General features: G+C 42.6%; 48 protein-coding genes, 6 tRNA genes and 1 pseudogene (1 of these 55 running past the window's edge). 36 read left to right on the top strand and 19 right to left on the bottom strand.

Translation table 11 applies throughout. The features are described from left to right. From atpD to ACJAZP_RS12650, 16 genes are all read left to right on the top strand, one after another. Positions 1-1,090, top strand: the 3' portion of a protein-coding gene (gene atpD, locus ACJAZP_RS12725; RefSeq protein ID WP_415231117.1) for a F0F1 ATP synthase subunit beta. Its footprint begins 359 nt before the window's first position; only the last 1,090 of its 1,449 coding nucleotides appear in the window; its start codon lies off the left edge, out of view; it ends in the stop codon at positions 1,088-1,090. Continuing rightward, positions 1,068-1,469, top strand: coding sequence for a F0F1 ATP synthase subunit epsilon (locus ACJAZP_RS12720; protein ID WP_415231116.1), 402 nt, complete (start codon positions 1,068-1,070; stop codon positions 1,467-1,469). The genes atpD and ACJAZP_RS12720 overlap by 23 nt, the downstream gene beginning before the upstream one ends. 22 nt (positions 1,470-1,491) lie before the next feature. After that, positions 1,492-1,887 (top strand): AtpZ/AtpI family protein, encoded by a 396-nt coding sequence (locus ACJAZP_RS12715; protein WP_415231115.1) that lies wholly within the window; start codon positions 1,492-1,494, stop codon positions 1,885-1,887. 1 nt (position 1,888) lies between these two features. After that, positions 1,889-2,230, top strand: a complete 342-nt coding sequence (locus ACJAZP_RS12710; protein WP_415231114.1) for an ATP synthase subunit I — start codon at positions 1,889-1,891, stop codon at positions 2,228-2,230. Beyond that, on the top strand, positions 2,220-2,921 hold the full coding sequence (locus ACJAZP_RS12705) for a F0F1 ATP synthase subunit A (RefSeq protein ID WP_415231113.1): 702 nt from the start codon (positions 2,220-2,222) through the stop codon (positions 2,919-2,921). The genes ACJAZP_RS12710 and ACJAZP_RS12705 overlap by 11 nt, the downstream gene beginning before the upstream one ends. A gap of 22 nt (positions 2,922-2,943) precedes the next feature. Beyond that, positions 2,944-3,225, top strand: coding sequence for a F0F1 ATP synthase subunit C (locus ACJAZP_RS12700; RefSeq protein WP_415231112.1), 282 nt, complete (start codon positions 2,944-2,946; stop codon positions 3,223-3,225). A gap of 3 nt (positions 3,226-3,228) precedes the next feature. Then, on the top strand, positions 3,229-4,092 hold the full coding sequence (locus ACJAZP_RS12695) for a F0F1 ATP synthase subunit B (RefSeq protein ID WP_415231111.1): 864 nt from the start codon (positions 3,229-3,231) through the stop codon (positions 4,090-4,092). Continuing rightward, on the top strand, positions 4,085-5,620 hold the full coding sequence (locus ACJAZP_RS12690; protein ID WP_415231110.1) for an alternate F1F0 ATPase, F1 subunit alpha: 1,536 nt from the start codon (positions 4,085-4,087) through the stop codon (positions 5,618-5,620). The genes ACJAZP_RS12695 and ACJAZP_RS12690 overlap by 8 nt, the downstream gene beginning before the upstream one ends. Positions 5,621-5,642: 22 nt before the next feature. Next, the gene (locus ACJAZP_RS12685) at positions 5,643-6,515 is read left to right on the top strand and encodes a F0F1 ATP synthase subunit gamma (protein WP_415231109.1); all 873 of its coding nucleotides are present in this window, start codon (positions 5,643-5,645) and stop codon (positions 6,513-6,515) included. Between the two features lie 171 nt (positions 6,516-6,686). Next, entirely contained in the window at positions 6,687-7,778 is a 1,092-nt protein-coding gene (locus ACJAZP_RS12680) for an efflux RND transporter periplasmic adaptor subunit (protein ID WP_415231108.1), read from the top strand. Positions 7,779-7,923: 145 nt separating this feature from the next. Beyond that, positions 7,924-8,058, top strand: a complete 135-nt coding sequence (locus ACJAZP_RS12675) for a hypothetical protein (RefSeq protein ID WP_415231107.1) — start codon at positions 7,924-7,926, stop codon at positions 8,056-8,058. After that, on the top strand, positions 8,058-11,171 hold the full coding sequence (locus ACJAZP_RS12670) for a multidrug efflux RND transporter permease subunit (protein ID WP_415231106.1): 3,114 nt from the start codon (positions 8,058-8,060) through the stop codon (positions 11,169-11,171). The genes ACJAZP_RS12675 and ACJAZP_RS12670 overlap by 1 nt, the downstream gene beginning before the upstream one ends. Before the next feature lie 707 nt (positions 11,172-11,878). Continuing rightward, entirely contained in the window at positions 11,879-13,321 is a 1,443-nt protein-coding gene (gene nhaD / locus ACJAZP_RS12665) for a sodium:proton antiporter NhaD (protein ID WP_415231105.1), read from the top strand. 384 nt (positions 13,322-13,705) lie between these two features. After that, positions 13,706-14,221 (top strand): pilin, encoded by a 516-nt coding sequence (locus ACJAZP_RS12660; RefSeq protein WP_415231104.1) that lies wholly within the window; start codon positions 13,706-13,708, stop codon positions 14,219-14,221. 6 nt (positions 14,222-14,227) lie between these two features. Continuing rightward, positions 14,228-15,916: a type IV-A pilus assembly ATPase PilB gene (gene pilB, locus ACJAZP_RS12655; protein WP_415231103.1), complete on the top strand. Its 1,689-nt coding sequence runs from the start codon at positions 14,228-14,230 to the stop codon at positions 15,914-15,916. A 569-nt stretch (positions 15,917-16,485) separates the two neighbouring features. Beyond that, the gene (locus ACJAZP_RS12650; RefSeq protein ID WP_415231102.1) at positions 16,486-17,718 is read left to right on the top strand and encodes a type II secretion system F family protein; all 1,233 of its coding nucleotides are present in this window, start codon (positions 16,486-16,488) and stop codon (positions 17,716-17,718) included. Positions 17,719-17,777: 59 nt separating this feature from the next. Here the strand turns inward: ACJAZP_RS12650 and nagA are convergent, their stop codons facing one another. Beyond that, positions 17,778-18,911, bottom strand: coding sequence for an N-acetylglucosamine-6-phosphate deacetylase (nagA, locus tag ACJAZP_RS12645; protein ID WP_415231101.1), 1,134 nt, complete (start codon positions 18,909-18,911; stop codon positions 17,778-17,780). Between the two features lie 99 nt (positions 18,912-19,010). Next, a complete protein-coding gene (gene nagB / locus ACJAZP_RS12640) occupies positions 19,011-19,811 on the bottom strand; it encodes a glucosamine-6-phosphate deaminase (RefSeq protein ID WP_415231100.1) in 801 nt (266 codons plus the stop codon). A gap of 450 nt (positions 19,812-20,261) precedes the next feature. Here nagB and nagE point away from each other — a divergent pair, with 450 nt between their 5' ends. Then, positions 20,262-21,719, top strand: a complete 1,458-nt coding sequence (gene nagE, locus ACJAZP_RS12635; RefSeq protein WP_415231099.1) for an N-acetylglucosamine-specific PTS transporter subunit IIBC — start codon at positions 20,262-20,264, stop codon at positions 21,717-21,719. Positions 21,720-21,941: 222 nt separating this feature from the next. Continuing rightward, a complete protein-coding gene (gene glnS / locus ACJAZP_RS12630) occupies positions 21,942-23,603 on the top strand; it encodes a glutamine--tRNA ligase (protein WP_415231098.1) in 1,662 nt (553 codons plus the stop codon). A gap of 96 nt (positions 23,604-23,699) precedes the next feature. On the opposite strand, the gene ACJAZP_RS12625 is transcribed toward glnS, so the two are convergent. Together ACJAZP_RS12625 and ACJAZP_RS12620 are read right to left on the bottom strand one after the other, a co-directional pair. Next, positions 23,700-24,395 carry a heavy metal response regulator transcription factor gene (locus ACJAZP_RS12625; RefSeq protein WP_415231097.1) on the bottom strand — a complete coding sequence of 232 codons (696 nt, stop codon included), beginning with the start codon at positions 24,393-24,395 and terminating at the stop codon, positions 23,700-23,702. 142 nt (positions 24,396-24,537) lie between these two features. Further along, positions 24,538-24,915 (bottom strand): DUF3316 domain-containing protein, encoded by a 378-nt coding sequence (locus tag ACJAZP_RS12620; RefSeq protein ID WP_415231096.1) that lies wholly within the window; start codon positions 24,913-24,915, stop codon positions 24,538-24,540. A 292-nt stretch (positions 24,916-25,207) separates the two neighbouring features. Here ACJAZP_RS12620 and ACJAZP_RS12615 point away from each other — a divergent pair, with 292 nt between their 5' ends. Then, on the top strand, positions 25,208-26,677 hold the full coding sequence (locus ACJAZP_RS12615; RefSeq protein ID WP_415231095.1) for a heavy metal sensor histidine kinase: 1,470 nt from the start codon (positions 25,208-25,210) through the stop codon (positions 26,675-26,677). Between the two features lie 128 nt (positions 26,678-26,805). Beyond that, positions 26,806-27,933 carry a PilT/PilU family type 4a pilus ATPase gene (locus tag ACJAZP_RS12610; protein WP_415231094.1) on the top strand — a complete coding sequence of 376 codons (1,128 nt, stop codon included), beginning with the start codon at positions 26,806-26,808 and terminating at the stop codon, positions 27,931-27,933. Between the two features lie 589 nt (positions 27,934-28,522). Here ACJAZP_RS12610 and ACJAZP_RS12605 read toward each other — a convergent pair. From ACJAZP_RS12605 to dnaQ, 6 genes are all read right to left on the bottom strand, one after another. Next, positions 28,523-28,599, bottom strand: a tRNA-Asp gene (locus tag ACJAZP_RS12605). A gap of 82 nt (positions 28,600-28,681) precedes the next feature. After that, positions 28,682-28,758, bottom strand: a tRNA-Asp gene (locus ACJAZP_RS12600). A 376-nt stretch (positions 28,759-29,134) separates the two neighbouring features. Then, positions 29,135-29,211, bottom strand: a tRNA-Asp gene (locus ACJAZP_RS12595). Between the two features lie 178 nt (positions 29,212-29,389). Next, positions 29,390-29,466, bottom strand: a tRNA-Asp gene (locus ACJAZP_RS12590). A 57-nt stretch (positions 29,467-29,523) separates the two neighbouring features. Beyond that, a tRNA-Asp gene (locus tag ACJAZP_RS12585) sits at positions 29,524-29,600 on the bottom strand. 289 nt (positions 29,601-29,889) lie between these two features. Next, complete coding sequence (dnaQ, locus tag ACJAZP_RS12580) at positions 29,890-30,609, bottom strand: DNA polymerase III subunit epsilon (RefSeq protein WP_415231093.1); 720 nt, start codon at positions 30,607-30,609, stop codon at positions 29,890-29,892. Between the two features lie 136 nt (positions 30,610-30,745). Between dnaQ and rnhA the strand changes: the two genes are divergently transcribed. After that, a complete protein-coding gene (rnhA, locus tag ACJAZP_RS12575; protein WP_415231092.1) occupies positions 30,746-31,207 on the top strand; it encodes a ribonuclease HI in 462 nt (153 codons plus the stop codon). Here rnhA and ACJAZP_RS12570 read toward each other — a convergent pair. After that, entirely contained in the window at positions 31,176-31,916 is a 741-nt protein-coding gene (locus ACJAZP_RS12570; protein ID WP_415231091.1) for a class I SAM-dependent methyltransferase, read from the bottom strand. The two genes, rnhA and ACJAZP_RS12570, sit on opposite strands and share 32 nt — an antisense overlap. Positions 31,917-31,957: 41 nt before the next feature. Here ACJAZP_RS12570 and gloB point away from each other — a divergent pair, with 41 nt between their 5' ends. Both gloB and ACJAZP_RS12560 read left to right on the top strand, forming a co-directional pair. Continuing rightward, positions 31,958-32,728 carry a hydroxyacylglutathione hydrolase gene (gene gloB, locus ACJAZP_RS12565; RefSeq protein ID WP_415231090.1) on the top strand — a complete coding sequence of 257 codons (771 nt, stop codon included), beginning with the start codon at positions 31,958-31,960 and terminating at the stop codon, positions 32,726-32,728. Between the two features lie 107 nt (positions 32,729-32,835). Next, positions 32,836-34,410 (top strand): LysM peptidoglycan-binding domain-containing protein, encoded by a 1,575-nt coding sequence (locus tag ACJAZP_RS12560; RefSeq protein WP_415231089.1) that lies wholly within the window; start codon positions 32,836-32,838, stop codon positions 34,408-34,410. A gap of 66 nt (positions 34,411-34,476) precedes the next feature. On the opposite strand, the gene ACJAZP_RS12555 is transcribed toward ACJAZP_RS12560, so the two are convergent. Together ACJAZP_RS12555 and mutH are read right to left on the bottom strand one after the other, a co-directional pair. Beyond that, complete coding sequence (locus tag ACJAZP_RS12555) at positions 34,477-34,806, bottom strand: hypothetical protein (RefSeq protein WP_415231088.1); 330 nt, start codon at positions 34,804-34,806, stop codon at positions 34,477-34,479. A 73-nt stretch (positions 34,807-34,879) separates the two neighbouring features. Then, positions 34,880-35,554, bottom strand: a complete 675-nt coding sequence (gene mutH, locus ACJAZP_RS12550) for a DNA mismatch repair endonuclease MutH (protein ID WP_415231087.1) — start codon at positions 35,552-35,554, stop codon at positions 34,880-34,882. A gap of 627 nt (positions 35,555-36,181) precedes the next feature. Here mutH and rppH point away from each other — a divergent pair. Then, positions 36,182-36,727: an RNA pyrophosphohydrolase gene (gene rppH, locus ACJAZP_RS12545; RefSeq protein WP_415231086.1), complete on the top strand. Its 546-nt coding sequence runs from the start codon at positions 36,182-36,184 to the stop codon at positions 36,725-36,727. Positions 36,728-36,754: 27 nt separating this feature from the next. Next, the gene (gene ptsP, locus ACJAZP_RS12540; RefSeq protein WP_415231085.1) at positions 36,755-39,013 is read left to right on the top strand and encodes a phosphoenolpyruvate--protein phosphotransferase; all 2,259 of its coding nucleotides are present in this window, start codon (positions 36,755-36,757) and stop codon (positions 39,011-39,013) included. A gap of 75 nt (positions 39,014-39,088) precedes the next feature. Here the strand turns inward: ptsP and sstT are convergent, their stop codons facing one another. Beyond that, positions 39,089-40,345 (bottom strand): serine/threonine transporter SstT, encoded by a 1,257-nt coding sequence (gene sstT / locus ACJAZP_RS12535; protein ID WP_415231084.1) that lies wholly within the window; start codon positions 40,343-40,345, stop codon positions 39,089-39,091. A gap of 465 nt (positions 40,346-40,810) precedes the next feature. Between sstT and lgt the strand changes: the two genes are divergently transcribed. Together lgt and ACJAZP_RS12525 are read left to right on the top strand one after the other, a co-directional pair. Beyond that, a complete protein-coding gene (gene lgt / locus ACJAZP_RS12530; RefSeq protein WP_415231083.1) occupies positions 40,811-41,683 on the top strand; it encodes a prolipoprotein diacylglyceryl transferase in 873 nt (290 codons plus the stop codon). Between the two features lie 24 nt (positions 41,684-41,707). Next, complete coding sequence (locus ACJAZP_RS12525; RefSeq protein ID WP_415231082.1) at positions 41,708-42,559, top strand: thymidylate synthase; 852 nt, start codon at positions 41,708-41,710, stop codon at positions 42,557-42,559. 79 nt (positions 42,560-42,638) lie between these two features. Here the strand turns inward: ACJAZP_RS12525 and gorA are convergent, their stop codons facing one another. Continuing rightward, positions 42,639-43,997 (bottom strand): glutathione-disulfide reductase, encoded by a 1,359-nt coding sequence (gorA, locus tag ACJAZP_RS12520; protein WP_415231081.1) that lies wholly within the window; start codon positions 43,995-43,997, stop codon positions 42,639-42,641. A 26-nt stretch (positions 43,998-44,023) separates the two neighbouring features. Beyond that, positions 44,024-45,148, bottom strand: a complete 1,125-nt coding sequence (locus ACJAZP_RS12515; RefSeq protein ID WP_415231080.1) for a phosphoserine transaminase — start codon at positions 45,146-45,148, stop codon at positions 44,024-44,026. Between the two features lie 211 nt (positions 45,149-45,359). On the opposite strand from ACJAZP_RS12515, the gene ACJAZP_RS12510 reads away from it, so the two are divergent. From ACJAZP_RS12510 to ACJAZP_RS12500, 3 genes are all read left to right on the top strand, one after another. Further along, positions 45,360-45,435: transfer RNA gene (locus ACJAZP_RS12510), tRNA-Trp, on the top strand. A 111-nt stretch (positions 45,436-45,546) separates the two neighbouring features. Beyond that, complete coding sequence (locus ACJAZP_RS12505; RefSeq protein ID WP_415231079.1) at positions 45,547-45,672, top strand: hypothetical protein; 126 nt, start codon at positions 45,547-45,549, stop codon at positions 45,670-45,672. A 1,156-nt stretch (positions 45,673-46,828) separates the two neighbouring features. Then, complete coding sequence (locus ACJAZP_RS12500; protein ID WP_415231078.1) at positions 46,829-47,458, top strand: PEP-CTERM sorting domain-containing protein; 630 nt, start codon at positions 46,829-46,831, stop codon at positions 47,456-47,458. 394 nt (positions 47,459-47,852) lie between these two features. Here the strand turns inward: ACJAZP_RS12500 and ACJAZP_RS12495 are convergent, their stop codons facing one another. Beyond that, positions 47,853-48,776, bottom strand: a complete 924-nt coding sequence (locus tag ACJAZP_RS12495; RefSeq protein ID WP_415231077.1) for a LysR family transcriptional regulator — start codon at positions 48,774-48,776, stop codon at positions 47,853-47,855. Between the two features lie 157 nt (positions 48,777-48,933). Here ACJAZP_RS12495 and ACJAZP_RS12490 point away from each other — a divergent pair, with 157 nt between their 5' ends. From ACJAZP_RS12490 to ACJAZP_RS12470, 5 genes are all read left to right on the top strand, one after another. Next, positions 48,934-49,158, top strand: coding sequence for a putative quinol monooxygenase (locus ACJAZP_RS12490; protein ID WP_415231076.1), 225 nt, complete (start codon positions 48,934-48,936; stop codon positions 49,156-49,158). Then, entirely contained in the window at positions 49,155-49,559 is a 405-nt protein-coding gene (locus tag ACJAZP_RS12485; RefSeq protein WP_415231075.1) for a putative quinol monooxygenase, read from the top strand. The genes ACJAZP_RS12490 and ACJAZP_RS12485 overlap by 4 nt, the downstream gene beginning before the upstream one ends. Before the next feature lie 64 nt (positions 49,560-49,623). Beyond that, entirely contained in the window at positions 49,624-50,412 is a 789-nt protein-coding gene (locus tag ACJAZP_RS12480; protein WP_415231074.1) for an L-dopachrome tautomerase-related protein, read from the top strand. A 1,626-nt stretch (positions 50,413-52,038) separates the two neighbouring features. Further along, a complete protein-coding gene (locus tag ACJAZP_RS12475; protein ID WP_415231073.1) occupies positions 52,039-53,367 on the top strand; it encodes a ferric reductase-like transmembrane domain-containing protein in 1,329 nt (442 codons plus the stop codon). 330 nt (positions 53,368-53,697) lie between these two features. After that, on the top strand, positions 53,698-55,317 hold the full coding sequence (locus ACJAZP_RS12470; protein WP_415231072.1) for a glycerol-3-phosphate dehydrogenase/oxidase: 1,620 nt from the start codon (positions 53,698-53,700) through the stop codon (positions 55,315-55,317). 262 nt (positions 55,318-55,579) lie between these two features. On the opposite strand, the gene ACJAZP_RS12465 is transcribed toward ACJAZP_RS12470, so the two are convergent. Both ACJAZP_RS12465 and ACJAZP_RS12460 read right to left on the bottom strand, forming a co-directional pair. After that, positions 55,580-56,314, bottom strand: a complete 735-nt coding sequence (locus ACJAZP_RS12465; RefSeq protein ID WP_415231071.1) for a DeoR/GlpR family DNA-binding transcription regulator — start codon at positions 56,312-56,314, stop codon at positions 55,580-55,582. Next, a complete protein-coding gene (locus tag ACJAZP_RS12460) occupies positions 56,311-57,024 on the bottom strand; it encodes a glycerophosphoryl diester phosphodiesterase (RefSeq protein WP_415231070.1) in 714 nt (237 codons plus the stop codon). Before ACJAZP_RS12460 ends, ACJAZP_RS12465 begins: the two co-directional genes overlap by 4 nt. A gap of 316 nt (positions 57,025-57,340) precedes the next feature. Between ACJAZP_RS12460 and ACJAZP_RS12455 the strand changes: the two are divergent. After that, a pseudogene (locus ACJAZP_RS12455) lies at positions 57,341-57,671 on the top strand (C4-dicarboxylate ABC transporter substrate-binding protein); the annotation flags it as partial.

Genomic DNA, 57,671 nt, shown 5'->3' with positions numbered 1-57,671 from the left:
TCCTCCGACGTTGGCAGAACGCTCTACCCAATCGGAAATTTTTGTCACCGGTATTAAAGTAATCGATGTTTTAGCCCCTCTTGAACGTGGTGGAAAAGCGGGATTATTCGGCGGGGCGGGGGTGGGTAAAACCGTATTATTGACCGAGATGATCCATAATATGGTAAGCCATCATAACGGCATCAGTATTTTTTGCGGTATTGGCGAACGCTCACGCGAAGGTGAAGAGCTTTATCGGGAAATGAAAGAGGCCAACGTATTGGCTAATATGGTGATGATCTTTGGGCAAATGAATGAACCACCTGGTGCCCGTTTTCGGGTGGGTCATGCGGCGTTGACCATGGCGGAATATTTCCGCGACGATGAAAACCGCGATGTATTGTTATTGATCGATAATATCTTCCGTTTTATTCAGGCCGGGTCAGAGATCTCCGGTTTGATGGGGCAAATGCCTTCACGTTTAGGTTATCAACCGACCATGGGCTCAGAGCTTTCCAGCCTTGAAGAGCGCATCGCCAATACTGACAATGGCGCGATCACCTCAATTCAGGCTGTGTATGTGCCGGCTGACGACTTTACTGATCCCGCTGCAGTACACACTTTTTCACATCTTTCAGCCTCTATTGTACTGTCACGGCAGCGTGCCAGCGAAGGCCTTTATCCGGCGATTGATCCTTTGCAATCCGGTTCTAAAATGGCCACTGCAGGGATTATTGGCGAACGGCATTATAATCTTGCTCAGGAAGTCCGCCGCACGCTGGCTAAATATGACGATCTGAAAGATATTATCGCAATGCTCGGTCTTGAGCAGTTGACAGTCGAAGATCGCAAACTGGTAGGGCGGGCACGCCGCTTGGAGCGTTTTTTTACCCAGCCGTTTTTTACCACTGAGCAATTCTCCGCACTAAAAGGGAAGTTAGTCAGTTTAGAGGATGCCTTAGAAGGCTGCGAACGGATCTTAAACGATGAATTTGCGGAGTATACAGAAAGTGCCCTGTATATGATTGGGGCTGTGGATGAGGCTAAAGAGAGCAATACAATGCAGCAGCAAGAAGAGGAAAAAAATAATGGCAGCGCAGATGCAACTTAAAATTTTATTACCCTATACCACCTTTGTTGACAAGACCGATGTAGTGCGGATCGTGGCCGAAACCAATCAGGGCTCCTTTGGCCTATTGCCCAATCGCCTGGATTGTTCCGCTGCATTAACTGCGGGTATTTTTTGTTACCAATGCAAAAATGGAGAGGAAGTTTTTATCGCTGTTGATCAAGGTGTGCTGGTGAAAACCGGCTTTGATGTGATGGTATCAGTACGTCGTGCGATTGGACACGCGGATCTTGATCAGCTCCATGCTTTAGTAAAAAAAGAGTTTCTGGTTGTAGATGAATATGAAAAGCATATGCATGCGACCATGGTCAAATTAGAAACTGGATTTTTGCGCCAATTAAGTAATTTTCAGCATCAATAATTTGCTGGTGTAGGCCCTGGATATGAATGCGAAAAACCATAAAGAATCAACGGAGAAAATTAACCGTAACGCTGCCGATAAGCAGGCTGAAAACTTCTCCAAAAAGGTCGATTTTACTACTCAAGTCGGCTTGAAAACGGCACGTAAACTCAAAGCACGGCGCAACCCAACCTCCGGTGTCTGGTTTGGCTTGGGCATGATGGGGGTAATCGGCTGGTCGGTAGTCATACCTACCTTGCTAGGAGCTGCACTGGGCATATGGTTAGACGATCATTACGCGGATCAGCACTCCTGGACTCTGGCGCTGTTAATCGCAGGTTTAACACTTGGCTGTTTCAATGCATGGTATTGGGTTGATAAAGAGCAGCAGACGATGCGTGATGAACAGGACCAGGACAAAAAACACAATGGTGAATAATATGATCGATCAAATACTTGATAACGATATAACTTACAGCCAGATACTATTCCTGCTGCCGGTGCTGCTTGGCGGAGTAGTATTAGGTCTAATTTTCTTCGCCGGGCTTTGCTGGACGGTGCGGCGAGGAATTAAATCTGCTCACCCGGCCGTTTGGTTTTTTAGCAGTTTTTTATTACGCACAACGATTGCTTTAATTGGTATTTATCTGCTGACTGACGGACAGTGGCCAAGACTGCTCGCTTGCATGCTCGGTTTTATAGGCGCTCGCATTATCGTTATAACAAAAACACGCCCTGCAGCAGACCGCGCGGAAAAACAGGAGGCCGGCCATGCGCCTTAGCCCCGACCAAATCATCTTCTGGCAGATCGGATTTATCAAGCTTAATGCCACCATTGTATTTACCTGGATGCTAATGCTGCTATTGGTAGTCGGCTCTATATTAATCACCCGTCGTCTCTCCAAAGATCACAACCGTTCGCGCTGGCAGAATTTGCTGGAAATTATTATTACCACCATCGAGCAGCAGCTAAAAGAGGTCGGTTTGGACAATCCGAGAGACTATATTGATTTTCTCGGCACGCTATTTTTATTCATTGCACTGGCCAGTTTAGGTACCATTATTCCCGGTTACGAGCCACCAACCGGATCACTGTCAACGACAGTCGCGCTGGCCTTATCTGTTTTTATTGCCGTCCCTTTATACGGCATTGTGCAGCTGGGTATTGTCGGTTATCTAAAATCTTATATGGAACCAACCTTTGTTATGCTGCCGTTTAATCTTATTGGTGAAATTTCCCGCACCATTGCGCTGGCAGTGCGGCTGTTTGGTAATATGATGAGTGGCGCGCTGATTATCGCTATTTTACTGGCAATTACGCCTTTGCTCTTTCCGATCGTAATGACCTTGCTCGGTCTGCTTACGGGCATGGTACAGGCATACATTTTTTTTATTCTGGCGGCGGTTTACATTGCAGCTGCCACCGGCTCAAACAAGCGCCAACCTAAAGAAAGTAATAACTTGAAACAGTAATCTATTCACAGGAGTTGAGACCATGGACAGCATGACCTATATTGCAATTATCTCGATCATTATCGCGGGGCTGACCACCGGCTTTGGTACCATGGGGCCCGCGCTCGCAGAAGGCAGAGCGGTTGCAGCAGCAATGGCTTCACTGGCGCAGCAGCCCGATGCCTCCTCGACCATTACCCGCACCCTGTTTGTTGGATTAGCGATGATTGAATCCACCGCTATTTATTGTTTTGTGGTATCGATGATAGTGCTCTTTGCCAACCCATTTTGGGACTTTGCTGTCACTCAAGCTGCAGGAAAATAAGCTATGTTAATTGATTGGTTTACCGTCGTCGCGCAGGCCATTAATTTTCTTGTTTTAGTGTGGCTGCTAAAACGTTTTCTTTATCGTCCTATTCTGGATGCGATCGATGCGCGTGAGCAGCGAATAGCAAAAACGCTGAGTGATGCTGCGGATAAAGAAAAACAGGCACAACAGGAGCGGGATCTTTTTCTGCATAAAAATAACCAGCTTGATCTGCAAAGTGAAAAACTGTTACAAACTGCAACAACGGCTGCCAATACAGAAGCGCAGCGTCTTTTGGGAAAGGCCAGGCAAGTCGCGGAAGATCTCTGTGTGCAGCAACAGGCAACTTTCCAGAAACAGCAGCACAGTCTCAGTGCTGAGCTGACCAAAAAAACCCAACAGGAAGTTTTTGCAATCACCCGGAAAGCCTTAAAGGATCTTGCCGATAGCGGACTCGAAGAGCAGATCTTAAGCGTTTTTCTTAACCAGCTGGATGAGCTTGATGAAAACAGCAAAGCCTCGTTTATCGCCGCGCTCTCTAAAAAAAATACGGTCCTTGTGCGCACTACCTTTGCGCTGCCGTCTGCCCAGCAACATGATTTAAGTAAGGCGCTTACTGACAGTTTTGCAACTAAGCTAAATATTCGTTTCGAAACAGATCCCGATGTTGTTAGTGGTATCGAGTTGTATATTGATGGTCAGAAACTGGCTTGGAGCATTGCCCAATATATTAATTCGTTAGAGCAGCATTTCCAGCAGTTAGTGCGTCAGTCTGCACGGCACCTGGGCGGCAAACTGAACTGTGCTGATGAGTTGTCGGTTGCAGAATCGACTGCTTTATCAACCCAGGTCAGCGAAGAAAAGAGAAGTACAGCTGATGACTAATTTAGAGCAGATAGTCAAACACACTTTCGCGCAGTTAAATCACGGTCGGAGCACTTTTCGGGTACAACTTAAACCCCGTGAAATAGGTATTATCAGCAGTGTTTCATTTGGTATCGCGCAGGTATCCGGACTTCCAAATGTTGCTTCCGAAGAGTTACTGAAATTTCCTGGTGATATTTACGGCATCGCTTTTAATGTCGATCAAGATAGTATTGGCGTCGTATTATTGGGGGATTACTGGCACTTACAAAGCGGTGATGAGGTTGAACGAACCGGACGTGTTATGGATGTCGCGGTCGGCTTGGAATTATTGGGCCGGGTGATCGATCCGCTAGGGGCACCTCTAGACGATCAAGGTCCATTACAAAGCAGCGAAAGATTACCCGTTGAACGGCCTGCCGCTGATATTATGGACAGAGCACCGGTTACCGTGCCGTTACAAACCGGGCTGAAAGTGATTGACGCGTTGATCCCCATTGGGCGGGGCCAGCGCGAACTGATTTTAGGCGATCGCCAGACCGGCAAAACCGCTATTGCCATTGATACCATTCTCAACCAGAAAGATCAGGGGGTGCTCTGTGTGTATTGTGCTATTGGGCAGCGCGCTTCGGCGGTGGCAAAAACGATTGCCGTATTAAAAGCGAAAGGTGCCATGGATTACACTTTGGTGATGGTCAGTGAAGGCAATGCGCCTCCCGGTTTCGCTTATATAGCCCCCTATGCGGCGACCAGTATTGCAGAATATTTTATGGAAAAAGGGCATGATGTTTTAATTGTTTATGACGATCTTACCCAGCATGCCCGCGCCTATCGCGAACTCTCCTTACTGCTGCGCAGACCTCCCGGACGTGAAGCTTTTCCGGGGGATATTTTTTATATCCATTCACGTTTATTAGAGCGCGCAACTTGTTTAAAGCAGGCACGAGGAGGTGGCTCTCTGACTGCCTTGCCGATTATCGAAACGGAAGCGCAAAATATTTCTGCATATATTCCCACCAACCTGATTTCCATTACCGACGGGCAAATTTACCTGTCCCCCACGCTCTTTGAATTAGGTATATTACCCGCTGTTGATGTCGGCAGATCCGTTTCACGAGTGGGCGGAAAAGCGCAGCGTGCGGTGTACCGTGCGGTTGCCGCCAGTCTCAAATTAACCTATGCACAATTTCAAGAGTTGGAAACCTTTGCACGTTTTGGCGCACGCTTAGATCAAAACTCACAGGGGATCATCACCAACGGACGACGTATTCGCGCCTGCCTTAAACAGCCGCAGTCATCTCCCGTGACCGTGGTCGCACAAATCACGGTGTTAATCGCCTTAACAGATAAACTCTTTGATAATGTGCCGTTGCAGCAAATGAAGGATGCTGAAAAAGCATTAAACCAGGCAGCCTCTGCGCTGCCTGAACAGTTACTCAAGGGAATTAACAGCGGCAAAATATTAAGCAATGAGGATCGCAGCAGCATTGTCGATATTGCGCGCAGGACGCTGGCACCTTTTCAGTCTGTTTCTGAACAGGATAAGTGAATGAATACAGAGAAAAGTAATTATGAGCGAGAGTAGTGTTACCTTAAAACGCAAAATTAACAGTGCCGCAGATTTGCATGGCGTTGTCCGGGCAATGAAAGCCATGGCGGCTGCCAATGTCGGGCAATATGAAAATGCCGTCGAGGCACTTAATGATTATTACCGCACCGTACAATTAGGCTTGTTTACCTGCTTTCACCAATATCAAGCCTTGCCGAGTGAACAACAAAGAAAGCCCTGTATTGCGGTGCTGGTATTTGGCTCGGATCAGGGTTTGGTCGGGCAATTTAACGATCAACTGGCTGATTTTGTGGTTGCAGCCTTGGCCAAACGAGCGGAAGAAAAAGTCATTTTTTGTATTGGTGAGCGCCTGCAGTCGCGCCTGGCGGAAACCAGCTTGAGGCTAGCTTCCAGTTTTACCTTACCGAAATCGATTAATGCTATCCCTACCTTGGTCGGGATAATGTTACTAGAGATGGAAAACCGTCGCGCCCAGGGACAGATTTCCGAGGTGATTATTTTTCATAATCAGCCCATGTCGAGGAGCATTTACCAACCCTCTAGCCAGCGATTGCTACCGCTTGATGATATCTGGCAAAAAGATTTAAAGTCTATTATCTGGCCCTCCGATAAATTACCCGAAGTGATTAACGCGGGCGAAGAAACCCTGCTGGCATTTATTCATGAGTACCTTTTTGTTTCACTTTACCGGGCCTGTGCGGAATCGCTTGCCAGTGAGAATGCCAGTCGTTTAGCAACCATGTTACGCGCAGAAAAGACTATCGATGAACTATTGGAAAAAATGAACAGCCGTTTTCATCTGTTACGGCAAAATAGTATAGACGAGGAGTTATTTGATCTGATTGCCGGTTTTGAACTGTTAAAAAAAGAATGATTATTAATTATTTTTCTCCATATTTCCTTCATTATTGCTGTTTATACTCATTATCTAATCCAGCCGGTTGCATACGCAGCGGCAGATGCTCATTATATAGCCAAATTATTTCAAGATGCTGAATCGCTTTCTTGAGGTAGAATGGGGAAAATAGAAAAGGGAACATTCGTCATGAACAAACAGATTCTGCGCGCATTATGGCTGGCTGCTATAACCCTCAGTGCAAGTTATCACTCCCTGTTAGCCGCACAGGAAAGCTCCGCGAAAAAAGACATTACCGCGGTTGCTGTTCATACGCAGAGCGTGACCTCAGAGCCGATATCGCAGTCACTCTCTTTGATTGGCAAACTGCAGTCCGATCAGTTTGTGAATATCGCCACTGAAGTCAGCGGTAAAGTTAAATCGATTGATGTTCAGGCTAACCAGCAGGTAAAAACCGGGCAGCTGTTATTTAGCTTAGACGATAGCAAGGCGCAGGCCGCGATGCTCGAGGCTAAGGCGTATTTTTTAGATGAGCAGCGTAAATTGCTGGAATTTAGAAAATTAGTCAAAAGCAATGCAGTCTCTCAGACGGCATTGGACGGACAAACTGCAAGCGTTGATATTGCCCGTGCACGTTTAAAGGCTGCCCAGACGGAAGTCGACAACCACGTTTTAAGCGCGCCTTTTGCCGGTACGATCGGACTGATTGATTTTAGTCTCGGTAAGATGGTGGCAACGGGCAGTGAGCTGCTGACGCTGGATAATCTTGCGCAAATGACCCTCGATCTGCAGGTACCGGATCGTTATTTATCGATGCTCGGCAAAGGTATGCCGGTGACTGCGACTAACCGTGCCTGGCCGGAAACAGTTTTTAACGGTGAGCTTACGGCAACGGATTCGCGCATTAATGAGGATACCCTCAACCTGCGGATACGGGTATTATTTGCTAATCCGGATAATAAATTAAAACCGGGCATGATGATGTCCGCCAGAATGGTTTTCCCCGCCATTAATGCCGCCGTTATTCCGGTGCAGGCGTTAGAGTATTCGGGCACTAAACGTTATATTTATATCGTCAATCAGCAGGGCATGGCAAAACGCCAGGAAGTGCTTCTGGGGGCGCGTATTAAAAATCAGGTGGTGATTGAAAAGGGCGTTGAGATTGGTGAGCAAATTGTGGTGCAGGGTTTAGTCAATATGCGCGACGGATTAAAGGTAAAAGATCTTTCCCGAACAGACAAACTCGAAAAAAGCAGTACAAAAATGCAGGACAATAAATAATGTGGCTTTTCTATACTGCGATAAAAACTGCGGTTAAACGTCCAGGTGCTGTGGCTGCGATTATATTAAGTTTATTAGGTTGTGTTTTTGGAGTTATCTTCTTCGATAAAATAGCGATCAGCTCTGATCTTAAGGATAATAAATAATGTGGATTTCCGATACGGCTGTTAAACGTCCAGGTGCTGTGGCTGCGATTATATTAAGTTTATTATGTTGTATTTTTGGAGTTATCTCCTTTGAAGAAATAGCGATCAGCTATGATCTTAAGGACAATAAATAATGTGGCTTTGTGATACTGCTGTTAAACGCCCGGTGGTGGCGATTGTATTAAGTTTATTACTCTGCGTTTTTGGCGCCGTCTCTTTTAGTAAACTTGCGGTTCGAGAGATGCCCGACGTCGAAAGCCCGGTGGTGACTGTGATGACCCGTTATGAGGGCGCCGCCGCAACCATTATGGAAAGCCAGGTGACCTCGGTAATCGAAAATCAGATCACCGGGATCAGCGGGATTGACGATATCACCTCGGTCACCCGTAACGGTATGTCGCGTATTTCGATCACCTTTACATTAGGCTGGAACCTGACCGAAGGCGTCAGTGATGTCCGTGATGCCGTTGAAAAAGCCAAACGTTTCCTGCCCGATCAAGCCGATGATGCGATTGTCTCTAAAAATAACGGCAGTGATGAAGCGGCTTTGTACGTCAATCTCAGCTCCACGCAAATGGACAGGACGCAGTTAACAGATTATGCCAAGCGGGTATTAGAAGATCGCTTTAGCCTGATCAGTGGCGTAAGTTCGATAATAACTTCCGGCGGCTTGTATCAGGTGATGTACGTCAAATTGGATCCGTCTCAGATGGCCGGACGGGGAGTGACCAGCGCCGATATCATTGACGCGCTTCAGCGCGAAAATGTCGAAAGCCCGGCGGGGGAAGTGCGTAACGATAGCACTGTCATGTCGGTGCGTACGGCGCGTTTGTACGATCAGCCGCAGGATTTTGACTACCTGGTGGTGCGCACCGCAAAGGATGGCTCACCTGTTTATTTAAAAGATGTTGCGAAGGTTTATATCGGCGCCGAGAATGAAAGCTCCTCATTTAAAAACAACGGTATTGTTAATCTCAGTTTAGGGATCATCGCGCAGTCCGATGCTAATCCCTTAGCGGTTGCTCAGGCGGTCTATCGCGAGGTTGATAATATTCAGGCGTTTTTACCTACGGGGGCCAGTTTAGCCGTTGATTATGATGCTACTGTGTTTGTCGACCGCTCCATCTCCGAAGTGTATAACACCCTGTTTATTACCGCCGGGCTGGTTATTCTGGTGCTCTATATCTTTATCGGTCAAGTGCGGGCAACCCTGATCCCCGCGATTACCGTGCCTGTGTCCTTAATTTCTTCCTTTATCGCGGCTTATTATTTTGGTTTTTCAATTAACTTAATTACTTTGATGGCACTGATCCTGGCCATTGGTTTGGTGGTTGACGATGCAATAGTGGTGGTGGAGAATATCTTTCATCATATTGAAAAAGGTGAAACTCCTTTATTAGCGGCATTTAAAGGCACCCGCGAGGTCGGATTTGCGGTGGTCGCAACCACCTTGGTATTAGTCATGGTGTTTTTACCCATCTCATTTATGGATGGCATGGTGGGGTTATTATTTACCGAGTTTTCGGTTTTACTTGCCATGGCCGTGATTTTCTCCTCGATCGTGGCGTTAACCCTGACCCCGGTCCTCGCCAGTAAAATATTAACCGCAAAAATAAAACACAATCGTTTTAACCGCCTGACCGAATCGTTGTTTCAAAGACTGGAAGCGCGCTACCGTAAAATAGTATTGACCGCCATGCGTTTTAGGTTTGCCGCCCCGGTGGTTATTCTGGCCTGTGTTGGTGGGAGTTTTTTACTCTTTCAGCAGGTTCCTTCACAACTGGCTCCCAGTGAGGATCGCGGAGTACTTTATGCCTTTATAAAAGGCGCAGAGGGCACCAGTTATAACCGCATGAACGCCAACATGGATATTGTCGAAGCACGACTTATGCCGCTGTTAGGCAAAGGGGTGATTAAATCTTTTAGTACTCAAGCGCCGGCATTTGGCGGTAATGCCGGTGATCAAACCGGTTTTGTTATTCTGGTACTGGAAGATTGGCAGGATCGTGAGCAAAGCGCACAACAGGCGCTGGCAATAGTCCGGGGCGCTTTAAAAGACATTGCGGATGTCTGGGTGCGGGTTATGCTGCCTGGTTTCAGAGGCCGCTCAAGCAGTGCCGTGCAGTTTGTGCTCGGCGGTTCCGATTATCAGGAGCTGCAAAAATGGGCGGAGCTATTACAACAGAAAGCCGATGCAAGCGCTATTATAGCGGCTGCCGATCTTGATTATTCACAAAAAACCCCGGAGCTGCTGGTCAGTCTCGACAAACAGATCGCGGCTGAACTTGGAATCAGTCTCTTCGATGTTGCTCAGACCTTAGAGGTGATGCTTGGTGGGCGCAGTGCGACCACTTACATCGATCGCGGTGAAGAGTATGATGTTTACCTGCGCGGTGATGAAAACAATTTCAATAATGCCGGCGATCTCAGTCAAATCTACATGCGCAGCGCCAGGGGCGATTTAATCAGTCTGGATACCATCAGCACCGTTGAGGAAATTGCTTCAGCCAGCCGTCTTTCCCATAATAACAAGCAAAAATCCATTACCCTGAGCGGCAATCTTGCGCCGGGACACACGCTAGGAGAGGCCTTAGATTTTTTAGATGCGCAGGCGATAACTTTATTACCCAGTGATATTTCTATCTCCTACAGCGGTGAATCCAAGGATTATAAAGACAATCAAAGTAGTATTCTGCTGGTTTTTGCTCTGGCGCTGTTAGTGGCTTATCTGGTGCTTGCCGCGCAGTTTGAAAGTTTTATCAATCCGCTGGTGGTGATGTTTACCGTGCCGATGGGCGTATTAGGCGGCTTCTTAGGCTTATATTTCATGAATCAGGGGCTCAATGTTTACAGTCAGATAGGCATGATCATGCTGATCGGCATGGTCACCAAAAACGGCATATTAATTGTTGAATTCGCCAATCAGCTGCGTGACCGTGGTATTGAATTTGAACAGGCCATTATTGATGCCTCGGCGCGGCGCCTGCGGCCTATTTTAATGACTGCTTTTACTACGCTGGCGGGCTCCGTACCCTTGATTCTATCAACGGGTGCCGGATCAGAAAGCCGCATTGCCGTCGGCACCGTGGTTTTCTTCGGCATGGCATTTGCCACCTTAGTGACCTTAATTGTTATCCCTGCGATGTATCGTTTAATTTGTGTTACAACCCATTCTCCGGGGTATGTGGCATCAATATTAGAAGAGGCCATAAGAGACAACAGTCAAATAAAAGGTTCTCGTAGGTAACAGCCGTCAGCGCTTATCGGTGAGCTTATTCATTCGGGTCTGTTGACCTTTCGTGTGCATTTTTGCAGCAATTTGTGGGTGCTTTATACAAGGCAGAGCCTGCGCCGTGTCGTTATTCTACATAAGTAGGCGATAACGTATTAGAAAGTATCCACAAATGCAGCCCTTCGGGTTCATCTAAAAGCGTCCTGCGCTGCGTTATGAGTCGTTTACATAGAATAACTATGCTTCAATCCTCATGCCTTGCTCAGAACACTTTTAGATTGAACGAAATTTGTACTCCAAAGGTCAGCAGACCCTAGGTTATAGGTTTTTTTTAACTTTATTGTTCTTGATCAATAATTACACCTTGTTGGCTACTGTTGCAAATTTTTATATGCTAATATCTTCGAGAATTTGCCCGCAAACGCCTGAAAATTTTCAGGTTATAATACCAAAATAACTAAACCGGTGATCAGTCTGGTTTGTTAAAATCAACTCTAACTGTGTTGTAAGTTTTATTCAAAACGTCCTGTCCTTCACACTTCATGGTCAGCTAAAGCTGTTCAAAATTATTCCATCGACTGCTGAGCAGTGAAAACAACGATCGAATATAATTCACAGCTTGTGAGAGTTAATTTTTTCCGTGCAATACTTGATCACTTCATTAATTTTTTTGATATAAACAAGGTTCAACCGCAATAACTCATTTTTTAAGGATGAATAAAATGCTACAAAAATCCAACCCGTTGGCTGTACTGTTAACACTGCTGGCGGTTTTCTTTTCTCCCTCAATATTGGCCAGCACCGGTGAAACTGCCGATTTAACCTCCCATTTTATCGGCTATGCCGCACTTTTCTGTTTTGCACTCGCTTATTTTGTGGTGATGATGGAAGATTTGCTGCACATGCGTAAATCCAAACCGGTGTTAGTTGCTGCGGGCATTATCTGGGCAATGATCGGTTACTATTATATGCAGCACGGCATGCCCCATCTGGCCGAGGCGGCTTTTCGTCATAACCTCCTAGAATATTCCGAACTGTTTTTCTTTCTGCTGGTTGCCATGACCTTTATCAATGCCATGGACGAGCGGCAGTTATTTGATGCACTGCGCTCGTGGATGGTTAATAAGGGATTCACCCTGCGTCTGATTTTCTGGTTAACCGGTATTTTAGCTTTCTTTATCTCCCCTATTGCCGATAACCTCACCACCGCGCTGCTGATGTGCGCCATTGTTATGAAAGTGGGTGGATCAAATAGCAAATTTATCGCGCTTTCCTGTATCAATATCGTGGTTGCCGCGAATGCCGGTGGTGCCTTTAGCCCCTTTGGTGATATCACCACTCTGATGGTCTGGCAGAAAGGCATGGTTCAGTTTGGTGACTTCTTTTCTCTGTTCTTACCCTCGGCAGTTAACTTTTTAGTGCCCGCCATTATTATGAGCTTTTTCATCTCCAATGAAGTTGCCCAGGGCGATGGTGAAGTGATCGTCATTAAACGCGGCGGTTTGCGTATTGTCGGCCTGTTTTTAATGACCATCGCTTTTGCGGTATTAGGACATTCATTGCTAGGTATGCCGCCGGTACTGGGCATGATGAGCGGTTTAGGTGTGATGCAGTTTTTCGCCTTCTTTCTGCGCAGAACCCATAAACGCTATTACGATAAAGCGATGCGAAACACCGAAGATGCTATTGAGCACGAACGTCTGCGCGCTTTAGGTGACGGCGTTCCCTTTGATATCTTTAATAAAGTCGCTCGAGCCGAGTGGGATACTCTGCTGTTTTTCTACGGCGTGGTGCTTTGTGTGGGCGGTTTAGGTTTTATCGGTTATTTAGGCTTGGCCTCGGAAGCGATGTACACCAACTGGGACGCAACCTCGGCCAACGTTACGGTGGGTGTGCTCTCGGCCATTGTTGATAACATACCCGTAATGTTTGCAGTATTAAGCATGCAGCCCGACATGAGTACCGGGCAGTGGTTATTAGTGACCCTGACGGCCGGTGTTGGTGGTAGTCTGCTCTCTATCGGCAGTGCGGCCGGTGTGGCATTGATGGGGCAGGCGCGCGGTATTTATACCTTTGGCTCGCACCTTAAATGGACGCCGGTGATTGCCCTGGGTTATGTGGCCAGTATTTTGGTGCATTTATGGGTCAACAAGGCGATGTTTTAGGTAAAATCAGCTGTTAGTCATTAGTCATTAGTTGTTAGTTGTTAGTTTTTTATGAAGCAGCGCAAAGTTTTTAACTGTTTATCTGTTGTCCTTTGCCACTTGACAAGTACATCGGTTAAGATAATCAGGCGATTAAGGTTGAGGGTTTTAAGGATTGTGCTGATAGGTTCTTAATCTTAATAACAAAATGATGAATTGGTTGTAACAATGATTAATTAGCATTATTATCACTACCACCAAACGACAATCCTGTCATTATTACAACTGTTTGCTTGAGGATGTTATTTTTTTGATTTTTAATTGTTGACCGTTTGCACGTTTTATGTTGATGATTAAAAGGACAAAAGTTTAAATCAATTAAGCTTTACTATTAAGGAAGATACCATGAAAAAAAGTCAATATATGAAAAAGGCACAACAGGGTTTTACATTAATCGAGCTGTTAATTGTTATCGCGATTATCGGTATTCTGGCAGCGGTTGCTTTGCCTGCTTATCAAACTTATACAAATAAAGCCAAGTTTACCGAAGTGGTTTTAGCGACATCAGCATATAAATCTGCTGTAGATGTTTGTACTCAAATTTCTGGCACAACAGCAAATTGTTATACTGCTGGCTCAAATGGCATTCCTAAAGATCGTGGTGTTGCTGTAGCTGGAACAACAGTATTAGCAGCAGGGCAGGTTAGTACTGTTAAACTTACTGGTACTGATGGTGCTAGTGGTACTGGTAAGGTAACAATTACAGCTAATGGCCTAAAAGGTGTGGGTACTGAAGATGCTGCGAAATATCCTTCGTATGTTCTTGTTGGTTCTTTGACAAATGGACAAATGATTTGGGTTCATGATACTTCAAATGCAGCTGGTACTGCAGAAAATTGTTCAAAAATTGGTCTTTGTTAACAGTTAATGGCAACCCATAATATAAGCGGCCTGGCATCGAGCCTGGCCGCGCGTGGTTTATTACCCTTTGATAAACTGCAGCAGATAACCAACGCGGCACTGCAGGATAAAAAATCCCTGGTCAGCTACCTGGTCGAAAATAACTATATCGACAGCCTAATGCTGGCGCAGTTCTGCGAAACCGAATATGGTCTTCCTCTATTAGATTCAAGTACCCTTAATCTGGATGATATTCCGGAAAAATTTCTTAATCGAAAACTAATAGAAAAACATCATGCCCTGCCGGTGTATGTACAGCATAAAACCCTGTATATCGCCATGTCCGACCCCACCAATATTGCAGCCCTTGAAGATTTTGCCTTTAGCTTTTCAATGCACACCGATGCCCTGCTGGTGGAAGAGCAATACCTCAGCAAAGCCATTGAATCCGTATTAGAAGATGATGTCGGCAGCCTCGGAGATATGTCCGACATTGATGATATTGAAATCGATGACGGGGCTTCGCGCCTCGATGAAGCGCAGGGTAATGGCGACGATGACGCGCCTATCGTTAAATATATTAACAGCGTTTTATTGGATGCGGTGCGCAAAGGCGCCTCGGATCTGCACTTTGAACCCTATGAAAAAACCTACCGAATCCGTTTTCGAGTGGACGGCATTTTACACGAGGTGGCCACGCCGCCGGTGAATCTGGCCAACCGTTTTTCGGCGCGCCTCAAGGTCATGTCAAAACTGGATATTGCCGAGCGTCGTTTGCCCCAGGACGGGCGCATTAAACTTAAAATATCCAATAAACGCAGTGTTGATCTGCGCGTCAGTACGCTGCCTACCATGTGGGGCGAAAAGGTGGTGATGCGTATTCTTGACTCTTCGGCGGCTAACCTTAATATTGACCGGTTAGGCTACAGTGACGAGCAAAAAGACAAGTATCTTAATGCGCTGGAAAAACCCCAGGGCATGATTTTAATCACCGGCCCGACCGGCAGCGGTAAAACCGTTTCCCTGTACAGCGGATTAAATATCCTCAATACGGTGCAGCGTAATATCTCCACGGCGGAGGATCCGGTGGAGATTAATTTATCCGGTATTAATCAGGTGCAGATTAATATCAAAGCGGGACTGACCTTTGCCTCGGCTTTGCGTTCTTTTTTACGTCAGGATCCCGATATTGTGATGGTCGGTGAAATTCGCGATTTGGAAACCGCGGAAATTGCCATCAAAGCGGCACAAACCGGGCATCTGGTATTGTCGACTCTGCACACCAACTCCGCCGCTGAAACCTTAACCCGCCTGCTCAATATGGGCGTGCCGGCGTTTAATATCGCCTCGTCGGTGACCCTTATCATCGCCCAGCGTTTGGCGCGGCGTTTATGCCCCGAATGTAAACAACAAACCGTGTTTGAAATAGCAGAACTAAAAACCATCGGTTTTACAGAAACTCAGATAGCGGCCGGGATCAATATTTATAAACCCGTCGGCTGCACACAATGTACCGACGGTTACAAAGGACGGGTGGGTATCTACGAAGTGATGGAGATGAGCGAAGCGATTGGGCATCTTATTTTAAACAACGGTAATGCCATGGAGATTGATAAACTTGCTCAGCTCGAGGGCATGGAAACCCTGCGTCAGTCTGCACTGCAGCTGGTATTGAAGGGCATTACCAGTTTAACGGAAGTGACCCGAGTAACCTAAATGTAGATGGTTGGTTACTTTCCCGCTACTATTATTAACCTTCGTAACAAAAACAAGCTGTCATTCCCGGAATATTTTAATCGAGGATCTCAACTGCTAATACTTCGGCAAGCAATTAACCAAGCTGTCATTCCCGAAATCTTTTAAGCGAGGATCTTAACTGCCAAGACTTCGCTAATCAATAAACTAAATCGTCATTGCCTTGATCGCTTGAACGGAAGCTTTTAAGCGAGGATCTTAACTGCCAAGACTTCGGCAAGCAATAAACCAAACTGTCATTGCCTTGATCGCTTGAACAGGAGTTTTTAATCGGGAATCTCAACTGCCAAGACTTCGGCAAGCAATAAACCAAACTGTCATTCTCGAAGTTTTTTAATCGGGAATCTCAATCGAGCAGACTTCGACAAGATTAAATGAACAATGCTGCTATTAATGATTAAGTTACGCGTATTTCCCGGCATTGTTTATGTGAATAACATGCTATTATTTGTGCTCAAAAAATGCGATTGTCACTGCTTGTCAAAAAATAATAAAAAATTTACCGTTGGACTCATTAAGGAAGATTCATTATGGCTGTAAAAAAGAAAATTAAAGGCCCGGTCATTGATACTTTTAAATGGAAAGGCATTAACCGTAAAGGCGGTAAATTATCCGGCGAGATTCAAGGTGAAAGCCTTGCGGAAGTGAAAGCCGAACTGCGCAAGCAGGGCGTTAATGTCACCAGAATGCAAAAAAAAGCCAAACCGCTTTTCTCCTTTGCAGATAAAGTAAAACCCATGGATATTGCTGTTATTTCCCGTCAGATAGCCACTATGCTGGGCGCCGGAGTGCCCCTAGTGCAAGGCTTGCAATTGATTGCTAAAAGCAGTGAAAAACCGGCATCGCGAAAATTAATGAGCAGCATTTCCCAGGAAGTGGCAACGGGCACGCCGCTTTCACAAACCCTGCGCGGTCATCCCCTTTATTTTGATGAGTTATACTGCGATCTTGTTGATGCCGGAGAGCAGTCCGGTGCCTTAGATACTATTTACGACCGTATCTCTATCTACAAAGAAAAAACCGAAGTTTTAAAATCAAAAATTAAAAAAGCGATGTTTTATCCGGCCGCTGTGCTGACCGTTGCCGGCCTGGTGACCCTGCTTTTACTGCTCTTTGTTATTCCGCAGTTTAAAGATATCTTTGAAGGTTTTGGCGCAGAGTTACCCGCTTTTACGCTGTTTGTACTGGGCATTTCCGATTTTGTGCAGCATTCCTGGTATATGATAATCGCCGCAGTCATGCTGTTTATCTATCTGTTTAAAAGGGCGCATCGCACTTCTCAGAAAGTGCGTGACAATACCGATAAATTTGTTCTTAAAATTCCGGTGATCAGTACTATTTTAGATAAAGCTGCAGTAGCGCGTTTTGCAAGAACCCTTGCCACTACCTTTGCCGCGGGTATTCCTCTGGTGGATGCGCTGGTTTCCGCCGCCGGTGCTTCCGGAAATTATGTTTATCGCAGTGCTATTTTAAATGTGCGCACTGAGGTGATAGCGGGAATGCAGATGCACGTGGCCATGAAAACCACCACCGTTTTCCCCGATATGATGACCCAAATGGTGATGATCGGTGAAGAGTCGGGCAATTTGGATGGCATGTTAAGTAAAGTTGCTGATATCTATGAGCAGCAGGTTGATGATGCAGTGGATGCCTTAACCAGCCTGTTAGAGCCGATGATCATGGTGGTTTTAGGGATAGTGGTCGGCGGTTTAATCGTTGCTATGTATCTGCCGATTTTCGCCCTCGGCAGTGTGGTTGGATAGTAGCTTTCAGTCGTCAGTCGTCAGCCGTCAGCTGTAAATCAGCTGATTCTTGAAACTTTTCAAGATGCTTTATAAACACCGTTGACCACGGTCGCGGTGACTTTATAGGCGTTGTCAAAAACCGCTAAATTGGCAATTTTCCCGGCTTTTATAGTACCGATTTTATTCGCAATAGAGATTGCTCTCGCAGGGTATAAAGTTGCCATGCGAATAGCTTCTGCAAGTTCAATTCCAACAAACTTAACGCTGTTCTCAATGGCCTGAATCATGGTCAGGGCCGAGCCGCCCAGTGTGCCATCGGCAGCCAAACATTTACCCTCTTTGTAATAAACTCTGGTGCCGACAAAATCAAAGCTATTTATATCAGCGCCGGCGGGGGCAGTGGCATCGGTGACTAAAATAAGTTTTTCAGCCATTATTTTTTTTGAAATGCGCACATTTTCATAAGCCACATGAAAACCATCGACAATAATCCCGGCATAAATATTTTTATCATAGACCGCGCCAACAACGCCGGCTTCGCGGCCTGTCATTGGGCTCATGGCGTTAAACAGGTGAGTGGCAAAGGTAATGCCGTGATCAATAGCGGCTGTTGCCTGCGCGTAGGTGGCGTTGCTATGGCCTATCGCAACCACAATTCCGGCTTTCTTAAGCCGTTGAATCACTTCAAGGGAGTTTTGCTCCGGTGCCAGCGTTAGTGTGCTGACGATATCCGCATTTTGGCAAATAAGATCCAGCATGATGGAATCCGGTTTGCGGATATATTCGCCGCGGTGAATTCCTTTTTTTTCCATGCTTAAATAGGGCCCTTCTAGATGCAGGCCTAATACTTCATTGCTTTTTTTATGCATATAATCTCGAGTCACTTGCAGTGCCGTTTTCATATCTTTATTCGACGAGGTGATAAGCGTCGGCAGGTAACTGGTGCAGCCTGATTTAAGATTGGTGGACTGCATTAGCGCCAGGGTTTTTTCTGTTATCTCATTATTAAACATGATGCCACCGCAACCGTTGAGCTGCAGGTCGATAAACCCGGGGGTCAGATTAGCACCGAGAAGGTCAATTGTTTTGATCCTTGAACTGAGCTGTGTAACGGCTATGACACTGTCAATTTTATCATTTTTGATGATAACCGCGTGTCCGCTTAATATTTGGTCCGTGGTGTAAATTTTACAATTGGTTAATGCGTACACTGTCAACTTCTCCGTTAAATATAACTGTTTGAATTCGAGTGGCAAACCTTGCTGCCATCCATGTTACTCGGATTAAATCGCGGCGCTGAGCAATTTTGCTTATAAATCACCGATATTGTCGCTTTCTAATTCAGTGAAGTATTTTAAGGTTTTAACTTTCAGTTCCATTGTCGATGCCGCATCACAGGCAATAATCGTTTTTGGATGAAGTTGTAATGCGGTCACTGTCCAAAGATGATTAACATTACCTTGAATCGCGGCTTCCAGAGCATGTGCTTTGTGATGGCCGGTGACCAGGATTAATATTTCTGCGGCTTCTAATAAGGTGCCAACACCGATGGTTAATGCCAATTTAGGGACCTGGTTGAGATCGTTGTTGAAAAAACGTGAGTTAGCTCTGCGTGTATCCGCGGCTAATGTTTTAACCCGAGTGCGTGAAGCTAACGATGACGCCGGCTCATTAAAGGCGATATGTCCATCTACGCCTACACCACCGAGAAATAAATTTATTTTTCCGTAAGACTTTATCTTTTCTTCAAAGCGTTGGCATTCAGCTTGCAGATCATTCGCCAGTCCGTTAAGCAGATTGATATTTTCTGTGCGAATATTAATCTGGCTGAAAAAGTTGTGATGCATAAAACGATAATAGCTTTGCGGATGTTGCGGTTTGATGCCAACATATTCATCCATATTAAAAGTAACCACATGTTCAAAACTGACTTCGCCGTTATTATAAAGTTCGATAAGACGTTTGTAAGTTGCCAGTGGCGTTCCGCCAGTTGGTAAACCCAGTACAAAAGGGCGTTCTTTGCTGGGCGAATAGTTGTTAATGGCATTAATAATGTAGCGGGCAGACCATAGGGCGACAGCAGATGGTGTTTCAAGGGGAATTAAACGCATTTTTTACTCCGCAGATTAAATAAAGTGTTCTATTAATAGGTAGCGTAAATTAAGTTGCCATTGGTTGCCACCTAAAATACCAAAGAAAAGTACTTATCAGAAGCCGCGTTTAAAGTACGGTTAGAAAAGGACAACCGAGCCGTCAATTTTGCAGAATTAAAGGCGCGGTGCACGGGAAAACTCAGACTACAGGCCTTAGACGCATAGGCTCGTTATTTTCAGTTGACAAAAACTGCATGGAGCGACTTTGAACCGCTTTTGCTGAGCAAGAACAGTGTATTGTGAACAATAATGACGATGCAGTTAGGGTTAAGGATAGCCGTACTTATTTCTTTGCTGTTAAGCGATAAAGATAAAAAACCTGACTAAAATGATCAGATGATAAAACAATCAGATCATAAAACAATTAGCTCATAAAACAATTAGCTCATAAAACAAGGGAGAGTGAATATGAATGTTCTTGGTTATTTGCAAAAAGTAGGGCGCGCATTAATGGTGCCTGTGGCGGTGCTTCCTGCTGCGGCAATATTAATGGGTGTGGGTTACTGGATCGATCCCAACGGCTGGGGAGGAGATTCTGCGGTAGCTGCATTGCTGATTAAAGCCGGGGCGGCGGTGATCGATAACATGTCGATGTTATTTGCCGTTGGTGTGGCTTACGGTCTGTCAAAAGATAAAGATGGTGCTGCGGCATTGTCAGGTTTAGTGGGTTTTTTGGTGGTGACAACACTGCTTTCTCCTGCTGCGGTAGCTCAGATTCAAGGTCTTTCAGCGGCAGATGTGCCTTTTGCCTTTAATAGAATTAATAATCAATTTGTGGGTATTTTGGTGGGTATTATTTCCGCTGAAATTTATAATAAATTCTCCAATGTTGAGCTGCATTCGGCATTAGCGTTCTTCTCCGGGCGCCGATTAGTGCCGATAGTCGTGTCGATTGTTATGATTTTGGTGTCATTTGTGCTGATGTTTATATGGCCGCTTATCTTTTCCGGCCTGCAGCATTTTGGTGAAACTATTTCCGGAATGGGTGAAATGGGTGCCGGTATCTACGGATTCTTTAATCGTTTATTAATTCCTGTCGGTCTTCACCATGCACTGAACTCGGTATTCTGGTTTGATGTTGCAGGCATTAATGATATCCCCAATTTTTTAGGCGGTCAGTCATCCCTTGATGCGGGTACGGCGATTCTGGGTAAAACCGGCATGTACCAGGCAGGTTTCTTCCCTATTATGATGTTTGGTCTTCCCGGTGCTGCATTGGCTATCTACAGTGCAGCTAAACCTGAACACAAAGTGAAAACAGCATCACTTATGCTGGCGGCAGCTTTGTCTTCTTTCTTTACCGGGGTGACCGAGCCGCTGGAATTCTCCTTTATGTTCGCAGCACCCATTTTATATGTTATCCACGCACTTTTAACCGGTATTTCAGTTTACATTGCGGCTTCAATGCAGTGGATGGCGGGTTTTGGTTTCTCAGCCGGCTTTGTGGATATGGTGCTTTCTTCACAAAATCCACTGGCTAAACAGTGGTATATGCTGCTGGTACAGGGAGCAGCCTTCTTTGTTATCTACTACTTTACTTTTCTGGGATTAATTAAAGGTCTGAATCTTAAAACACCCGGCCGTGAAGATGATGAGCCGAAAGTCACCACCACGCTCGCCTCTGAAGATGGCGGTGAATTAGCCGCGCAGTATGTTACTGCCCTGGGCGGACGTGATAACCTTGTGCTGATTGATGCCTGCATTACGCGCTTACGTTTAACGCTCAAAGATCGCGGCTTGATCCGTGAAGTTGATCTTAAAGCGTTAGGTGCAATGGGGGTGGTCAAAATAGGTGACAATAACTTACAAGTTATTATTGGTCCGCAGGCCGAAAGTATTGCCGAGCGTATCAAAGCGCTTAAATAAAAACTGCTGTCACCGGAAACTGTTTTTGTTCCGGCAGGGCAGTCGATAATCTGCGGACAATGATAAACAGTCTCCCGTTGCTATGATAAAGCACTCTGTGCAGTGTTTTTTTTCTTTTTGAATTTATTGTTGTCCTTTTGCTGCTTATTTCCCTTGAGGTTCGCCGTAGAATATACGATGATAACTGCTATTTTTCGATTTATATTTATTTAGAGGTAAGCAATGACTCAGGTTGATACTGCGCCAAGCAATTTTATTCGTAACATCATCGATTCGGATCTACAAAGTGGTAAACATCAGGTGATACATACACGCTTTCCGCCGGAACCGAATGGTTATTTGCACATAGGTCATGCTAAATCTATCTGTTTAAATTTCGGACTGGCAGAAGACTACTCGAATGGGCTTTGTAATCTGCGCTTTGATGATACTAATCCATTAAAAGAAGATGCTGATTACGTTGCTGCCATTGAAAAAGATGTGCGTTGGTTAGGGTTTAAATGGGCGGGTGATATTCATTATTCATCTGACTATTTTGAGCCGTTATATGACTTTGCCGTGGAATTAATTAAAAATGGTAAAGCTTATGTTTGTGCACTCGATGCACAGCAAACCCGAGAATATCGTGGCTCATTAACCACAGCGGGCAAAGACAGCCCCTTTAGAAATCGCCCTGTTTCAGAAAGTTTAGATCTTTTTGCGCGCATGCGCGCCGGTGAGTTTGCCGAAGGCTCGATGATGCTGCGCGCAAAAATTGATATGGCATCACCGAATATGAAAATGCGCGATCCGGTACTTTACCGGATTCGTTTTGCCCATCATCATCAAACCGCCGATAAGTGGTGTATCTATCCGATGTACGATTTTACTCATTGTATTTCAGATGCGCTTGAAGGCATAACCCACAGCCTGTGTACCCTTGAATTTGAAGATCACCGCCCTTTGTATGATTGGGTGTTAGCCAATATCAGTGTTGTCTGTAAACCTCGTCAAATTGAGTTTTCCCGCCTTAATTTACAATATACTTTAACCTCTAAACGTAAATTACATGCGTTAATTGAAGAAAATATTATCAGTGCCTGGGATGATCCGCGTATGCCGACTATCTCCGGTATGCGCCGTCGTGGTTACCCGGCTGCCGCTCTTCGTGAATTTTGTAAACGTATTGGCGTGACTAAACAGGAAAACACCGTTGAACTGGCATCGCTAGAAGCTTGCGTACGTGAAAATCTTGAAGCTAATGCGGCTCGCGCGATGGCTGTGATTGATCCTGTTAAAGTGATTATCAGCAACTATGACGAACATAAAACCGAGACTTTAATCGCCCCGGTACACCCTAAAGATGAAAGCATGGGCACAAGAACATTATCTTTCTCGCGCGAACTGTTTATTGACCGTGCTGATTTTAGAGAAGAGGCGAATAAAAAATATAAACGTTTAGTGTTAGGTAAAGAGGTGCGTTTACGCAATGCTTATGTGATTAAAGCTGACCAGGTGATTAAGAATGATGCGGGTGAAATTACTGAAATCCACTGCAGCTACGATCCTGAAACACTGGGTAACAATCCGGCCGACGGACGTAAAGTCAAAGGCGTAATCCATTGGGTCAGTGCGGCTGAAAACTGTGCAGCAGAGTTTCGCATTTATGAGCCTTTGTTCCTGGTTGAAAATCCTGCTGCCGAAGAAGATATCCACCAGGCACTTAATCCGAACGCTTTAGTGGTAAAACACGGTTTTGTTGAGTCGAGTCTTGTTGATGCAACGGTCGAAAAAGCTTACCAATTTGAGCGTGAGGGTTATTTCTGCGCCGATAATAAAGATTCAGCACCGGAGCGACTGGTTTTTAACCGTACCGCTGCGCTGCGTGACTCTTGGGGCGGATAACGCCTTTCTTGTTATCCTGCCTCAATATGGCAATTACGTATCTTGAGGTAAAGAAAATGCTGCTGATAACTTTTGTTATCAGCAGCTTTTTACCTTCTATAAGGTGTCATTCTCATCAATAATATCGAGCACGTAACCCATGCCGCGAATGGTATGGATAAGTTTTGGCTCAAAGGGTTTATCGACCTTATTACGCAGCCGTCTGATGGCAACATCAATGACATTGGTATCACTATCAAAATTCATATCCCAGACCTGAGAGGCAATCAGAGAGCGGCTTAATACCTCTCCCTTACGCTGCATCAACAATTCCAGAAGGGAAAATTCTTTTGCCGTTAGACTGATTGCTTCACTATCCCGATAAACCCGCCTGCGCAGTAAATCTAATTGTAAATTTTCTATCTGGATAGTCGTTTCATCATTACTTGAAGGGCTGTTTCTTCTGAGAATATTGCGGATCCGTGCGAGCAGCTCTACGAAAGCAAAAGGTTTAACCAGATAATCATCGGCACCTAATTCCAATCCTTTGACTCGGTCTTCTATTTGATCTCGTCCGGTCAGCATCAATACCGGAATATTGATTTTACTGCTGCGTAATGTTTGCAAAACCTGCCAACCATTAAGTTTGGGTAACATTACATCTAAAATGATAAGGTCATATTCTTCGCTCATCGCCTGATGCAGACCGTCAATCCCGTTGATTGCTAAATCCACTCTAAAACTGGATTCTGTCAGCCCTTTTTTAAGGTATTCTCCGGTTTTTTTTTCATCTTCGACAATTAATAATCTCATTTTTCCTCGCTGTTATCCTATAAGGCTACTCGCTGTTATTATATAAGGCAAAAGTATAACGAATACAAAACAACCCGGCTTATAATAAGGCCGGGTTGTTTTAGCTGCTTGCAGAGCAAAAGAGGTATTAAATGTCTTTTACTTAATTAGATTGATTAGCTTGAGAATAGCTGTAATTTACATTAACCATACCAGTATAAACAATATCACCCTGAGCAGTCATTGACTCTTGAACAGTAATATATGCATTATCATCTAAGGTTACACTACTTTTTTCTTTAGAGGAGTTTAATAATAGCGTAAATTCGTTACTTAGCTCAGTGCCTGATTCTGATTTAAGCTGATCTGATTTTTCAAGAGCAAGTGAATAAGCGGCGCTTTTAGTATCAACCGTCTGAGTTTTAATGATTGAACTATCATGGTACTCGCTGTAATTTCCGTAAAGCGCTGTTCCAGCAAAAGCATTTGCACTTAAAATTACCATTGCCGATGCGAGTAATACATTTTTAATTGATTTCATTTTATTTTCCTTAAGTAAGTTGTTTAGTCTGTTTGTTTTCTACCCGACCACAATACCCCCTAGCAGATGACTAGAAAGCAACACCAAGATGACATCTTTGTCATCTTGGTAAATAACACTGCCCTGTTTAATTCGATAAGGTTACACTTTAATTTTCAGCCCTGATATTTGTCGCTTAAGGTTGCATTTAACTTTGTAACTTAAGCTTGTCACTTAACTTTATAACTTAGCAAGGTGCCTTGTTTTTATTAAGCACTTATATAAAGCCTATTAACTTTTTTCTGGAGTAAGTATGATCCTGCAACGCTCTTTAACTCTGCGCCTCACCTGGTTTTTTACGATGGCTGCAATCGTCACCCTATGCTTATTATCCTGGTGTTTAAAAAATGAAATTGTTGGTTATTTCTTAAGGGAAGACACTTTTATTTTAAACAATAAAGCGCATATGATGAAAGAGCTTATTGCCAAAACTCATCTCAATAAAGACTTTTCTGAAATTGCCGGAAAGATGGAGAAACTCGAAGGAATCGCGATTAAAATAGATAACCCCGATGATAAAATAGTACTTTATATCTCTGATAAAATTCGCTTTCCCGATAGTATTTTAAATGGGAATACGCAACGTTTTATTGATTCTGATTTAGATACGCTGAGACCAAGATATAATTATCAAGTGGGTGCAAGAGAGCCTCAGCCAGAAGATATCGAAAATCTGAAAGACAATTTATTAGAATGGCAGGATAAAGATAACTTTTATCGTGGTAAGCAGTTCCGCTTTACATTAAAAGATGCCAGCCATTCATCGGTAGTAGTTACACTGGCGCTTAATATTAACCACCACCGTGACTTTTTAGCCAACTTAAATGAGGTGTTACTCAAATTTATAGTGATTGGTGCACTGCTCAGTGCGCTATTGCAGTGGTTTGTTACTTACCGCGGGTTACTGCCATTAAAAATATTATCGGAAAAAGCCACTTTAGTATCAGGAAAAGATATCAAACAGCGCATGCCCGTTGATAATTTACCGGTTGAAATCGCCGGATTATCAACAACCCTCAACTCTATGCTGGCGCGATTGGAAGATGCTTTTCAGCGTTTAGAAAACTTCTCTTCTGATATTGCCCATGAACTGCGCAGCCCTATTAATAATTTAATGATGCAGACTCAAGTAACATTATCGCAGCCGCGCAGTAAAAAAGAATATCTGATGACGCTCGGCGCTAATGCAGAAGAGTTTCAACGTCTGGCAAAAATGATTTCAGACATGCTGTTTTTAGCAAAAACTGAAAATGCAATAATTACACCTTCTGCTGAGCCTATTTTACTGGATCAGGAGATTGCCGATCTCTTTGAATTTTATGATGCGCTTGCAGAAGATCGTAACATTACCCTTAAATCGCAAGGACAAGCGGCAGTGAAGGGCGATAAATTAATGTTACGCCGTGCCTTTAGTAACTTGCTCTCTAATGCCATATACCATAGCTTTGAGGGCAGTGAAATAACCATTAATATTTCTAACATTAAAGGAAGTGTTATCGTTGATGTGGTTAATTGTGGTCTGACTATTCCCGAGGAAGAGTTGCCGCACTTGTTTGAGCGTTTTTACCGTGCAGATAAAGCAAGGACATGCTGCTCTCTCGAGCGTGTCGGACTCGGTCTGGCCATCACTCAATCTATCGCTAAAGTCCATGGAGGAAGCGTTTCTGTGCGTTCAAAGGATAAAGAGACAACCTTTACCTTTGCCTTGAATGGATTGAGTTAATATTGTTAAGTGCTTTGCGCATAAAGCCGGAAGGAAAAGAGATAGGTCTTTTAAGTTGTTAATTGGCAAGTCTTCTTTATAATTTGATTTTTATCGCCAGAAAATAATAATTAATTTAGGAATTAAAAATGGAATTTGAAGAGATGCTCAATATCCTGTCGAGTCAGGATGGCTCTGACCTTTACCTGTCAACGGGTGCTCCCCCTTCAGCTAAATTTCAAGGAACCTTAAAAGCCTTAACGGACACTCCTTTTAGGCCAGGAGAAATTGCGAAAATAGCCGCTTCAATCATGGATAGTGAACAACAACTGGCCTTTGATCAAGAGTTCGAAATGAACTTGGCAATATCAATTTCTAAAGTTGGACGCTTTCGCGTGAATATTTTCAAGCAACGTAATGAAGTTGCAATCGTGGTGCGTAATATTAAAATTGATATTCCCAGCTTTGATGAACTGGGACTTCCGGAAATACTTAAAAGTGTGATCACCGCTAAACGTGGTTTAGTTTTATTTATCGGCGCAACGGGATCGGGTAAGTCAACCTCATTAGCGGCCCTTATTGATCACCGCAATAGCAACCTCTCCGGGCATATTATTACCATCGAAGATCCGGTTGAGTTTGTCCACAAACACAAAAAAAGTATCGTCAATCAGCGTGAAGTGGGGGTTGATACGCGCAGTTTTCATGCGGCCTTAAAGAATACGCTGCGTCAGGCTCCCGATGTCATTTTAATTGGTGAAATTCGCGATAGAGAAACGATGGAGCATGCCTTAGCCTTTGCTGAAACCGGGCATTTAGCTATTTCAACATTGCACGCGAATAATGCTAACCAGGCACTGGACCGTATTATCAACTTCTTTCCGGAAGATCGCCGCCCCCAACTATTAAGTGATTTAGGCAATAACTTGAAATCGTTTATTTCTCAACGTTTGATTCCAACGGTTGACGGTAAGCGTTGTGCCGCCATAGAGGTCATGATGGGAACCCTGACGGTGCGCGATATCATTAAACGCGGCGAGTTTGGTTTGCTGAAAGAGGTCATGGAGAAATCCAAAGGGTTGGGAATGCAGACCTTTGATGGCGCGTTATTTGATCTTGTGATTGAAGGTAAAATCACCGAAGAGGAAGCCGTGAAAAATTCAGATTCACCCACTAATTTGCTCCTTAAATTTAAGTTGCATCGTGGTGGTATTGCTGAAGAGCTTGAAGAAAGTGATAAAAAACCAGGCGGTTTGACATTATCAATGATGGATTAATCCATTTAGCTTCTGTTGTTATTAAATGCAGATTAGCATTAATACTAGTCTGCATTACTTAATGCTCAGTTTGTATATTTTTAAATGTGATTTTAAGCGCGCAAAAGCACCGGCTCGCCTGAAGTCGCACTTCCTCAAATAGAGAGCACAGCATTAAGCCGATTAGTATTAGGTAGCAAGGTGGATAAAGGTATTAAAAAACATTGGGAAAGGGGGCTCTGACCTGTAACTTCTTGTGTGATTGCTCGGCTTTCTTTAAAACAATAGGTAAGCAATTGAACTGCAGGTTTCTTAAATATTTTATGTAATTTTATATTTATTAACTAAAGATTGTTCATCGCAGGAATAAAAATAGGGGAGTATTACTTGGGAAGTTTGTTACTAAGGTCATAAAAGGAAATTGGCTTGGTTAACGGGACTCGAATTGGTGAGCTCTGGTGTGATTGGTCGGCTTTCTTTAAAGCAAGAGGTAAGCAACTGGACTGCCGCTTTATGAAATATTTTATGTAATTTTATATTTACTAACTAAAGATTGTTCATAGCAGGAATAAAAATAGGGAAGTTTGTTACTAAGGTCATAAAAGGAAATTGGCGGAGTGGACGAGACTCGAACTCGCGACCCCCGGCGTGACAGGCCGGTATTCTAACCAACTGAACTACCACTCCACTAAAATCTTCTATTATTCTATAACTCACATTACAGATTGACTGTTGTACACATCGTTCATTACATACCTGAGTATGAAGTTGGCGGAGTGGACGAGACTCGAACTCGCGACCCCCGGCGTGACAGGCCGGTATTCTAACCAACTGAACTACCACTCCACGAGTGTGTTACAGCTTTCTTCACTTATGTGTTGGTTACACATAAATATCACTTTAATTTGAGTTTAAATTCAAATCTCGGCGTGACAGGCCGACTATGTTAAGCCAGAAGCCTAACCAACTGAACTACCACTCCACGAGTGTGTTACAGCTTTCTTCACTTTATGTGTTGGTTACACATAAATATCACTCTAATTTGAGTTTAAATTCAAACCTCGGCGTGACAGGCCGACTATGTTAAGCCAGAAGCCTAACCAACTGAACTACCACTCCATGAGTGTGTTACAGCTTTCTTCACTTATATGTTGGTTACACATAAATCGTTATTAACTAATATTAATCAGATAATAACATTTTGTTTGTTCAATAATACTGTTGGCGGAGTGGACGAGACTCGAACTCGCGACCCCCGGCGTGACAGGCCGGTATTCTAACCAACTGAACTACCACTCCACGTAGTATTACAGTACTAGCATCACTGTTTTAATAAACTTTATTCGAATAAAAACTCGAATCCGGCGTGACAGGCCGACTATGTTAAGCAAGAAGCCTAACCAACTGAATTACCACTTCACGTGAGTATTACAGTTTAAACGTTTGATAATTATAACTCATACCTAAGTATGATAGTTGGCGGAGTGGACGAGACTCGAACTCGCGACCCCCGGCGTGACAGGCCGGTATTCTAACCAACTGAACTACCACTCCACGTGATAATTATCAGATTCAACATTTGAGCTAACATTCCTCAATTTTATATAAAATTGGCGGAGTGGACGAGACTCGAACTCGCGACCCCCGGCGTGACAGGCCGGTATTCTAACCAACTGAACTACCACTCCAGTTAGCATCAATCCGTAGTTTTAGACTACGTTTGTTGAAGCGCCGATAATACGGAGTTGCATTTACAGAGTCAATAAAGAAAAACAAAAAAATGCCAATATTTCCCTTTAACTTTTCCGATCGCTCGTTTTATCGTCATTGTGTTTGTTTTTTATCTTATTTTACAGTTTAGAGCTTGGTTGTGTAGCGCTTTTTGGAAGGCTTACAATAAAGTAATGGCTTGTTTGTTAATTGCTTCAATGTCGCTTTTAAATCCATTGTCGCGTTATAATCTTAACCCAACTATTTTTATTCCCGCCATAGGCAAGCAGCTGACTTTTCAATAAGATCTAAACGTTTTTCATGTGCCTGCTGTTCATCTTCGCTGGCTCTGATAATAGAGAGAGGCGATTGTGACTGTCGCGCACGTTTTCCCGTATTAGTGTCATTTTGTCCGGAACTTGAAAGATTCAGCTTTTTTTGCCCGCCGGTCATCAGCAGGTAAACATCCGCTAATATTTCCGCATCTAATAATGCGCCGTGCAGAACCCGGTGTTTATTATCAATACCAAGTTCCCGGCACAGAGCATCAAGGCTGGCGCGTTTACCGGGGTACATTTTTCTTGCCATCACTAACGTATCGGTGATGGTCGAAATTTCAGCGGTTGGTTTTGTTCTCTTATTTAAAAACCGAAACTCCTGATCCATAAAGCCGACGTCAAAGGGCGCGTTATGGATAATTAATTCAGCTCCGGTTATGAATTCTATGAACTCATCTGCAATTTCACTAAATGCGGGTTTATCCTGTAAAAATTCGTCGGTAATACCATGAACAGTAACCGCTTCAGGGTCGACTTCACGGTCCGGTTTTGTATAAACATGAAAATGCCGGCCGGTTAAGCGTCGGTTAATAACTTCAACACAACCAATTTCAATGATCCGATGGCCGACATAAATAGTGCCATCTTTATTCATACCCGTCGTCTCTGTATCCAAGACTACCTGTCGTCTCATTTTGTCTGTGTTCATGGGGATCTCAATTAATAGTTTTAATAATTTTAATATTAGCCGTATAGTTTACCACCTATACCCAAATTACCTCAAGACACTGGTACTTGATAATGAAGTGGGTGGATTTATAATAATTAATCAATTTGGCAGATGAATGAAAAAAATTAAACTTTTTACAGATGGTTCCTGTTTAGGTAACCCGGGACCGGGCGGTTACGGCGCCGTGATGATTTATAATGAACACTGCAAAGAGTTATCGGAAGGTTTTTTGCTCACCACTAACAATCGCATGGAGATGTTAGCCTGCATAAAAGCACTGCAAACCTTAACCGAGCCCTGCGAAGTTGAGTTAACAACCGACAGTCAGTATGTGCGTCAGGGTATAACGTTATGGATTCATAATTGGAAAAAGCGTGGTTGGAAAACCTCCGCTAAAGCGCCGGTTAAAAATGTCGACCTGTGGAAAGCATTGGATGCGGCGCAGGAGAAGCATAAAGTGACCTGGCATTGGGTTAAAGGTCACTCCGGACACCCTGAAAATGAGCGTTGTGACGATCTTGCCCGTCAGGCTGCAGAAGATAATCCTACTCAGGAGGATGTTGGTTACAAGGGCTAGTGCGGGTTGCGACTGCTTGGCCGGTCACCATTTTTCCTTTAAATTTAAAGGGATACTTTATTGGCGTCATGGGGATGGTTTTCTTTTTTGCGATAATAAAATAAACACTGCAAAAATAGGGCAGGTAACGCTGCCCGAAATCCTCAATAAAAAGTGAGCAGGTGCTCTTTAAATTGTGCGATAGAAAATCAAAGTGTTGTTTTTGCTGAATTTTAAAGCCCAATAAATGCAACCAATCGATCACTCGGTTAGGTAAAAAAAGACGTGCATTCTTCGGGTTTTTAGGGTGAAGTGCGGTACGCAAGCCAAACAAACTTATCGGGTTGTAACCACTTATAATTAACGTACCATCAAGGGCTAAAACCCTGTCTATTTCCCGTAACAATTGATGAGGATCGCTTGAAAAATCTAATTCATGGGTCAGAATGCACAGGTCGATTGTCGAATTTTGCAGCGGCAACTGGTTTATATCAGCTTGCAGGGTGATATTATCACCGCTGCTTGCGCAGTTTATCTGATGAGGGATTCTTGAGTTGAAAGTGTTGATTTGACAACTTAAATGCCCCAGTTTCAAAAGGTTGTAACCAAAGCATTGTTCAAGGTAATCATCAATACGTTGCTGTGTTTGTTGATGCAGCGACTCCCCGTTAGGTAATTGTTGCCAGGAGCTTAGAGGGGGTAAAAGTCGAGATGTTTTGGCAGTCCTCATGTGTTCAGCCGCTCCAAGTTAAATTAAATAGAGGTTATGTGATGGAAAATATAATAACAATTAAAGCATTTGAGGATAACTATATTTGGCTTATCAAAGATAGTCAAAGTCAACACTGTATCATTATTGATCCCGGTGATGCAGCGCCGGTTTTAGAAATGTTAGAAAATCAGCAGTTGATTGTAGATGCTATTCTTTTAACACACCATCATTATGATCATATTGCGGGTGTTGAAGCATTATTATCGGTACTGGATGAGGAAATCTCAATCTATAGTAAAAACAAATTGTTTGATCGTTGCCGGCTAATAAATGATGGTGATAGTTTGAGTTTTTTTGACGCTAGACTTTCATTGCGAGTGATGGACGTGCCCGGGCACACCCTGGATCATGTTGCTTTTTATAATGAACGCCTGTTATTTTGCGGAGACACGCTGTTTTCAGGTGGCTGCGGTCGTGTATTTGAAGGCAGTTACGAACAGATGTTTGCAGCGTTATCTCGTCTGGCATTGTTACCTGAAAATACAAAAGTATATTGTGCTCATGAATATACTCAAAATAATCTAATTTTTGCACATCATATTGAACCTAAAAATAAGGCCTTATTAAATTATATACAACAAGTCAGTAAAAAACGTCAGCAGGGACAGCCGACTATCCCGTCAACAATAGGGCTCGAAAAGGCCATCAATCCATTCCTGCGCTGTGAGCAACTAACTGTTATTAACAAGTTACAAAGTCATTTAGGTAAAGCGTTAAATGATCCGCTCAGCTGTTTTAGCGCGCTGCGTAAGTATAAAGATAATTTTTAATTTACCTTCTTTGAATAGGTGTTTTGCCACTCGGCTGAATTAATCAATTTGGTATTAGGGCAAATTAAGCTAGAATATGCGGCTTATTCACAGTGGGTGGTATTTTTATGAAATTTTTTCTGTCGGTTTTTGTTTTGTTTCTTGTTACCGCCTGTACCAGCACTGATCAGTTAGATGAATCCGCGCCATCCATAAAAAAATCGGAAGCGAAACAACAGGTGACATTAAGTCATAGCACAGAGCAGGAAATGGTTCCTCTTCTGCTCGAAAAGCCCCTTTCTGGTAGTTATGATAATCTTTGGTTAAAGTTAGCGGAGGGTTTTAAATTTGAAGTGCCTGACAACGCCCGTGTCGCTAAACAGCGGAACTATTTTTTAAAGCACCCAAATCATCTGGCGCAAGTTTCAAAACGGGCAGAGCCTTTTCTATACCTTATTATTGAACAGATTGAAGCAAAAAACCTGCCCCTTGAACTTGCCCTGTTACCTGTTGTAGAAAGTACTTTTAATCCCTTTGCTTATTCGCATAGTCATGCTTCCGGCTTGTGGCAATTTATGCCCGGTACCGGGGTACGATTCGGCTTGACTCAAGACTGGTGGTACGACGGCCGTCGTGATATTTACGCTTCCACGGACGCGGCTTTAACCTATATGGACATATTACATAAATATTTAGATGAAGATTGGTTATATGCACTTGCGGCATATAACTCAGGAGAAGGACGAGTAGAAAGGGCGGTTCGCGCTAATAAAAAACACAATAAACCGGCCGATTATTGGCATTTGTCGCTGCCCAGAGAGACTCAAGAGTACGTCCCGAAACTGTTAGCCTTAGTGGATATTTTACGCAACCATAAAAAGTATGGTATTGAACTGCCTGTGATAGCGAATAAGCAGGTACTCACTTACGTGGATACCGGCTCACAACTGGATCTTGCTTATGCGGCAAAATTGGCGCAGTTATCGGCTGCTGAAATTCAGTTACTAAATCCCGCTTTTAATCACTGGGCAACCTCACCCGACGGTCCTCATCGGTTACTTATCCCGACAGAAGTTGCCGCACAGTTCAGTAAAAAGCTGGCTAATACGGCGAAAAATGAGCGCATCCGCTGGTCCCGTTATAAGGTGCGCTCAGGTGATAACCTCGGTTTTATTGCGCGTAATAATGGTACAACGATAAATGTGTTAAAACAGATTAACGACCTTGACAGCTCATTTATCAAAATAGGACAGCCTTTACTGATTCCGATTGCAAGTAAAACCCAGCAGGGCGATTTGGATCGTCAGGCAAAACGCTTTGAACGCCAACAAGTTGCTGTCAAAAAAGGAAAAAGTAAAGTTATCTACACGGTTAGCGAAGGTGATACGCTCTGGGATATTAGTCGTAACTTTGACGTGAGGGTTAAAGAGGTAGCCAAATGGAATACCATCAAGAGTACTGAGCCATTACAGTTAGGGCAAAAATTAACGGTTTGGCAAACGCTTAAATCCACTCCCAAGAAAAATGCGACTCGCCGTATGACCTATCAGGTACGCGCCGGAGACTCTCTGCATCGCATCGCATCAAAATTTAATGTCAAGCTGGTTGATCTGGTGCGCTGGAACGAGTTAAATAAAGGTGAATATATTCAGCCGGGGCAAAAATTAGAACTCTATATTGAAGTGCAGAAATCCAGTACTTAGAAGCTGTTGATAAAAATGAAAAAACCGCTTAAAAGCGGTTTTTTTATCGATTATTAACATAAATATTTACTGCGTAATCTCTAACAGTGCATTTTTGTCGCCATTATTCATACCGTTATCAACCAATGCATCAGCACCGCTTGGCAAGATGGTGAATTCATTACCTTGATCTGCCGTGGCGATGTAGATAAATTGGTAACCCTCTTTACCGTCAGTTGGAATGTTTTCAGTCACTTTAAACTTGCCATTTTTGAATTTTTTAAGTTCAATTGCAGACCAGTTGTTGTGCTCGGAAAGCAAAACAATGCTTTTCGCGCCTAAAGCTTCTTCCTTTTCTATTTCGAATGTGACTTTAACCACAGGTTTACTTTTCAAATATTGTTTTTTTATAGGCATCTTTAACTCCTTAAGACTGATAACAAATTTACTGTAAAAATGGATTAAATTCTAGACAAATTATATTTATTTATTAACTTAGATCAAACTGTTGACTAATAATTGATTGTGTAAATGTCTTTTTTAAGTAAAAACCCCGCGGACGAACTTTTATTAATTGCCCGTTTGTGCCAACCGCATCGGTTAAACACTTTCCATTTGCCGCTTTTGGTCTGAGCTGCATCACTTGACCATCGCGAGCCGTGATCGACTCTATTTGGCCCAACGCAATTTTTTCCATTATTTCATTCCAGTCTAATTCTAATAATACGCTTTGTTGCTGATTGGCTGACCATAAAAAACTATTACCGACAATACGATCGCAAAGCGGAACTGTCCGCTCTCCCTGAACCGGAACCCATAAAACCTTACTGATTTTATTGCGTACGTTGGAGTTTTCCCAATTCAGCCGGCCGGTATTTAAAATAGGCGCGCTGCATACAAAGGTAGTTTCCAGTACTTTGCCGTTGTGATCAATAGGAATTGTTTTTAGTTCAATGCCCAGATGTTTAAAGTCCTGTTCAGGTTTGCTGCCGGCGGTGGCGCCGAGGTGCCACTCTATGAGTTGACCAACCCAGCCTTTATTGCTGCGTAAATCTTTAGCCATCGGCTGGCCTGCTATCTCGGCGAGTTCCGCCAGAGAGTGGCCGGCAATCTGCTCACATAGGCTCAGCAGTTCGGCGGTTGAACGGGGAGGATTAACTGCCATTCTATTTACCTTACTATTTACTGTATTCGAATTATTCAGGGTTATTCATGTTTTACCCTGTTGCTTACACAGAGTTATCCACTTTTCTGGTGGATAACTGAGTGTTGTCGGTGAACGACTCAAAAAATCAAAAGATTATTTGAAATAGTCTTAAAAAAACAGATTAATGTCGAATAATTAAACTAAAAAGCGCGCTATTATTGCAACTGTTTGTTTTTTGAACGAGTAAGATATGCACATCCCATTGTGCATGAATACTACTGGATCTAAGTACAGAGTCCAATTTCAGTATAATGTTAAAACTATATAACCCTTTGTTATTTATGGTAGAATAAAACCTGCTTTGTGGTTCTTGAAGATCTTGAATCGCTTAAAAAAGATCTATTATAACAAAAGGCTTTTATTATGCACAAAGTTATACACATTTTTCGTGGATATGTAACAGTATAAATTATCCGCTAAAAATGCGTCTTGATAGATAACCGACATTTTTCAGATGAACAATTTGATGGATCTGATGATCTGTGAAAGAATGCGCCATTACTTAAATTTCCATTCATTATTTAAAAACAATAAAAAAATCATAAAATTATAAATAATGGATCATAACCTATAAAAGGCACTTTAGTGATTGATACTGACGGTTACCGTCCAAATGTAGGTATCATCATCTGTAATAATAATGCGCAGGTTTTATGGGCGAAACGATTTGGACAGCATTCATGGCAATTTCCTCAAGGGGGAATTAAAGAGGGAGAAACACCCGAACAAGCCATGTATAGAGAACTGTACGAAGAAGTTGGTTTAAAACCTGAGCACGTTAAATTATTGGCAACTAGCCGACATTGGCTACGTTATAAATTACCTAAACGACTCGTTCGTTGGGACTCCCCGGATCCAGTTTGCATCGGGCAGAAACAACGCTGGTTTTTATTACAATTGATTGCAGATGAGAAGCAAATAGAATTTGAGGCCTGCGGCAATCCTGAATTTGATGCTTGGCGATGGGTAACTTATTGGTATCCTGTTCGCCAGGTTGTCTCGTTCAAGTGTGAAGTTTACCGTTGTGCACTAAAAGAATTTTCTGCCGTTGCTTTTGCATTAATGAAAAAGAACTCAGAAAAGAAAAGGAATAAACGGCCTCGTCGGGCATCTTTTTATAAAAAAAGATAACAGCTTTTTCTAAGGAAGGAGTTTTACATGTTAAGTCAATTGCGGCATATAGTAGAGCAGGTCGGAAATGCAAAAAATTTAACTGAGGCTATGGACATACTGGTGTGCCAAACCAAATTAGCCATGGAAGTCGACTGTTGCTCTATTTATATTACCGATGAGGGGGCCTCGCAACTTAACCTGATAGCCAGTGAAGGCCTTGCAAGTCAAGTTGTCGGTTTTTCCCATCTCAAATTTGGCGAAGGTATTATAGGTTTGATTCACCAGAAGGGAGAACCTTTAAACATTGCCAACATAACTGAACATCCCAATTACAAATATTTACCGAGAAGCGGAGAAGAGTCTTTTAATTCATTATTAGGCACGCCAATCACCCATCGCCGAAAAGCATTAGGCGTTTTGGTTGTACAGCAAAAAGGCCCGCGTTTATTCAGCGAACTAGAGGAATCTTTTTTACTTACCTTAGCCATGCATTTAGCCAGTGTACTTGACCAACCATTTAGTTTAGACGTTGAACGATTAAACCAGCCGCGAGCATCAATTTATCTTCAGGGATCGCCTGCAAGCCCAGGTATTGCGATAGCGGATGCCTATGTTGTTCGTTCTATTATGACATTGGCGGAAGTTGTCATAGAGAAAAGTTACTCTATCAGTAAAGAAATTCTACTGTTTGAAATCATAGTGACTAAATGCATCGACGAATTTTCTAACCTCGCATTAACCCTGAAAGAACAAGTCTCAAAAGATGCCTTTCTGCTGTTTGATATTTACTCGCATATTCTAAAAGATAAAACTTTTTTAAATGCAATCAGAGTACAAATCAATGAATCTCATTTAAGCGCCGCCAGTGCGGTGAAAGTCGTCGCCGAGTCTTATATCAAACAATTCGAAGCGATGAGTGATCCCTATTTAAGTCAGCGTTCTTCAGACATTCGCGACGTTGCACAACGTTTGTTATACCATCTTACGTATCAGGTCGAAGATGATTTAAAGCTGCCCGACAAGCTGATTCTGGTGGCTAATGAAGTCACTTTATCTATGTTGGCGAGTATTCCCAATGAAAAGTTACTGGGCATTGTCTCGGTTCTCGGTGGTATTGGTTCTCACGTTGCGATTTTAGCGCGGACACTCGGTATTCCCGCGGTGATGGGCGTGCAATTTTCCTTGGATAATATTAACCAGAAAAGTTTAATTATTGATGGTTATGAAGGGGGCGTGATTCTGCTGCCTGAGCCATCATTAGTGAGTTATTATCAATCGGTGCTTGATGAAGAAAATGAATTAAAAAAGCTGGTTGAATCGGAACAGCATGAAAAAGCCGTGACCCTGGATGGTCATGCCGTGTCGATACTGCTTAACACCGGTTTAAATGCCAAACAATACGGCACAGTAGCAGGGCATTTTGAGGGCGTAGGTTTATACCGTAGTGAATTACCTTTTATGCTGACCGACTCCTTTCCTACCGAACAAGAACAGGTTCAAGTCTATCAACAACTGCTGGATCAGTACGCACCGTTGCCGGTGACCATGCGCACCCTGGATATTGGTGGTGACAAACCGCTGAGTTATTTCCCGATAGTCGAAGATAATCCCTTCCTTGGCTGGCGTGGTATTCGTTTTACTTTGGATCATCCGGAGATATTTTTGGTTCAGGTCCGGGCGATGTTAAGAGCCAGCGTAAAGCATCAAAATCTGCGCATTATGCTGCCCATGGTCACTTCAATTGAAGAAGTGGACGAAGCCAATAAACTGATTACTCAAGCTTGGAATGAAGTAAAGTTTGAGCTTGATTGTTCATTCCCTATGCCTGAAATAGGGGCAATGATAGAAGTGCCTGCTGCTATTTTTCTGATTTCGGCACTGGCCAAAAAAGTAGACTTTATTTCAGTTGGCAGCAACGACCTGATCCAATATTTATTAGCGGTGGACAGGAATAACAGCCGTGTGGCGTCGCTTTACGACAGTTATCATCCAGCTGTACTGCAGGCGTTAAAAATAATTATAGATAGCGGTAAAAGCTTTGAGCTGGAGGTGAGTATCTGCGGCGAACTTGCAGGTGACCCGATCGGCTGTTTAATTTTGATCGGCCTGGGTTATAACAAATTGAGCATGAACTCCTATAACATGGGACGAATCAAGTATTTAATTAATGCGCTACCCCGTTATGAATTAGAGTATTGTGTAGAGCTGGCGTTAAAAGCAAGTAGTGGTAAAGATATTCGCGCTATTTTTGCAGATTATCTTAATGTAAAAGGATTAGGCGGGTTTATCCGCGCGGGTAAGTAAGTCACTATTCCCTTGAAAAAAAGTATTAGATAAGATAAAGGCCGGGTTTTTACACTCGGCCTTTATTTTTAAAGGTTATACTTTTGCTGTCTCTGTCGTTTCAATCGTATCTGCCACTGGCAACTCTTTTGCCGCGTAACAAGCCGCTGCCGTAAAGATCACATCCGTTGAGCTGTTTAATGCAGTTTCCGCTGAATCTTGAACAACACCAATGATGAAACCTATTGCTACAACCTGCATGGCAACTTCGTTGGGTACACCAAATAATCCACAGGCCAGTGGAATTAATAATAACGAACCGCCCGCAACACCCGATGCTCCGCAAGCAGAAACGGCTGCTACCACGCTTAACAAAATAGCGGTGGCGATATCAAACTCAATACCCAGCGTATGCACCGCAGCTAAGGTTAATACTGTGATGGTGATTGAGGCACCCGCCATATTGATGGTTGCACCAAGCGGAATTGAAACCGAGTAAGTATCTTCGTGAAGATCTAATTTTTCACACAACTCCATGTTCACCGGAATATTAGCAGCAGAGCTGCGGGTAAAGAAGGCAGTGACGCCAGATTCTCGCAGGCATTTGAAAATTAAAGGGTATGGGTTTGTTTTTGTTTTGCTGTAAACAATCATCGGGTTAACTACTAGGGCGATTAAGATCATACAGCCAAGTAATACCGCTAATAAATGGGTGTAGCCGAAAAGCGCGTCAAAGCCAGTTTCTGCAATAGTACCTGCGACTAAGCCAAAAATACCAATAGGCGCAAAACGTATCACCAGATGGACAATGTGGGTCACGGCATTGGAGATATCATGTAATGCCTGTTTGGTACTTTGGTTTGCGCGTTGCAGCGCAAAGCCTAATCCTGCCGCCCAGGCTAAAATTCCAATGAAATTGCCGCTCATTAATGCATTGACGGGGTTATCAACGATTTTAAATAGAAGAGTATTTAATACTTCAAGGATACCGTTTGGCGGTGTTGCTTGAATATCGGTTGCAATCAGTACCAGAGTTGTCGGGAAAACATAACTGATTATAACCGCGGTAGAAGCCGCAAGCAGGGTGCCCAGTAAATAAAGTTTAATAATAGGTTTGAGGTTGGTACGGGTATTTTTTTGTTGATTTGCAATCGAAGATGCAACTAACACAAAAACTAAAATGGGTGCAACAGCTTTTAACGCACTGACAAATAAACTGCCTAAAAAGGATATTGACAAAGCACTTGAAGGTGAAACACTCGCAAGTGTTAAGCCGGCTGCAATGCCTATTACTATTTGTAATACTAAACTGCCGTTTAAAAATCGCTGTAAAAGTGTGGGATTGGGGGTCATATTTTAAACCTGTTTTATATTGTAGGATGTGTAGTCAATAAATCCAGTTAGTTGCGAGTATACGGAAATTACCTTATAGGGATAATTGATTCGTATTATAAAGCTGTTAGCCTGATGAGTTGTGAGATTTATCATGAAAATGTAACATTTACAGGTAAAAATTGGAATGATTTTAATTGTGTAGTAGCGCTCTCAGTTTAGTTGGTCTACCGGTGCTTATCATTTAACCTGAGGTGATAAATACGGGAAAGTGGCATTAGCATTCATTCTACAGTTTAGTTGGTCTACGGTGCTTGTCATTTAACCTGAGGTGATAAATACGAGAAAGTGGCAGATACAATTCATTATTCAGTGAGTCGTCGTGCTATGCGCTTAATGCGTTTTGTCGGCAAGCTATGATTGGTATCATCAAGTGATTGGGTTATGATGTTATCCCGTTTAAAACACCGTGAAATGAGTAAATAAATGTCAGTTTCAAATTTCGTGTTACCCAGGATAGACCCGATTGCAATCAGTATTGGTCCTCTTGATATTCGTTGGTACGGTTTAATGTATTTACTTGGTTTTGCTTTTGCCCTGTGGATGGCAAATCGTCAATGTGATAAATCAAATGGCATCTGGACACGCGAGCAGGCCAGTGACCTGCTTTTTTATGGTTTTATGGGGGTTATATTAGGCGGCCGCGCCGGATATGTGTTCTTTTATCAGTTCCCGCTGTTTTTAGATAACCCGCTTTATCTGTTTAGAATATGGGAAGGTGGCATGTCATTCCATGGTGGTGTGCTGGGGGTTGTTACTGCAATTGTTTTTTATGCGAGAAGGAATAACCGTTCAATTTTATCCGTTGGGGATTTTATCGTACCGCTTTTACCCGTTGGCCTAGGCGCCGGGCGTATCGGTAACTTTCTTAACTCTGAATTGTGGGGCAGAGTGACTGATTCTCCCTTTGGTATTATCTTCCAAAACGCAGGTCCGTTGCCTCGTCATCCATCACAACTGTACGAGTTTGCGCTAGAGGGTGTGCTGTTATTTATTATTCTAATTCTGTTTATCCGTAAAACCCGGCCGGCAGGCTCTGTTGCAGGACTCTTTTTACTCGCCTATGGCGTGTTTCGATTCATCGTGGAGTTTGCTCGAGAGCCCGATGCACACCTTGGATTGTTGAGTATGGGGCTAAGCATGGGGCAGTTGTTATCATTGCCGATGATCTTTGCGGGAACGGCATTAATCACTTATGCCTACAGTGCAAAAGCAAAAGTACAACCTCAAGCCGTTAACGTTAAACAGCCAAAAGCCAAAAAAAATAAAGCCAAAAAAAACGCGGCTAAAAAATCATAACTCACCCGTTTAGGTAACCGAAAAATGAAACAATATTTAACATTATGTCAGCGTATCGTCGAACAGGGAGTCTGGATTGAAAACCAGCGAACCGGCAAACGCTGTTTGACGGTGATCAACGCCGACCTTGAGTATAACGTGGGGAATAATCAATTTCCGATGATAACCACCCGTAAAAGTTTTTATAAATCCGCCATTGCCGAATTGATTGGTTATCTTCGGGGTTATGATAATGCCGCGGATTTCAGAAAATTAGGCACCAAAACCTGGGATGCTAATTCTAATCTTAATGATGCCTGGCTGAATAATCCGCACCGTAAAGGCACCGATGACATGGGCCGTGTATACGGGATTCAGGGCCGCTCATGGGCTAAGCCCGACGGCGGTTTTATTGATCAGCTTAAAAAAGTAGTTGATGATCTCAGCAACGGGATTGATGATCGCGGGGAAATAGTGACATTTTACAATCCCGGGGAATTTGAGCTGGGCTGTCTGCGCCCTTGTATGCATACTCACACCTTTTCATTAATTGGTGATACATTGCACTTAACCAGTTACCAACGTTCATGCGACGTGCCGCTTGGCCTTAACTTTAATCAGGTTCAGGTATTTGCCCTGCTTGCATTGATGGCGCAAATAACCGGTAAAAAAGCGGGAACGGCTTATCATAAGATAGTCAATGCCCATATCTATGAAGATCAATTAACGTTAATGCGTGATGTGCAGTTACAACGCTTGCCCTTTGCCTCTCCGCAATTAAAGATTAATCCGAAGATTAAATCATTACACGATTTAGAAACCTGGGTAACCATGGATGATTTTGAAGTAGAAGGTTATCAATGCCACGATCCAATTAAATATCCTTTTTCTGTTTAACTTGTATCAATGAAAAAAGCCCCGCTTAATTTTACACATTAAGCGGGGCTTTTTATTGGTTCTTTATTGCTGTTATTACTTATGTCATGGTAACCAATTCTTCAGCACTGGTTGGGTGAATCGCGATACAACTATCAAAGTCTGCTTTGGTTGCGCCCATTTTCATGGCCACCGCAAAACCCTGCAGAATCTCATCGGATGCTAAACCAATACAATGTAAACCAACCACTTTTTGGTTTTCTCCTGCACAAACTATTTTCATTCGTGTTGGCTGACGCATGGTCGTTAGCGCGGTGTACATACTGGTAAATTGTGAGGTATAAACCTTAAGTTTACTTTTACCGTATTTTTCTTCGGCTTCAAGCTCAGTCAGGCCTATTGTCCCGATTGGCGGATGGCTAAAGACCACTGTCGGCACTAATTTGGCATCTAAGTGCGCATTCGGTTGTTCGTTAAATAAGCGCTCTGACAATTGTCTGCCGGCCTTGATAGCAACGGGGGTCAATTGGATTTCGCCAGTATTATCGCCGACGGCATAAATACCTTGAGCCGTGGTATTTTGGTACTTATCAACATTGATAAATTGATGTTTATTAAGCTCTACATCGGTATTTTCTAAGCCGATATTAGCATTGGCAGGGTTACGACCAATGGCCCAGACCAAACAGTCAACGGTCAGCGATTTTTCATTTTCTAAATATAAGGTGAGACTGCCATCTTCATTTTTTTGCACTGATTTGGGGGTCGAATGAGTATGCAGTGTCGGACCTTCTTCCTGCATCACTTCAACCAAGGTTGATGAGAGCATAGTATCGAATTCACGCAAGAAAGTATGGCGACGGCAAAGCAAATGGGTTTCACTGCCTAAGGCATTAAAGACGCCCGCTATTTCAACGGCGATATAACCTGCACCCACTACGGCAACCCGTTTGGGCTGCTCTTTGAGGGCAAAAAAGCCATCGGATGTAATACCGTATTGCGCTCCCTCAATTGCCGGGACAGTCGGAGCACCACCCGTTGCAATCGTGATGTGAGCCGCTGTGTAGGTCTGTCCGTTGACTTCAACTTTATGATTATCAACAAATTTAGCAAAACCGTTGATCACCGTAATATTATTGTTACCGAGAACCCGTTCATATGATTGGTGGATACGAGCAATATAAGCTTCGCGGCTTTCAATTAATTTTGCCCAGCTGAAATTTTTAAGCGGTGCGTCAAAACCATAATCAGGCGCATAACGCAGCGCATCGGCAATTTGCCCTGCATACCACATCGCTTTTTTAGGCACACAGCCGACATTTACACAGGTGCCGCCCAGGGCTTTTGCTTCAATGATTGCTACTTTTTGTCCATAGGTTGATGCCCGGTTCGCGGAGGCAATACCACCACTGCCGCCGCCAATACAGATATAGTCAAAATCGAATTTATTATCAGTCATGGATATCCTTAAATATGTTTTTGCTATTATGCGGTGACTTCTTGGTAAGCCCAAGTCAGCCAAGGTAATAGAGCTTGTAAATCGTGTTTTTCTACTGTGCTACCACACCAAATGCGTAAACCACTGGGCGCGTCTTTATAGGCGCCAATATCGTAAGCTGCGTGCTGCTCGGCCAGTAAATTAATAAATGTTTTGATTTGTGCATCGCTTAAATCAACGGATAAGCAGACGCTGGTATTGGAGCGAATGTTTGGATCTTCGGCTAAGAAATTAATCCAGCTATTCTCTGCTACAAAATTCTCTAAAACAGCTAAGTTATCTAAAGACTTTTGAATACTTGCTTGAACGCCTCCAATCTCTTTTACCCAGTTAAGGGAGTCTTGGTAATCAGCAACACAGAGCATGGAAGGGGTGTTAATGGTTGCGCCATTAAAAATACCTTCAATCAGTTTTCCGCCTGCCGTTAAACGAAATATTTTAGGCAAAGGCCAGCTTGGGATATAACTTTCTAAACGTTCAACGGCACGCGGACTTAAAATGATAATTCCGTGAGCCCCTTCACCGCCAAGCACCTTCTGCCAACTAAAAGTGGTTACATCTAATTTCCCCCAGGGTAATGGCATCGCAAATACAGCAGAAGTTGCATCACAAATGGTCAGGCCCTGGCGATCATTTTTAATAAAATCACCATTCTCAACTTTAACACCAGAAGTTGTGCCATTCCAAGTGAAAACAACATCATTGTCCGGATTAACTTTAGATAAATCAGGCAACTGCCCGTAATCTGCTTTGATCTCATTGACCTCGGTTAATTTCAGCTGCTTGACAATATCCCCATACCAGCCCTGCCCGAATGATTCCCAGTAGCATATATCTACGGGTCTGGGGCCCAGCATTGACCATAAAATCATCTCCATCGCGCCGGTATCGGAAGCGGGAACAATACCCACTCGGTAACCTGCCGGTAATTGTAAGATTTCAGCCGTATCGGAAATGACTTTTGCTAATGCTTTTTTACCAAGACTGGAGCGATGAGAACGGCCTAACGCAGAAAGATCCAGTTGATTAATATCATAACCCGGACGTTTTGCGCAGGGGCCGGATGAAAAATTAGGAACAGCAGGTTTGATACTTGGTTGCGGGGTACTCATATTAATCAATATCCTTGTTAAATGAAAACTGTGTTTGAACCGTAAAAATACACTAGAGAATAGCAACTGGCTATGAGTAGTTACACATAAAACAAAAAATTTATACAAGTCCGTTTGAGCTTGAACTGTTTGTTTTGTCGTCAGTCGAACATTTTGCCGGGATAAAATACTTTACTTTAAATTTAGCTTAGGTATTATTCGCTAGGTCTGCAGGGGTGTAGTTCCAACGGCAGAACGACGGATTCCAAATCCGTATGTTGGGAGTTCGAATCTCTCCACCCCTGCCAATTTCTTTACTTTTTAGCTTATCTAGTCAACGAGTTAGAATGAAATATGGTTTTGTGTCCTCATACTCGGTTGCGTTTTTTGACGTAATTTGGCGTAAAAGGAACAATACTATGTCTACAGTACAACCCCGCAAAAGCAAATTAGGCAATACCTATCGTGTAGAATTTATGCGTAAGGCTTCCCGCGTATCCAAATCATTTAAATTAAAAAACAAGCTCAAATATTCGCTGCATTAATTTTAGTGGATGATGATCTTGCTAATTTTTTAACCAATCATGTAGGTGATGTCTACAAATATAACCATCATATGGATCAACACAGCGATTATTTGGTGGGAAAAGATATTGCTAACTAAAATCTTTTAATGCTCCCTGGTACTTTCTATGCAATGTAGCGGGAACGGAAGTATTACCTTCACCTAAGTCTCTATTATCAACCGAACTAAGATGTGATATTTGCCGCTGCAATACTGTTTCTAATGTTAATGGTAATACCAAAAGCATTAAATTTATGATCAGTTGCTTCAAAGGAAAAATTTAAGCTTGCAAAGCCGTCGGTATGATTTTGAATAGTAAATCAGATTACTTTATAAATGCATTTGATATGGTGTTATCGGTAGGGTGCGTTTGTTGTCATGGTTGGTGCTAGTTGGCGCTCAAGTAAGACAGCCATTAAATTTAGGATCAATTTTAAATAGTAAATCAGATCACTTTATTAATGCGTTTGGTATAACAATGTATATCGACCCTTTTTAGCCTTCCCCCGAAAAACTAAAATTTATTTTAATGAAAAATCAATGTCCTTAATCCGTAAAGATAACGCTTCTTGAATCCGCAATCCGCAATCCACAACCGCTAGTTAATTAAAAAGGACAAAATATGGCTGGCTATCTCGCTTCGCTCGTATTTTAGCCAACCGTACTTTGCCTGTTATTAAGGCCCAGTCCCATTTTTTTCTCAGTGGTTACCTGCAAGTAGGTACCCAATCCTGAACGTTTTTAGTCAGCAGCAGTCGGTAGGTTTGTCAAACCATAACCAGTGAGTTGGTCATTATATGGACGTCACACTTTTCAGTTTCACCACCGTTGGTAAATTCAATACTCCACTTCAGCAGGTTATGGTGTGGCGTGTCATTTATTCAAATTAATCAAATACTTGCGTGTACCTTGGGTACTAACAAACACAGGCATTCGACGCTGAAACAGCGCACTGCTGCGGTGAGTCGTTAGGCAGTACAACCAACAGCACCTTAAAATTGTCGTGATATCTTACACTTTCTAAATACTCAGTTGCCTGCGTGGAAAAAAACTATATAAAATCAATTGGTTAATGGTTTGGCACCTTTGTTGCTTGTTGTTTGATGGAAAGAAAATTTTTAACCTTGGAGAATAAAATGAAAAAAATAATTTGTTTGTTGTTTGTTTGTTTTAGCACAACGTCTAATGCGATACCTATTGCAGCCGTGGAGTGGTCGGGAGATCCTCAAAATGTAAATACAAACGGAACTTTGATGATGGGGTATGAATTTAACGTAACTTCAGATACGAATGTTACTGCTCTTGGCGCATTTGACCATCTCGGAGATGGCTTTGTGACAGATCATAATGTTGGAATTTGGGATTTTACTGGGAACTTGCTTGCATCTACTATCGTGACTAGTTCTGATAGCTTAAATGGACATTTCCGTTATTCGTCAATTAATACTTTAGCTTTATTCGCTGGTAATACATATATCGTTGGTGCAGATTCATGGGGCGTTCAAGGTGATGCTTGGGCGTGGAGAGAGACTGGAGGGTTAAACCTTATTGAAGCTGCTGGCATTGAACATGTCCAAGATCGTTTTTTATTTAGCGCTGGTTTTGAGTTTCCTAGTCAGTCTGAGGGGACATTTCGAGACGGCTTTTATGGTGCAAACCTCATGGTAGATGCAGACATAAGTCAAGTGCCAGAGCCAGCATCACTTGCTTTACTTGGGCTTGGTTTGGCCGGGCTTAGTTTTTCAAGGAAAAAGAAAACTACTTAACAATCGGCTTGATATTACCTAAAGACCTTGATTTATATCTGGTTTTTATATGCCTAACTAGCTGTTTAAAAAGGATAAAATACGGCTAGATATTTCGCTCCGCTCTATTTTAGCCAACCAAATTTTGCCTGTTAACCAGGGCGTCTAGATTGGTATGTGCTACATGATATTGCTCAGTACTAATAATGAAACTGACATCACAAAGTTTTAATTCGGCAATACAAGGGGAGGCAGGAAATGTTAAGGAAAGCATTAAAATAATTTGCCACAGTCCTTTAACCTCTGTAACGATCATTGCGTTAAATAGCCGAGAAGCCAAGAACCCGTAAAATAAGCCGTTATGGAGAAAATAGGGGGACTTTACCCTATTTAAAAGGGAAGCGTCCTCTTATTCTCACAGGGTTGTTAGCAAATCACCGTACCTTTGCTCATTGGTGCTGTGTATAACCTTCTCTATATAGTCAAGAAAGACTTTGATTCGCTCTGGGGTGAGTCTTCCAGAAGGACGTACTGCCCAAATTCGGGTTTGTGGCCACACTTTGTAACCCGGCAACACTCTCCTAACACGACCCGCTCGTAAAGCAGGCCCTACGTGCCACAAGGAGCCTAAGCCAATACCAACGCCTGCTTGTACTAGGTCGTCAATCGCATCTCCCGAGTTGACCTTTATCGGCCCATTTACCGTTACATTATGAATAGCCCCATCGTTATCTTTAAATTGCCAATTATTCAGCTTGGCAAATGGAATACAGTTATGACTGGCCAGATCCGCCGGCGTTTGCGGTTCTCCAGCGCGAGTAAGGTACTCAGGGGAAGCGACAAGGATCATCGGGTTATCAGCAATACGTTTAGCCAATAAACTGGACGATTGTAATTCGCCCATTCGAAAAGCAATGTCGTAACCCTGCTCAACAATATCAACATTCTTATCCGTGAAGTCGATTTCAATCTCTAATTTGGGATGGAGCCGCAACAGTTCAGGAATAAAGAGCACAATGTATACTCGCGCGTAGGACGCGGAGACGGTTAGACGAATGCGGCCCTGAATATCACTCCCTTTCCCCTTAAAAATATTTCTGGTCTCTTCAACATCATCCAGAATACATTTTGCGTGCTCCAAAAAAAGCAAACCTTCATACGTGGGGGTGACCACTCGCGTAGAGCGGTGAAAAAGCTTTACACCTAATTCGGCCTCCAGCGCGAGGATCCGTTGGCTTGCATTGGTGCTCGACAAATCAAAGTCTAATCCTGCTTTACCTATCGCGCCCAATTCAGTGACCCGTACAAAAAGTGCCAATGATTTCAAATCTAGATCCACAGTCAACTCCCTTTTTTATCGGAATAAATCAATTATTTGCAGTTTAATCCCGAAAATCAGGATAATTAATCCTGTTTTTGCTAGATGATCAATCAAACGACAGGGGTTAATATTCGTTTCAAGTTAAGCATTAAACCTATTTTTTGGAGCAATAATCATGGCATTTACCCAAGTCATAAAATTTAACGTGAAACCTGAATTCAAAGATCAATTCAAACAAGCGCTGCTGATCAACAAGCACAGCAGCGTGCAAGAGCCGGGCAGTTTGGCCATGCGCATTTATCAGGACAACAGTACCCAAATACATTTTTTGCCTATGACAGATGGGCCTACAAGGCTGCGGCACAAAGCCACCTGCAGCAACCTTATACACAAAAGTTGATCAGCCTGATTGACACTGTGCTGAGCGAGCCGCCTCAGGTTTATAACGTAGAGGACACGGATTCAGCGCCAGTTGCGCTACTTGAAGCTGATCCACAAGATCCGCGCTTCAATATCGTGTTTATATTTAAAATTAAGCCGGGCACCCGCGAGCAATTACTGGCCCAGTTTAAAGAGCACATTACGCATACTCGAACCGAAGCCGGTTGCTTGCTATTTGATCTGTGTAAGGTAGAGGGAGATGAGGATACGTTAGTGGTGTACGAGCATTGGCGCAAAGAATCTGATGTTTGGAATATCCACTTCAACCAGCCCTATGCCGTGGAAACGGGTAAGTTGATGGAAGCCTGTATCGTTGGCGACATGCAGCAATACATGAACTTTGTCACCCAGATTGCATAACCATGAAACGCCAGAAAGGCAGTCGTAACGTTATCAGTACCTATTGAGCATTGAGGATAAACCTATGAATATTTTTAAAAAAATGAGCGCAACTTTGATGCTTGCCACGTTGACTATGTCTGTCAGCGCTCAAAGCCAGGTGAAAAATGAGGTATACGCGTCATTTGACCAAGCGATTTCGACCATTACCTATACGAAAGATAAACGTTTCATCTTTACCTTTCATCCTTTTTACAATCCAAAAGTGAAAGTTGCCGAACGACTTGAAAATGGAGAGATTCGTCCTTTCCCTAACGCTGACATGCAAGATGCTTATGACAGCGAAGGTAAGTTGAAAAACCCTGGGGAGTATTTTAACTGGACCCTGGCGGTACATGCTGACAATCAAGGGCAAGTTTGGATTTTAGATTCCGGGCAAGCTGAACCCCGGATCACGCCTAAACTGGTAGCCTGGGATACCAAAACCAACAAACTGGCTAAAGTCATTTATTTGCCAGACGGGGTTACCTTAGACGAGTCCCAGCACAATGATTTTATCGTTTCTAACCAACATCATTTGATTGTTATTGCTGACGAGGGTATTGCCAAGGGTCCTGTGGGAAAAAAAGCGGCATTGGTTGTTGTTAATACCCAGACGGGGAAAAGCCACCGGGTACTGCAAGGCACTGAGAGCATAAAGCCCCATATGGATCTACCAATGGTATACGCAAAGGGGACGCAGCAGGAAAGGCAAGCGGGGCTGTACATAGGCGTTGATGGCATTGCTTTAGATAAACAAGAAGAATGGATGTACTTCACGCCGGTCAGCCAGAGCAAAGTGTATAGAATTCGTGTAGCAGATTTGGCCAACTAAGCACTAGGCGATACGCAACTGGCTAAAAAAGTACAAGCCTATGCTGATAAACCGGTAAACGGCGTCCTGACCATAGATGCGCAAGGGAACCTGTATCTTTGTGCAATTGGTGATCGCAGCATTGGCATTATCCCAGCTGACAGCAGAGAGTATCGCACCTTGACGTCAAGTAGTGACATGATCTGGCCTGACGCCGTCAATTTTGGTCCAGATGGTTACCTCTACACAGCGGCAACACAGATATGGTTGTCTGCACCTTTAAACCAAGGAAAAGGCACCAACAAAGCGCCCTATCTAATTTATCGCTTTAAACCGAAAGGTGAGCCACTTATCGGAAGATAACGGCTGAATAACGAAGAAACTGCGGTGGCGCACTTTGTAAAAACTAGCGCTGTCGAAACGGCAAAAGCATTGGGTTTTTTGTTAGATTAACAAGGTTCAATATGTGCAATACCTGTATTTCGTTGATATCTCGAGGCCTCAAAACGATAATTGTTCATACTCTCGTTGGCTTTAATATTTCAGAGAAGTAAATATGGCTATCCACGATCGCAGTCTAAATAACCTACACTCAACTAGGTGTTAATTACTCTTTCTAAAAATGGTAATTACAGATCGCCAGACCAAGACAAACAAGCGTTAGTTTAGACAGTACGCCTTCTCCCGGTATATAGAAAGTTACCACTGTTGTTAACGTGTGGTGCGTAAAGTATTTCTGTGTGGCTTCGCTAACTCGACAGGTGAGAACGTTGAGCATTAGAGAAATGGGTGGCATGTTTATGTTTTGGGCTATATGCTTTTTGCGGTGCAGGTGATACTCGTAAGCTTCCGTTGTTAAAATTTGCAATATATACCGTAGCTACTCTTTGTATTATTAGCGGTATCCTGCCGCTTCAGTTATGACTACGTCATCCCGAAAAAGTAAATGATTTTGTTTTCTACACCGATACTGCCTGCTCAAGCATGAGTTATACCAAAAGAATTAATGAAGTGATCAAGGATTGCGAAGGAAAAATTAACACTAACAAAGCGTGAGTTGCAGGAGATAGTTATTCTCACTTCACAAAAATCGTCTGGAACGATTTTGAACAGCTTTAGCTGACCACAAAGTGGTGAAGAACAGGATGTTCTGAATAAAACTCAGAATGCAGTTAGAGATAATTTTAACTAGCAAGGATGATCACCTTTTTAGTTCTTTTGGTATTACTACACTCAAATAAAATGCAGTAAGTACAAGCTACTCCTATATCGCACAGATGTAATATGCTAATAAATTTGGCGTAAACCTGCCTAAATCGAAGGTAACCAAGTTTAATTGAAACAATGAGATAAGTGTTCTAGACGTAATCGTCTTTAATCTATAAATATATAATTTGGCTAAATCCCACGCAGTCCTGCCATTAGAAAACAGCCGTTCACTATAACCCTGCTTTTAGAGCCGAAAAGTGAATCTCCTTAGTATCTCCTTATTTCCTCCATAATATTCACAAACTTCTTTCATATAATGAATGTATAAAGATATTGTATTGATTGGCCTTTATTTAGGGGCCTAAATGAACGCAATACTAATCATGAAATTCGTGCACCAGAGGTTATTTTTTACTGCGCGAAATATAAGGAAAGTTAATGAATAGAATAAAAATGGTCATTCCAATGTTTTTTGGATTAATGACACTGCTGTGGTTGTCGGCTGAAAGCTTCGACACAATTAGCTGGTCTTATTTTCCTATCAGGAAAGTAGCCATACAGTACAGCGGGATTTTAGCCATATCGACAATGAGCATCATTATGCTGTTGGCATTAAGACTCAAACCGCTAGAAAAATTTTTAAATGGTTTAGATAAGTCTTACCGTCTGCATAAATGGTTGGGTATTGGCACTCTGGTACTGGTCATCATCCATTGGTTTTGGGCGAAAGGAACAAAATATATGGTTGGGCTGGGGCTGTTAGACAAGCCTGGTGGTAAAGGGGGAATGCATGTTGATTTAACTGGCGTTGAAGCGATTTTTAGAGGTCAGAAGCATTTAGCTGAATTCCTGGGTGAGTGGGGATTTTATCTGTTTCTGGTGCTTATCGTTATTGCGCTGACGAAGACGATTCGTTATTCAAAATTTTTAAATACGCACAAAATAATGTCTCTGGTTTATCTTGTCTTCGTCTTTCACACTATCATATTAACAAAATTCAGTTACTGGCAGCAGCCAGTCGGGTGGCTTGTTGGAATCTTAATTGCGGCCGGATCCTGGGCTGCTATTGTCAGTCTTTTGGGAAAAATAGGGCGTAAAAATAAAGTACAGGGGAGCATTGAACAGTTCCATTTTTTTGAAGAAAATCAAGTGCTTGATATCACCATAAATACTCAGAAAAAATGGCAGGGACATAACCCGGGGCAGTTTGCGTTTATCAAATTTGCAGGAGAAGAGCCGCATCCTTTTACCATTGCTTCTGCTCAGAGTGAGAATGGCGGACTTCGTTTTCAAATTAAAGCCATTGGTGATTTTACTAAAAGGCTTAAAAATAGCATTAATATCAATGATCCTGTCACGGTGGAAGGCCCCTACGGTTATTTCAATTTCAAATCAGAAACGCAGCGTCAAATCTGGGTGGCGGGGGGAATAGGTATCGCAGCATTTACCGCACAAATGGAGGCATTGGCACAAACACCTGAGCCGATGGAGGTGGATCTTTTTTACTGCACACAGTGTCCGGATGTTGATTTTATTCGCTATATTAATCAATTAGCTGATCAGGCTAATATTAATTTACATTTGGTGAATACCAATACGGATGGTTTTTTAACGGCCAAACAGATTTCTGAAAATGTAAGTTTTTGGAAAAAAGCAGATATTTGGTTTTGTGGTCCCAATAATTTTGCAAAAAAATTACAGTCTGATTTTGCCCAATTAGGGCTTAGTGCGAGCAAATTTCATCATGAGTTATTTGAAATGCGCTGATTGTTAAGGACTGTAACCTTTAAAATACAAATTTTATTTAATATAAAAGTGTTCTGAGTAAAGCATGGGAAGATTGTTCTTTTCGAAGAGAAAAAGTCATTACTCAGCATTGATATAGTCTGAGATTAAAATAACTTAACAAATTTATTACCAGCTGGGGTTGCTCAGCTGGTTTTTTTTGGCTGCTACTATTTATTAAAATTTACTCGGCGTCATATTTTTGTTAGTAATTTGTTAATAATTATATTAATCAGAAACACTATATGCTCTAATTAAGGCTCGAACGAGCATTTTAGTGAGCTATCGAGCACTTATAGTAAGGATTCCGAAATGAGCCTCAATAGAACAGACAATATTACGCAACTGGCTGAAGATGAGCTAGATGTACTTATTTTAGGCGGTGGTATCAATGGTGCTGTTGCTGCTGCATCTTTGGCTGCTAAAGGCGCTAAAGTTGGCCTTATTGATAAGGGGGATTTTGCAGGAGCAACGAGCTCTAATTCATCGAATCTTGCATGGGGTGGTATCAAATACCTGGAGAGCCATGAATATTTATTAGTTAATAAGCTTTGTAAAAGCCGTAACAACCTGATGAAACATTACCCGTCATCGGTTACTGAGGTTCGTTTCTTAACAACGATTCAAAAAGGTTTTCGTTTTCCTGTGTGGTTTGTGTTTATGGGGACTTTGGCTTACTGGTTATTCGGCCGATTATTTACGATGGCACCTAAGTATCTTACTCGAAATGCTATCAAGAAATTAGAGCCGAGTATTAAGACCGAGGGCGCACAAGCTGGTTTCGAATATTCAGATGCATTCTTAAAAGATAATGACTCACGCTTTGTTTTTAATTTTATAACGGCTGCTGCAAAAAAATCAGCGGCTGTTGCTAACTATGTAGAATCGATAAATGCCGTTCGTGAAAACGGACTATGGGTAATACAAGCGAAAGATACTAGCAATAATAAAATATTCACTATTAAAGCGAAAACACTGATCAATGCCTGTGGTCCTTTGGTTGACCAAGTTAACAAAGGTACTGGGCAGAAAACATCACATCATCATTTGTTTTCTAAGGGGGTTCATTTAACCGTTGATCGTATTTCCAAAGAACACCGTGTATTGGCATTTTTTGCCAGCGATGGGCGTTTATTCTTTGTATTACCAATGGGCACTAAAACCTGTATCGGCACAACAGATAATCAAGTTGAGAGTCATCAAACATCGGTAACCGACGAAGATCGTCAATTCATTCTCGATAATGCCAATGCCTTATTAGAATTAGATAAGCCGCTAACCAAAGCTGACATTATTGCAGAACGCTGTGGTGTGCGCCCATTAGCGATTGAAGCGGAAGAAGGTGTTGCTGACTGGGTTGCCTTGTCACGTAAGCATGCAATAGATGTTAATAAAGCCGATAAACACATTAGTATTTTCGGTGGCAAGCTGACGGATTGTATTAACGTAGGCGAGGAAATTGCGGAGATAGTTAAAAGTTTATCTATTCCACTGCCAAAATCAGAATCAATTTGGTACGGCGAACCAGCTGACTCAGTTAAAACAAAATTTATGAGTGCGATTGCAGAGTTCAATATTGATAAATTGACTCCAAAAGGCGCTATTGAGCCTTTATCCAGTCGTTTCTGGCGTCGTTATGGTGAAGATGCTTTTATTCTATTGGAAGCGATTAAGCAAAACCCTGAAAAGGCAAATCTAGCACTTGAACATACGGAGTTTACCTGGGCAGAAATCGATTGGGTCGCCGACCATGAGATGATTGTTAACCTCGATGATTTATTACGTAGACGTTCAAAAGCAACCCTGGTTATTCGTAAAGAATATTTAGATAATGCAAAAGGGCTGGAGGCCGTCGGCGAACGTTTATTTGGTGAAAACGCGCAACAGAAAGTCGCTGAGTTTCGCAGTACAAGCAACTTCAATCGAGTATAAACTTAGGTAGCCTGCGTACTAATGTTAAATAGTAACCTCGCCTGATAACTAGGCAAGGTTACTATTTAACTATCAATTTATTAGAGAAGTAGTTTTAAGACTACATCCCTAATGTTCGTTTACCCTTCATTACGAACATAATGAATAAATGCACGTTATTTCATAACTAACTAAAGAACAGCCAGTTAACTTCTATTAGAATGACCTATTAGAAAGTTTATTGGCTGCTCTTCTTACCTTTCACACAGTTAAAAATAAACTTTTATTTAATCGAAATAAGCGGGAAATCTTCGGGAAGATCTGTTTGGTTAGTGTAGATTTGATCAAATTTCGATAACGAAGCTATTTTTACCGAAGCTGAACTTGTCCATTTACTGGCATCGGCCACTAACCATGTTTGCCGTGAGTTTTTTAAAATGCTTTGCGATAACTCTGCTTCAGCGGTCTCATGTTCCATCGCCGTATGACTGCTGGTGATAGCTGCACAGCCTAATATTCCGATATCAGCTTCAAAACTATTAAAAAACGTTAATACGCTATTACCAACAACATCTTGTTGCTGAGCTCTAAACAATCCCCCTGCAATATAAACTTCAATTTCAGGATTCGATTCTAAAATCTTCACCACTTGTAGATTATTGGTGATAACGCGATTTTTGGTTTTTAAATAATAGGCAATCCTGGTGACGGTGGTACCAATACCCATCATAATTGTTGCCCCATCAGGAATCGAATTGGCGACTTTTTTGGCTATTTTATCTTTTACATCAAACTGCAGATCACTGCGTAATTGATAACTGCTATTGGTTAATTGCACAGGCAAGCCAACACCACCATGAACGCGACGTGCATAACCTGCTTTACAAAGTTGATTAACATCTCTACGAATAGTTTGCGTGGTAACTTGAAAATAATCAGCCATAATATCTATCTGAATATCTTCATTTTGCCTTAAACGCTTTAGAATATTTTGTTGTCGAGCATTGAGATTTATCATGCTTGAGCAAATACATCCGGTTTATCAGTAATAATCATATCGACGCCCCAAGCTCTAAATTTACTGGCTTGCTGCAAATCATTAAGTGTCCAAATGACTAACTTAAGTCCAGCTTGTATTATTTCTTTTGCCATTTTTTGATTCAATATTTTGTAATCAAGATGCACGCTATATAGATTAACTGACTTTAATTTTTCTAACATCGGCAGTGGATTATGTTTTGTAATATAACCTAAGCGAATGTCTGGCATTACTTGGTGGCAATGTTCTAGGGCTGATTCTGAAAAACTGGATATGATCAATTTTTCATTCGGGAAATTGATTTTTGCTAATACTTTTGCGACCTTTTCTACTAGAGGCTGGACTTGATGAGCATGATGAATTTTAATTTCAAGATTCATATTCAAATCATTTTCCATAAAAAACGCTAAGGTTTGCTCAAGCGTGAGAATTCTTTCTCCAGAAAATTCCTTTGAAAACCAACTACCCGCATCTAAAGCTTGTAATTGTTCGAGGCTTAAATCAGCGACTCGGCTGTTACCATTGGTACAGCGATCTACGGTTTCATCATGAAATATGATGGGCGTATTATCTGCACTCAACTGTGTATCGAGTTCTATCCATTTAACCCCAGACTGAAGCGCTTTTTTGAAACCTGCTAATGTATTTTCTGGCGCGAGTGAGGCAGCGCCACGATGACCTGCGATCATAAATTCACCTGTAATGTTCATTTGAACGTTGATGATGTTAGTGGAAATGTTAACAATAATGTATTCATAAAAAATATGAAAGACCTAATATTATTATGCGCCATCATCAAACCTTAACAATTAAGTGTTATTTATATGTTCTGGTCTACATTTTTATAACCTACATATTGCACGATATATTTTTTTAGATGATTCTGTAAATGTTCATATGAAAAATTTTGTTCACGCAACCCTCTAAAACTCAAACAATAATTTATTTTTTATTTTAATAAACGAATGAACTATTAAATTTAACTTACAAATAAAGGTGTTATTTATGATAAAGGTATTAGGGACCGTATTAACAGCCGTTGCATTGCTTGTTGGTTGTGGCGAAAAACCTGTTGAAGAAACGCAAACTGCTAAAGAAGTAGTTACGCCAATTGATATCAACATGAGTTTAGTTTTTACTCAAAACGAGCTGTTAACTCAAGAATTAATTAAAGTGACTGACAAAATTCGTGAACGTACGGACGGTGGAGTCAATATCAAAGTATTTCCTGGTGGCCAACTACCCGTATATAAAGATAACCTTGAGCAAGTTGTGAATGGTGCCGATTGGATTGCTGTTGAAGATTTAAGTTACCTTGGTGATTATGTTCCTGATT

Origin of the sequence: Psychromonas sp., assembly GCF_047632955.1 — a bacterium.
GTDB lineage: Bacteria > Pseudomonadota > Gammaproteobacteria > Enterobacterales > Psychromonadaceae > Psychromonas.
Note: the sequence above shows the minus strand (reverse complement) of the source record. Positions and strands in the feature narration are given on the sequence as shown.

What these genes read in the sequence shown, in the direction of transcription:
- ACJAZP_RS12720 (WP_415231116.1), top strand. Translation starts at nt 1,068, where the DNA reads ATGGCAGCGCAGATGCAACTTAAAATTTTATTACCCTATACCACCTTT.
- ACJAZP_RS12715 (WP_415231115.1), top strand. Translation starts at nt 1,492, where the DNA reads ATGAATGCGAAAAACCATAAAGAATCAACGGAGAAAATTAACCGTAAC.
- ACJAZP_RS12710 (WP_415231114.1), top strand. Translation starts at nt 1,889, where the DNA reads ATGATCGATCAAATACTTGATAACGATATAACTTACAGCCAGATACTA.
- ACJAZP_RS12705 (WP_415231113.1), top strand. Translation starts at nt 2,220, where the DNA reads ATGCGCCTTAGCCCCGACCAAATCATCTTCTGGCAGATCGGATTTATC.
- ACJAZP_RS12700 (WP_415231112.1), top strand. Translation starts at nt 2,944, where the DNA reads ATGGACAGCATGACCTATATTGCAATTATCTCGATCATTATCGCGGGG.
- ACJAZP_RS12695 (WP_415231111.1), top strand. Translation starts at nt 3,229, where the DNA reads ATGTTAATTGATTGGTTTACCGTCGTCGCGCAGGCCATTAATTTTCTT.
- ACJAZP_RS12690 (WP_415231110.1), top strand. Translation starts at nt 4,085, where the DNA reads ATGACTAATTTAGAGCAGATAGTCAAACACACTTTCGCGCAGTTAAAT.
- ACJAZP_RS12685 (WP_415231109.1), top strand. Translation starts at nt 5,643, where the DNA reads ATGAGCGAGAGTAGTGTTACCTTAAAACGCAAAATTAACAGTGCCGCA.
- ACJAZP_RS12680 (WP_415231108.1), top strand. Translation starts at nt 6,687, where the DNA reads ATGAACAAACAGATTCTGCGCGCATTATGGCTGGCTGCTATAACCCTC.
- ACJAZP_RS12675 (WP_415231107.1), top strand. Translation starts at nt 7,924, where the DNA reads ATGTGGATTTCCGATACGGCTGTTAAACGTCCAGGTGCTGTGGCTGCG.
- ACJAZP_RS12670 (WP_415231106.1), top strand. Translation starts at nt 8,058, where the DNA reads ATGTGGCTTTGTGATACTGCTGTTAAACGCCCGGTGGTGGCGATTGTA.
- nhaD (WP_415231105.1), top strand. Translation starts at nt 11,879, where the DNA reads ATGCTACAAAAATCCAACCCGTTGGCTGTACTGTTAACACTGCTGGCG.
- ACJAZP_RS12660 (WP_415231104.1), top strand. Translation starts at nt 13,706, where the DNA reads ATGAAAAAAAGTCAATATATGAAAAAGGCACAACAGGGTTTTACATTA.
- pilB (WP_415231103.1), top strand. Translation starts at nt 14,228, where the DNA reads ATGGCAACCCATAATATAAGCGGCCTGGCATCGAGCCTGGCCGCGCGT.
- ACJAZP_RS12650 (WP_415231102.1), top strand. Translation starts at nt 16,486, where the DNA reads ATGGCTGTAAAAAAGAAAATTAAAGGCCCGGTCATTGATACTTTTAAA.
- nagB (WP_415231100.1), bottom strand. Translation starts at nt 19,811, where the DNA reads ATGCGTTTAATTCCCCTTGAAACACCATCTGCTGTCGCCCTATGGTCT.
- nagE (WP_415231099.1), top strand. Translation starts at nt 20,262, where the DNA reads ATGAATGTTCTTGGTTATTTGCAAAAAGTAGGGCGCGCATTAATGGTG.
- glnS (WP_415231098.1), top strand. Translation starts at nt 21,942, where the DNA reads ATGACTCAGGTTGATACTGCGCCAAGCAATTTTATTCGTAACATCATC.
- ACJAZP_RS12625 (WP_415231097.1), bottom strand. Translation starts at nt 24,395, where the DNA reads ATGAGATTATTAATTGTCGAAGATGAAAAAAAAACCGGAGAATACCTT.
- ACJAZP_RS12620 (WP_415231096.1), bottom strand. Translation starts at nt 24,915, where the DNA reads ATGAAATCAATTAAAAATGTATTACTCGCATCGGCAATGGTAATTTTA.
- ACJAZP_RS12615 (WP_415231095.1), top strand. Translation starts at nt 25,208, where the DNA reads ATGATCCTGCAACGCTCTTTAACTCTGCGCCTCACCTGGTTTTTTACG.
- ACJAZP_RS12610 (WP_415231094.1), top strand. Translation starts at nt 26,806, where the DNA reads ATGGAATTTGAAGAGATGCTCAATATCCTGTCGAGTCAGGATGGCTCT.
- dnaQ (WP_415231093.1), bottom strand. Translation starts at nt 30,609, where the DNA reads ATGAACACAGACAAAATGAGACGACAGGTAGTCTTGGATACAGAGACG.
- rnhA (WP_415231092.1), top strand. Translation starts at nt 30,746, where the DNA reads ATGAAAAAAATTAAACTTTTTACAGATGGTTCCTGTTTAGGTAACCCG.
- ACJAZP_RS12570 (WP_415231091.1), bottom strand. Translation starts at nt 31,916, where the DNA reads ATGAGGACTGCCAAAACATCTCGACTTTTACCCCCTCTAAGCTCCTGG.
- gloB (WP_415231090.1), top strand. Translation starts at nt 31,958, where the DNA reads ATGGAAAATATAATAACAATTAAAGCATTTGAGGATAACTATATTTGG.
- ACJAZP_RS12560 (WP_415231089.1), top strand. Translation starts at nt 32,836, where the DNA reads ATGAAATTTTTTCTGTCGGTTTTTGTTTTGTTTCTTGTTACCGCCTGT.
- ACJAZP_RS12555 (WP_415231088.1), bottom strand. Translation starts at nt 34,806, where the DNA reads ATGCCTATAAAAAAACAATATTTGAAAAGTAAACCTGTGGTTAAAGTC.
- mutH (WP_415231087.1), bottom strand. Translation starts at nt 35,554, where the DNA reads ATGGCAGTTAATCCTCCCCGTTCAACCGCCGAACTGCTGAGCCTATGT.
- ptsP (WP_415231085.1), top strand. Translation starts at nt 36,755, where the DNA reads ATGTTAAGTCAATTGCGGCATATAGTAGAGCAGGTCGGAAATGCAAAA.
- sstT (WP_415231084.1), bottom strand. Translation starts at nt 40,345, where the DNA reads ATGACCCCCAATCCCACACTTTTACAGCGATTTTTAAACGGCAGTTTA.
- lgt (WP_415231083.1), top strand. Translation starts at nt 40,811, where the DNA reads ATGTCAGTTTCAAATTTCGTGTTACCCAGGATAGACCCGATTGCAATC.
- ACJAZP_RS12525 (WP_415231082.1), top strand. Translation starts at nt 41,708, where the DNA reads ATGAAACAATATTTAACATTATGTCAGCGTATCGTCGAACAGGGAGTC.
- gorA (WP_415231081.1), bottom strand. Translation starts at nt 43,997, where the DNA reads ATGACTGATAATAAATTCGATTTTGACTATATCTGTATTGGCGGCGGC.
- ACJAZP_RS12515 (WP_415231080.1), bottom strand. Translation starts at nt 45,148, where the DNA reads ATGAGTACCCCGCAACCAAGTATCAAACCTGCTGTTCCTAATTTTTCA.
- ACJAZP_RS12505 (WP_415231079.1), top strand. Translation starts at nt 45,547, where the DNA reads ATGTCTACAGTACAACCCCGCAAAAGCAAATTAGGCAATACCTATCGT.
- ACJAZP_RS12500 (WP_415231078.1), top strand. Translation starts at nt 46,829, where the DNA reads ATGAAAAAAATAATTTGTTTGTTGTTTGTTTGTTTTAGCACAACGTCT.
- ACJAZP_RS12490 (WP_415231076.1), top strand. Translation starts at nt 48,934, where the DNA reads ATGGCATTTACCCAAGTCATAAAATTTAACGTGAAACCTGAATTCAAA.
- ACJAZP_RS12480 (WP_415231074.1), top strand. Translation starts at nt 49,624, where the DNA reads ATGAATATTTTTAAAAAAATGAGCGCAACTTTGATGCTTGCCACGTTG.
- ACJAZP_RS12475 (WP_415231073.1), top strand. Translation starts at nt 52,039, where the DNA reads ATGAATAGAATAAAAATGGTCATTCCAATGTTTTTTGGATTAATGACA.
- ACJAZP_RS12470 (WP_415231072.1), top strand. Translation starts at nt 53,698, where the DNA reads ATGAGCCTCAATAGAACAGACAATATTACGCAACTGGCTGAAGATGAG.
- ACJAZP_RS12465 (WP_415231071.1), bottom strand. Translation starts at nt 56,314, where the DNA reads ATGATAAATCTCAATGCTCGACAACAAAATATTCTAAAGCGTTTAAGG.
- ACJAZP_RS12460 (WP_415231070.1), bottom strand. Translation starts at nt 57,024, where the DNA reads ATGATCGCAGGTCATCGTGGCGCTGCCTCACTCGCGCCAGAAAATACA.